The following is a 57671-nucleotide window of genomic DNA, read 5'->3' on the forward strand; positions in this document are numbered from 1 at the left end:
TCGAGAAGCTGGCCAAGGAAGGCTTCGGGATGGTCGCGGCCAATCTCGGAAACTATGAGAAACGGCAGGAGTTCTTCGCCGCACAGAGGCAGCGCAACGCGGAGGTCGTTTCGCTGGTGTACGCCGGGACAGTGCCAGAGACCGACGCCGCAGCCCAGCTCGAAAAGGTGAACCGGCGCCTCGCCGACCTGATGAAACAGGATCGCCTACGCGCCGAGGTGCATGCCGAGCTGCACGCATACCGCTTGGAACAGCGGCACTTCCAGTCGTACTTCGACGATCACGAGGTACCGGATTCCCATAGCTTGCCGCTGCTGAGCCGATACAGCGCGCGCAAGCTGCTCGACTTCATCGCCGACACCGACCCGCAATGGATCCGCGACAGCGGTGTGGGCCGGATGGTCGATGCGATGAACCGCTACTTCCGGTACCGTGCGCTGCGTCATGTCGATGCGGGCGATATCGATGTAGTGCTGCGCATTCAACGTCTGTACTACGAGAAGAAGATCGCCGAACTCGAACGACGAGTCGAGCACCTCAGCACCGCATTGGCAGGCCACAAATTCGACGAGTTGACGGCCGATCAGGCTCGTTTGTCTCGACAGCTTCTCCAAGACTCGCTGTGCGAGAGATACCGCGCCATGGGCCGAACGATCTACAGCTCACGGTATCGATACCAGTTTGCCGAGTTCACCCGCGACTACCCGCTGATGCTGAGCACCTGTCATTCGCTGCAGAAAAGTATCGGCCCCTCGGCACTGCTGGACTACCTCATTATCGACGAGGCATCACAGGTCGATCTAGTGACTGTCGGCCCCGCACTGGCCTGTGCGCGCAACGTCGTCGTTGTCGGTGATATGGCGCAACTCCCGCCGGTCACCAAGCAATCAAGTGACCTTCCGCAGGCGCCCGATCCTGTCTTCGACTACCGAAACAGCGTGCTGGCTTCGATTCTCGAACGCTACGGCGACCGGGTGCCTCGGCAATTGCTCCGCGAGCACTATCGGTGCGACCCCGACATCATCGAGTTCTGCAACCGGAAGTTCTACGACGGCAAGCTGATTCCGTATACGCGCAGCACGCCGGGGCCGAACGCGATGACATTGGTGCGCACCAGCCCGGGCAACCACATGCGCCGCATCCACGGTGACGACGATCCCGATTCCAGCTACCGCAGCAACGAGCGGGAGATCGACGTGATCCGCCACCAGGTGATCCCGTGGATGGGCAGCGATTTCGCGCCGCAGGAGATCGGGGTCACCACGCCGTACCGACGCCAGGCCGACAAGGCGGCTGACGCCCTGATCGATGCCATCGAATCCGACACAGTGCACAAGTTCCAGGGGCGCGAGAAGGATGCGATCATCATGACCACGGTGCTCGACGACACGCGAAGCGGCCGTGCCGGCTTGAAGTTCGCCGACGACCCGAACCTGATCAACGTGGCTGTGTCCCGAGCGAAGCGCCTGTTCGTCCTCGTCACGCATCCTTCCGAGCTGCCGGGAAGCAGACACCTGCGCGATCTGTTCGGCTACATCCGGTACCGGGATCGCCACCATGCGGTGGTCGACAGCGATCTGGTGTCGATATTCGATCTGCTCTACACCGAGCTCAGCGAGCGGCGGCGCGCGCATCCGATGATCGGCTGGGGCCGGACCCGGTGGCCGTCGGAGGACATCGCGCTGACGATGCTGGAGCAGACGCTCGCCGAAACCGGCCGCGACCACCTGGCGATTCACCGCCAGGTCTATCTGCAGAATGTCTTTCCTCGGGATCTGCGGCTGCTCGACGGCGAGCTCAGGGAGTTCGTCAAACGTCGTTCGTCGTTCGACTTCGTCATCTACAACCGCATCACCAATGTGAATGTGGGCGCGGTCGAGGTAGACGGCTTCAGCACGCACGAGGCCGACCCGGTGCAGCAGGCCAGGGACGTGAAAAAGAACAAGATCTGTGAACTGTACGGTTTCGAGCTGCTGCGGCTGGCGACTACCGGCAGCGGCGAGGCCGGCCGGTTCCGCTGGTTCCTGGACAGGCTGCCGGGTGCCTGAGTTGTCGTTGTTTCCGCTCCGATCTGCAACCCGTTCACCCGCAGGTGGGGTGCATGCGCCATGCTTGTGGCGTGGTTATCGCGTCTGATGTCGTTCCCGTGCGTGGCAGTGAGTACTCGGTCCTGTTGCGTCGCGTCCGGGCGGCGGACCTGCTCGACCGGCAAGTGGGGTATTACGGGTGGAAGAGCGCGCTGACCGCAGTGGCCTTCGTGGCTGGTTGGGTGGCATTTTTCGCCATCGGTGACTCGTGGTGGACGCTGGCGGTGGGGGTGTTCCTGGCCGCGGTGTTCTCGCAGATCGCGTTCCTCGGGCACGATGCCGGGCACAAGCAGATCTTCGCCGGGCGGCGGGCCAACTACCTGTACGGGCTGATCGCGGGCAACCTCGCCATCGGGCTGAGCATCGGGTGGTGGACGAGCAACCACAACCGTCATCACGCCCACCCCAATACCGAGGGCATGGACCCGGACGCGATGGGTGTGCTCGCGTTCTCCGGTGACCGTGCGCGGGCCGGAACAGGTTGGCGGCGATTCATTTTCCGCTACCAGGCGTGGCTGTTCTTCCCGCTGCTGCTTCTGGAAGGTGGCAGCCTGCACTGGAAGAGCATCGTCGCGGTGTTCCGCTGGCCGATCCCGAACCGGGTCTGGGAGGGCGCGCTGCTGGCCGCCCACTTCATCGGCTTGCTCTCGGCGGCGTTCCTGGTGTTGTCGCCGGGGAAGGCGTTGGTGTTCATCGCCGTTCAGCAGGGTCTGTTCGGTTTGTACATGGGCTCCACCTTCGCGCCCAACCACAAGGGCATGGAAGTTCTGCCGGACGGCGACAACACCGATTTCCTGCGTCGCCAGGTGCTCACCTCGCGCAATGTGCGCGGCAGCTTCCTCGTCGACACCGCGATGGGTGGGCTGAACTACCAGATCGAGCACCACCTGTTCCCGTCGATGCCGCGCGCCAACCTGCGCCATGCCCAGCCGATGGTCGCGCAGTTCTGCGCCGAGATCGGCGTTCCCTACTGCGAGACCGGCTTGTTCGAGTCGTACCGCCAGGCGATGGCCCACCTGAACGAAGTCGGCCGCCAGGCGGCTCGCTGACCCTTACTCGCCGGCCGCCGCGAGGTAGGCGGCGGTGAGTTCTGCGAGCACCCCGTCGTCGGGAAGCGGCGCGCCACGGAGATGGGTGGCGCGCAGTTCATCCATGAAGCGCTCCCACATCGGGGGTCCGCCCGCGGCGAGTAACTCCGCGCGCACCGTCAGCTCCGGCGCTGTGTGCAACCATCGCGCACCCCACGCGCCCAGTGCGGCCAGCACCGGGACGAGCTGAATCGCGGCCTCGGTGAGGTGGTATTCGACCTTCTGCCGGTGACTGGGGTCGTCGTCGCGAGTGAGCAGACCTGCGGCGACGAGTTTGGCGAGCCGTGCGGCCAGGATGTTCGAGGCGATGCCTTCGATGGAGCCGGTGAGTAGTTCCCGGAAATGCGTATGCCCGCCGAACATGATGTCGCGCAGGATGATCAGGCTCCAGCGGTCGCCGAGGAGCTCGACTGTGAGGTTGATCGGGCAGCCCGACTTGCCCGGCGGCACCGGCAACTTCTCCTGAGCAACTGGTTGCGACATAGGATCAGTCTAGGATACGTTCATCACTGCTTGCACATTGCAATCAGAAAGGGCACCCCCGATGGCTCAGATGGTCCGCGTTCAGAACTTCAGCATTTCCAGCGACGGGTACGGCGCGGGGGAGGGGCAGAGTCTGGAACACCCCTTCGGTCACGCCGAACCCTCTGACTTCATGTTTTGGGCAGGCGCCACCGCGCACTGGCCCAACCGCACCGATCCCGGTGGCACCTACGGCCTCGACGACTACATCACCCGCGACTACGCCGTGAATATCGGCGCGGAAATCATGGGCCGCAACAAGTTCGGTCCGCAGCGCGGACCGTGGGAGAACTACGACTGGCAGGGTTGGTGGGGCGACAACCCGCCGTTCCGCACTCCGGTCTTCGTCCTCACCCACCACGAGCGCCCGTCGTTCACCTTGGCCGACACCACGTTCCACTTCATCGACGCCACCCCGAAGGACGCGCTCGCCCAGGCTCTGGATGCCGCCGACGGCAAGGATGTACGCATCGGCGGCGGCGTCGCCACGGTCCGCGAATTCCTCGCCGCCGACCTCATCGACGCGATGCACATCGTCGTCGCACCGGTGGAAATCGGTGCGGGCGAACGCCTGTGGGAAAGCCCCGACGAATACGACGACCGCTTCCACCACGAGCAGGTCCCCAGCCCCAGCGGAGTCGTCCACCACTTCTTCTGGCGTCGCTGACGTATCACGTGACCTGCGCGGCAGCGATAATCGTGTGGTGCCAACAGATCCCGTCCTGCTCGACGACCTGACGCTGGAACAGTCCTCGGTAGTCGCGAACAACGCGATGAACCGCGGCCGAGGACTGTCCGGGGTGAACAGCTACGCCCGCGAACTCGGATTCGACCCCTACGAGGTACTCGCCGAGCGCTTGCGCGCCGACCCCACCGCCCGGGTCACGTGGATCGACGTCTGCTGCGGCTCCGGCCGGGCCCTGCTCGAAGCAGAGGAACGATTCGACCGCGAATTCCCGACCGCCGACGTCACCATCATCGGCCTGGACCTCGTCGACTTCTTCCTGGACAAACCCCGCACCCCGCGCCTGCGCCTGCTCACCACCTCGGCGACAACCTGGACCCCGCCTCGCGAAGCCGACCTCGTGACCTGCGTGCACGGCCTGCACTACATCGGCGACAAATTAGCTCTCGTCGAGACGATGACAAGCTGGCTCACCCCCGACGGTCTCTTCGCCGCCGACTTCGATCCAGCTGAAATCCGCCGTGCCAATGGTTCACCGATAACCGAGGCCGTCGTCGAAACCCTCAGAGCGGCGGGCCTGACATACAACCGTCGCCAGATCCACGGCCACGGTCAGCCTCGGTTCACCGCCCGCTACCTCGGCGCCGACCCGAAGGCAGGCCCCGGCTATACCGGCCAACCCTCGGTGGTCTCGTACTACGACTGGTGAATCACGGTCGAAACCCGGTGCGCTCATCTCCAGAGCTGACAGAGACGCGGTCGAGCAGATTCAGCGAAGCGCGACCTCGGCGCCACCCGAGAATGCGGAGTCGTGCAGTTCGAGCGTGGTCGGCACGGTTCCAGCGGGCACGTCGAAGACGACGACCACCTGTATCGAGTTTCCCGGGTTGATATCCGACATCATGGCGGTGCCGTCGTTGACGTTGATTCCCGCCATGGTGTCGTTCTCGAACTCTCGGCCGCGGTCATCGATCATCTTCTGATTGCTCGAGAAATACGACTGTGGCTTGTTGCCGATGTTGGTGACTGTGAGGTGAACCAGGATGTACTCGCCCTGCGCGGTCTTCTGGAGGTAGGGGTTGTCTCCGACGGTCTTGACCGGTGCGTCGACCGCATTCACGGTGAACTCGAACTTGCCGTCTCGCACCGGGGTGCCGGCGGGCGCGGGTGCGTCTTCGTTGGGCAGCGGGGCTGCCGGATGGCCGGGTGCGGTTGGTTTGCCCGCGGCAGTGGTGAACGTCGTAGTGGCCTTGGTCTTGTCGTCGCCGGCCGATAGTGCTGATACACATCCGCCGAACCCGCAGAGCGCGACGAGAACGCCCACCACCACGAGGATGATCGTGTTCGCGTTGCTCTTCTTCGGTGGCCGCGGTGGATACGGATACCCCGGTTGCCCGCCGTATGGCTGTTGGGGGTACGGCTGCTGCGGATACGGCGGGGTCGTCAAGTGGTTCCTCTCGAGGGTCTGTTCAGGCACTTCCATTCGGTACGGAGATCTCCGGTGGGCGACGAGTTGTTACGGAGATAACAAATATTGGTCGTTTGAGACGTGACCCGAGGGGTATGGGCGGCTGGGATCGTCAGTTCTGGCAGGCCGGGAAGGCGGCGGCGTGGTAGTGCTCGGCGGATTCCTGATTGCCGACGGGCACAGCGGCATCGAGATCAATGCTCGCAGAGCGAGAATTCGCGCTCGTACAGCTCGTTGTTGTGCTTGTCGACGAAGAACTTGCGCTCTCGCATCAGTTCCGTGCGGTAGGCGTCGGCTTGGGCCGCGGTCATCGTCGACGTCGGGGACCAGGGCTGTTGAGGCGGGATGTCGGAGGTCGAGAAGATGGTCACCGAGGGGTCGACGAGGAAGAAGGCCAGGATCTTGCGGTGACCGGTTCGGGTCGGGTCCTGGAGCCGGAACGGTGCGACGCGATGCTGGAGGATGTTCGGGAACGCCACGCAGCGACCGGCTGTGGCCTGGACCGATCCCAGGTCCTGGTTGAGTGCGTCCTCGTCGGCGAGACCGAAGACCTCGCGCATGCCGGTTTCGTCGTTCTGGTCGTATTCGGGGTCGTCGATCGCCGCGCGGAAACCGAGCCGGCTGTCGGTGATGTTCTCGTTGTCCCAGTAGTAGATTCCGGTGGCGACGATGCTTTCGTTGAGCATTGCTTCGACGTGCCACGAACCGCCCGGATATTCCGGCTTCTCGGGTGTGAGGTGAATATTGGCGAGTTTCACGATGACCTGCAATCTGCGCCCGGTGAGGTCGACGCGATCGCTGTCGTCAACGGGTGTGGGTAGCTGAAAAGCGGGGGCGTCCGGGATGGCCGGTCGGCGGTTTTCCCACCATTCGTCCCAGGCGGCCTCGAAGGCTTCCTGGGCTTCGTCGCTCTCATCGGTCGGCTCGGTGGGTTCGGAGTCTTCGTACCAGGCGAAGGGGTTGACGTCGATCCGCACCGGTCGTGGTCGGCGCAGGTCGGTCAGCACATCGGCCAGCAGTGGAAGCATGCGGGCGAACAGTTCCGGCAAGACGGATTCGAGTGCGTGATGGCGAGCGGGGTCGACGTTGTTGACATAGGAACGGAAGGCGACCTCGCCGGTGTCGGTGACATCGACATCGGTGGGCAGCCATTGAAACTTCTGCGAATACGCGTACCCGGCATCATTTTTCGCCGGGCCGGGCCATGGCGCGTCATCGGGCCGGCTGACGCCGCGGACCAGGCAGTACAGCGAGGGATGGACGAGATTGCGCACCTGACCGTTCGACCCGGGTTGCCAATCGTGTTCTGCCGCTGGAACATCCTCGAACACCCGGGCCGCTGCGCGCAGGCGAGCCCGTAACGTGTCGTCGATCAGGGTGTCCGATTGCCACACCCCATCGACAGCGGACATCTCGATCCCGGTCTTCTCGTCGCGTAATCCGGCGTAGTACGCGAGTTCATCGAGCACATAGCGGATTTGCGCTTCCGTCATTCCGGATTCGGCGGCTTCTCGAGTCCATCGGGCGACGATGTCGGAGTCCAGCATCTTCTGATGCCACTGTGATTTCTCCCGAACAGCGGCGCTCAATCGCATCATCTCCAGCTCGCGCACCGTCCTGACCGGCGCGACAGCCACCAGATGAGCGGCACGGAAGGGCAACGGAAACGGGTCGAGCTGAGTCAATTCTCTATTCTCTCAACAGTTCTGGCGAGTCGCGCGGTGCGAATACCGGAGACGACACTATTTGACCGCCGCAGAGCTCAGAGGCGAGGGTCGGTCGGTACGGATTCCATGGCCAGGACGGCGAAGACCAATTCATGGACGCGCCACAGTGGTTCGCCCGCGGCGACGGCGTCCAGGGCGGCCAGGCCGAGCGTGTGTTCGCGGAGGGCGAGGGTGCGTTTGCGGCTGAGGGTGCGGTCGCGCAGACGGGTGAGGTGTTCCGGGGTGGTGTAGTCGGGGCCGTAGATGATGCGGAGGTATTCGCGGCCTCGGCATTTGATGCCGGGCTGGACGAGTTTGCCTCTGCTGCGGTGGGTGAGGCCGGCGTAGGGCTTGATGACCATGCCTTCACCGCCTGCCGCGGTCATCTCGAGCCACCAGGTGGTGGCTTCGGCTTGGGCGGCAGGGTCGGACAGGTCGACGATTCGGCGGCCGGTAGGGCGGAAGGTCACAGGGTCGGCCGCGACCAAGCGGTCGCTGATGTCGAGGTGCCAGCCGTGGTCGCGGTCGGCGTAGCAGGCGCCTTCGGAGGCGAGGAGGGCGAACGGGGCGATCTGGACGCCGTCGAGTCCTGTTGTCGGCCAGCAGTATCGGCGGTAGGCGTGGGTGAAACCGGCCGCGTTCTCGGCGCGGGCGGCGGTGCGGGCACGCAGTTCGCCGAGGTCGAGTCCACGGGCCAGTCCGGCGTCGAGTGCCGCGACCGCGGCGGGCAGCGCCGACCGTGCGGCGGCGCCTGCGGCCGCGTACTGGGTGCGGATCAGCCCGGCGGCCTTGGCGGACCAGGGCAGCAGTTCGCAGTCCAGGAGCAGCCAGTCCGAGCCGAGTTCGTCGAAAAGCGGTGCGGCCGCGGCCCGGACGCGGTCGAGCAGCGTCTCGGTGAGGGCCGGATCGTTGAAGAACGACCGTCCGGTGCGGGTGTAGATCGCACCGGAGCATCCGTCGCCGACGCCGAAGCGAGCCGCCGCCTTGTCACGGCACACGAGCACCACGGCCCGCGACCCCATGTGCTTCTCCTCGCACACCACCTTGTCCACACCCGCCGCGCGATAGTCGGCGAACGCCTCGGTGGGATACTCGAGATACCCCTCGACGGTCGACGTCGACGGCGGGGACATGGTCGGCGGCAACCACAGCAACAGCCGGGGATCGATCGCGAACCGGCTCATCACCTCCAGCGCGGCCGCCGAGTTCTCGGCATCGACGATCACCGTGCCGTGCTCGGTGCGGATGTGCCTGCGCCCGGTGACATCGGCGAGGTCGAGCGTCTCGTTGTCGCGCGCGGATTCGGCATCGGCGAGCGGCCGGATCGGCTCGTAGTACATCCGCTCGGCCTGCACCGCGACGAATGTCTTCTCGGGGTAGCGCAGCGCCGTCAGCTCGCCGCCGAACACCGCACCGGTGTCGAGACAGACGGTGTTGTTGATCCACTCCACCTTCGGCGTCGGTACGTGCCCGTAGACGACCATTGCCGCACCGCGATAGTCCCGCGCCCACGGATAGCGCACCGGCAAGCCGTATTCGTCTGTCTCGCCGGTGGATTCGCCGTAGAGACAGAAGTCGCGAACGCGCCCGGACGCGCGTCCGTGGTATGCCTCTTTGAGTCCGGCGTGCGCGACCACGAGTCGCCCACCGTCCAATCGCAGGTGACTGACGAGGTCGTGGATCCACTGCGCCGCGGACTCGATGAACTCCGGTGTCTCGCTGTCCAATTGCTCGAGCGTCTCGGCGAGGCCGTGGGACACCGTGACGTTCTTGCCCCGCAACTTCTTGAGCAGCTTCTGCTCGTGATTGCCCGGCACGCACAGCGCGTTTCCGCTCGCGGTCATCCCCATCACCAACCGCAGCACCCCCGGTGAATCGGGCCCGCGGTCGACGAGGTCGCCGACGAAGACCGCCTGACGTCCCGCCGGGTGGGTGGCATCGACAGCGCGCCCGGCCTCGTCGCGAACCAGCGTCCATCCGAGTTCGCCCAGCAGCGTTTCCAATTCGGCCCGGCAGCCGTGCACATCGCCGATGATGTCGAACGGACCCGTGAGCTCACGCCGGTCGTTCCACGCCTTCTCGTAGGTGATCGTCACTTCGGCCGGATCACTGACGACGTGCACCTTGCGAAAACCCTCGCGACCGAGCTCGCGCAGGGAACGCCGCAGGTCCTGACTCTGCCGCTTCAGCACGTTGCGCCCGAAGTCGCGATCGCTGCGGCCCTGAGTACGTTCCCACGCCACAGCTTCGGGCGTATCGATGACGATCGCGACCGGCAGCACATCGAAAGACCGTGCCAGCGCGACCAATTCGGCCCGCGCGTGCTTCTGCACATTGGTGGCGTCGATGACGACGCGTCGACCGGCGCGCAGCCGGATCCCGGCGATGTGGCCGAGCGCGTCGAAGGCGTCCTTCGTCGCGGACTGATCGTTCTCGTCGTCGGCCACCATGCCGCGGAAGAAGTCCGACGACAGCACCTCGGTGGGCTTGAAGTGCTCGCGGGCGAAGGTGGATTTGCCGGAACCGGAGATGCCGACCAGGGCGATGAGCGACAGGTCGGGGAGGTCGATGTTCATTTACGCGGCCTTCCGGAACAGCGCGAGCTGGGTGGGGGAGCCGGTCTGCGGGTCGTGGTCGCCGACCGGGCGGATGTCGACGGTGTAGCCGAAGGTCTCGGCGACGCGGGCGCACCAGGCGGTGAATTCGGCACGGGTCCACTCGAATCGGTGATCGTCGTGGCGGTGACCGTCGAGGGTCTCGTAGTGCACGTTGTATTCCACGTTCGGCGTCGTCACGATCACCGCGCCGGGCGCAGCATGCCCGAAGACGGCGCGTTCGAGCGCGGGCAGCCGGGACTCGTCGACGTGTTCGATCACCTCCATGAGCACCGCCGCGTCGAAGCCGCGCAGGCGGTTGTCGTGGTAGGTCAGCGCCGACTGGATGAGCGTGATCCTGGCCCGCTGCCGGTCCGACATCCGGTCGAACTTCAAGCGCCGCTCCGCCATCGACAGCGCCGCGCTGGAGACGTCGGCGCCGACGATCTCGGTGAACCGGGCCTCGGCTTGCAGCGCGAGCAGCAGAGCGCCCGGGCCACAACCGAGATCGAGGACACGCGATGCGCCGGTCTCGGCGAGTGCCGCGAGCACCGCTTCCTTGCGCAGCTTCACCAGGGGTGTGCGGCGCTCGGCAGCTTCGACGCGTTCGATCGCGTCTCCGGGGATTTCGGCATCGTCGACCACCTCGTCCGCCGAGCGCAGCCGTTCCAACGCCGACAACATGAGTGTGCGCCGTCCGGCCAGATAGCGCCGCGCGATCAGTTCACGGTCGGGGTGGGCGCCGAGCCAGCCCTCGCCCGCGCGGAGCAGTTTGTCGACTTCGTCGGCGTCCACCCAGTAGTGCTTGGCGTCATCGAGCACCGGCAACAGCACGTAGAGGTGGTTCAGTGCCTCTGCCAGCCGCAGCGTCCCGGTCAAACGGAGGTGGGTGTAGGGCGACGGGCCCCATTCCGGGAACTCGGGATCGAGCGGCACCGAGCTGGTCGACACCGTCCAACCCAGCGGCGCGAACAGTCTCTCGACGATCTCGGTCCCACCACGGCACGGCACGGCGGGGACTTCGATCTCCAACGGAATCGCGGTCTCCGCCAGTTCTTTACGGTCGCGGCTCGTGCCGTTCAGCGCCGACCGGAACACCTTGCCCAGCGCCACCGACAGCAGGCTCGACGCCACATACGGCCGGTCGTTCACATAGCGTCCGAGCGCGGACCCGTTGTGCCCCTTGCTCGGTCGCGCCAACTCCACCGGGTCGACCTCCAGCAGCAGGGCGACGGTGCAGCGATCGACATCGGCCTGTGGATAGAAGACGTGTGCCGTGCCGCCGGTGGTCGTGAACGACTGCACGCGGTCGGGATGTTTGACCACGAGGTATCCGAGGTCGGTCGCCGGCGTGTGAGTCGTGGAGATCGTCAAGAGCACTTGATGATCCTGTCACGGACCGCCAGCGATTTTCGCCGAGTCCGGAGATCACCGGAAGTCGAACGACGGTGGGATGGCGACGATCACGGCGGCCGCCCACACGCCGTATACGGGCAGGTAGTCGGTCTGCCAGCGTTCGACAGCGGCGAAGGTCTTCCTGCCGCGCACGAAGCCGAGCCCGAGGTGGCCCGACCACACGAGGTTCACCAGCAACACCACGTTCAGTCCGAGCGCGACCACCTTGTTGGGGGTGGAGCCGAACTCGGCGATCCGGGTGAGCATGGCGGCCAGCATCGTCACGTCGACGACCAGCGCGGTGAGCACCAGCACCAGCTGCAGGCGGTCGAAGAACCCGGGTGGGGTCAGCGGATCGCGGGCGGAGATCGTATAGAGGAGCAGGCCCAGGACCAGGACGAGGATCAGGTCCATCAGGATGAGCAGATCGCGGTCGATCGCGGTCAGGCTGCGGGTGGTCGCGAGAGCGGCGAGCAGCGCGAACAGCATGACGATGGTGAGCGGGGTGAAGACCCGGGTGAGCACCGGCGCGATGTTCTCCACGACGTTCTGTTTGGCTTCGACCAGCCAGGCGGCGACGATCACCGCGCCCGCCGCCCCGAAGGGCAGCACCCAGTCCTCGATCACCGGCTCGATGTCGAAATCGAGGGTCCCGAACGCGCCCACTGTCAGTCCGATCAGCACTCCGCCGCCGAGCGCTAGCAAGGTCAGGTAGACGAACCACTCCCCGGTGAACCGGATGAAGTCCATCCGCCGCCGCCCGGAGCGCCAGTCGCCGCCCACGTACGCGAAGCCGACCACCAGCCACAGCAGGATCGGCGCGTGGATCGCGGCGATGATCTCGGTCGCCCCTTCGGGCTCGAACGGATACAGGTTCAGCACGAGTGCGGTGAGCACGACGGGCGCGAGCAGCACGGCGGCCACCCGCGCGGGAACCTGGCGCTTCCACGCGAAATATCCTGCGAGGAAGGGCAAGACGAGCAGGCTGATGTTGAGACCCAACGCAGGGCCCGCCAGCCAGGTGAAGCCCGCCTTCACCGTGAGTGCCGCCCCTATGGCGAAGGCGAGCACAACCATCAGCTCTCGATTGCCCGCACCGCCCTCGGACTCCTCCGGCACCAGAACGAGCTGCTTCCAGAGCCTTTCGGAATGCTCGAGCGCGAACTCCCGGGAGATCGCGTCCATGCTGCCCATCCGTTTCACCGCGACGAGGAATGCCTCGTCGCTCGACAGGCCCGCGGTGTGCAAGGTCGAGATCTGTTCGCGCAGATGGTCTTCCATCTCGTCGACGTCGGCGACCGAAATCGCACGATGACGCTGGACGTACCCGCGCCACTGATCGATATGGGCTTGCAACTCGGTCTCCATCACGCCCATCCCTTCTCCACCGGCCGGGTGGCGCTGCGCCAGACCTGGTCCAGGGCCTCGGCGACCACACTCCACTGGGCTTGTCGTTCGGCGAGCGCCGCCCGGCCAGACTCGGTGATCAGGTAGTGCTTGCGGCGACGTCCGCCCTCGGACACCCGCCACGTCGACGACACGTGCCCGAGCCGTTCCAGCCGGTGCAGCAGCGGGTACAGCATCCCGTCGGTCCACTGCATCCGCCCGCGGGAGAGCTGGTTGACCTGCTCGAGGATGGCGTAGCCGTACGACTCGCCCTCGGCCAGAATTCCGAGTACCAGCGGCGTCGCCGAGGCCGCCACCAGGTCTTTGTCTATCCGCATCGCACTCCTATACCTAGCAGATCTAGGTAATAACCTAGCAGATCTAGGTATATGGGTGTGGATGTCGCACCCTAGGGTGAGGATTCCGTTGAATCGCCTAACGACCGTGTCGGGGGCCCCGATGAAGTCTGCATGTACGCGCTACCGCGCGTAGGGGACACAGAATCGAGGAACCATGAAGAACGCAGTTCGAATGGGCGCGCTCATCGCCGTCGCCGCGGCACTGGTCACAGGCTGCACCGACGAGAGTGGTTCAGGGACAACAACATCGACCTCCCGCGCGACGGTGGCCCCGTCGAGCTCCCGCGCGCCCGCGCCGGGTGGCCAGACCCCGGAGTCCCCCGCGCCCGAGGAGACCGCCGCGCCCCGGCCCGGCGCCACCATCGCGCCGGAGCCCGAAACACCGCCGGTCACACAAGCTCCCACGCTGATCCCGGCTCCCGGCACCACCTCTCCCGCCCCCGCCGACGACATCAGCGGACCGGGTCGCTGCATAGACCCGGCCTCGACCGGTGTGCAGAACGCCCTCGCGAGCCTCCAGGGAAGCTGGGTCGCCGGACAGGCTTCGAGTGATCAGCCGGGTAGCTGTGGTCAGCTGTTGTATGTGCGCGCCATCGGCGGCAACTCCGCGGGTGCGCCGATCCACCTCTTGTTCTTCCGCAACGGAAAGTACTTGGGCACGGGCACTTCTGAGCCGTATGCCTTCACCACCGTTGTCGGGTCGAGCAACAACGCGGTGACCGTCGACTACCGCTGGCTCGCCGGTGACGAACCCTTTGCCGCGCCGCAGGGCGGCCCGGCGACGATTACCTATTCGTGGAACGGTTCGAAGGTGGTGATGGGCGGCACGCTGCCGACCGAAGTCACCCAGCCGCACCGCTGATCCGTTCTCGGACGCCCCTGTGCGCTGGGCGACTGGGTTCAGTTGTCCGGGTGCAGCACCAGCACCGTGATCTCGCTGGGGGCGAAAACCCGTAGCTGCGGGCCCCAGAAACCGGTGCCGCGGCTGGTATAGAGCTGGGTGTTGTTCGCGTGTCTGCTCAGGCCCGCGACGACCGGCTGGTCGAGCCGGACCAGGTAGTGGAACGGCCAGATCTGCCCGCCGTGAGTGTGACCGGAGATCTGCAGCGCGATGCCCGCCGCGGCGCTGTCGGCGATCTGTTTGGGCTGGTGGGCCAGCAGGACGACCGGCAGCGAGGGGTCGGCGCCCGCGAGTGCGGCGGGCAGATCGGGACCGTGACCGGGCAGGCCGACGCCGGTCGGGTCGTCGATGCCGGCGATGACGAGGCGGTCGCCGTCGCGGGTCAGGACGCTGTGCTGGTTGTGCAGCGGCTGCCAGCCGAGCGAGGCCATGTAGTCGATCCAGCCCTGCGCGTCGCCGAAGTACTCGTGATTGCCGGTGATGTAGAACCGGCCAAGCGGCGCCTCGACCTTGCCGAGCGGATCGACCTGCGCCTGGCGTTTCACGACCGAGCCGTCGGCGAGATCACCGGCGTGGCATGCGATATCGGGCCGCTGCGCGTTGACCACCTCCACCACGCGTTCCGACCAGCGCCGCCGATTCAGCGCGGCGTAATGGGTGTCGGTGACGACCACTACGCGCAACCCGTCCAGGCCCCGCGCCAGCCCGCGAATCGCGACGTCGACTGTGCGTACCCGCGGTATGCGACGCGCCTCGTACACGCCCCACCCGACCAGCGCCGCGGAAGTCACCAGCACCCCTGCCGCCACGATCCGGGCACCGTCGACCCCGCCGACGGCCAGCGCGCCCCGCACGAGCAGCCCGATCACCGACCAGGAGAACACCACCCACACCACCCCGAGCAGGGTGTCGCCGACGATCACCGCCGGATCGGACTGCGCGGGCCCGTGCCCGAGGAACATCGTGAGCGGCAGGCACACGAGGGCGGCCGCGGCGATCGCCGTCCCGGTCCAGAACAGCGTGCCGCTGCCACCGGTCGGCGCCGAGACCAACGTCCACCAGGGGACCCCGAACAACAGGGCGAGGACCAGCGACAACATCATCAGGCGTACGGCGAGCTTCACGGCGGTCCCGTTCTGGGCAGGGCGGCCGGGCGCGGCCACGAATCGACCTCCCAGGGTAGCGCTCCGCCGGCGCCGCCCCTCGCCGAGAATCCGCAGTTCGCAGCGGGCGCGCGAAGCAGGCTGCCCCACTGCACAATTCGATGTACCCCTGGGATCAGGTGCGCGCTATGCTGCCCGACAGGGCCCCGCGCGCAGGTGCAGTACCGCGGCGGGTCGAGTGGGGAAGCGGCGAGGCCGCACAAACGGGAAGGTCAGAACACCGATCATGCGTGGGGTAAAGAGAGTTCTTCGGCGAGTGATGGCAGGCGCCGTCGTGGTGGTGGTGCCGTTCGGCGCCTCTGTCGCGCCCGCCGCCGCCGATGCCGACCCGTCCGCGATCGACTTCCGGGTGGATACGTCGATGGGGGAGATCAACACCAGGATCATCCGCGCGGCCGACGGCAACACCGATCGGGTGGTCTACCTGCTCGACGGCGAACGCGCCGAGGACGACCTGAACGGCTGGGAGAAGCACACCACCATCCCGGCGCAGATGGCGAAGTTCAACATCAACGTCGTGATGCCGGTCGGCGGGCAGTCCAGCTTCTACGCCGACTGGGAGCAGCCGAGCAACTTCTTCGGCGTCAACCCCGACGGGTCGATGCTGCCCAGCGCCGACTCCGGTTCGGCGATCGGCGGCTGGGAGGACACCCAGGGCAAGGTCAACACCTACCAGTGGGAAACCTTCATCACCAAGACGCTGCCGGAGGCGATGAAGTCCCGGCTGGGCTTCAGCGCGACCCGCAACGGTGTGGTCGGCCTGTCCAGCGGCGGTAGCGCGGCGATGCTGATGGCGGCATACCACCCCGAGCAGTTCACCTACGCCGGGTCGCTGTCGGGCTACCTGCACATGTCGATGCCCGGCATGCGCGAGGCGCTCGGCGGGGCGATGATCGCCAGCGGTGGGTACAACATCGAGGCGATGGCGCCCGCGGGCAGTGAGAAGTGGAAGCGGATGGACCCGTACGGGTTCGTCGAGAAGCTGATCGCCAACAACACCCGCCTCTACGTCTCCGCGGGTAGCGCCAAGCCCGCCGACCAGGACCTGTCCTCGGTCGACGCGATCACCCAGGGCATGCCGCTGGAAGCGATCGCCCTGGCCAACACCCGCTCGTTCGAGAAGCGGGTGACCGCACTGGGTTACGAGAACGTCAGCTACGACTTCCCCGACATCGGCATTCACAACTGGGGCACCTGGGAACAGGTCGCCATCCGTCTGATGCCCGACATGGCGCGCAACATCGGCAAGCCGTTGCCCGCGGGCGCGACCCCGCCGGGCGGTGGCGCTCCGCCCGTCGACGGCCCGCCCGCCGGTGGCCCGCCCGCCGGTGGCGAACCGCCGAAGTAGCCTCTGCCACCACCGACACCGCCGCTACCCCTGCTCGGGGTAGCGGCGGTTCGTGTTTGCCGGGGTCAGCTGGTTTTGATCGGGGTTTCGTTCGTCAGGCCCCAGCGGATCTCGGTGCGCACGGTGATGTCGGCCGGTGGTGCGGCGACGGTGCGGGTGAGGCGTTGGAGCTCGCCCCAGTCGCGGGTCCAGTCGTCGGCCAGATAGGCGGGGACGGTGCGTGATTGCATGAGCATGCCGGTCCAGCCGAGCGGGCCGCCGCCGGTGTCGCCCTGCCAGGTCTCGGAGACCTGGGCGTTGAGCTTGTCGGGCTGGATACGCCAGATCGGCATCTCCGCGACGCCGGTGTGGTGGTCGAACGGGCGCTGGCACGGGAAAGCCAGTCCCACATGCCAATCCGTGAGGACCGGGTCGGTGCTGCCGACGACGGTGTTCAGGCTCGACAGTTTCGGCAGGCGCGGTGGGGTGATCGCGAGCCACTGCATGGGGTCGGGCTCCGCCGCGTCGGCGACGAGTCGAACGGCAGTGGTACCCACAGGAACTCGATCCAGCGCGATCGGGAGGTTCCGCCAGCCCGGAGCGCCACCAACCGTCGGCGGGATCGCCTCGCCCAGGGCGGTGGTGGTTCCGTCCTCGGCACGACGAGCGAACTCCACTCGCAAGCGTTGCCCCGGCATGCGTGAGCCATCGGGCGCCGTGGACTCGATCCGACCGGCCACCGTCAGGATCATCACCCGGTAGGCCGGATTCTGCTGTGCGGCGGCCATATCCAGCCGATACCACTGCGTCGTCAACTGCGTCCGCTGTGGTTCGCCGGTCGAGTGACTGCCGAGCACCGGCGTTCGTTCCGGGGCGAGGCCGAACGGCAATGCCACCGTGCTGCCGTTCACGCCGGCCACGGCAGGACCGGCCGCTCCGGGTGGTCCCGCGTTCGGACCGCTCGGTGGTGTCCCGGTCGTGCCGCCGGCCGGGGCTGGACCGCCGGGGCCACTTCCGCCAGGGCCTGAGCCGCCGGGGCCGCTTCCTCCGGGACCCGAACCCGAAGGCGGGGCGGAGGATTGGCCGGGACCGGGATCGGGGGCGAGACTCCCGACACCGTTCGGGGTGAAGCCGGTGTTCTCGGCGGCCAGCCCGTCGGCGACGGTGCCGCTGTACGGGGCGAGCAGTGAGTCCGCGGTATTCGTCTCGACGAGAACGTCATCGGCCATCGCGCACCGGTCACCCGTCAGCGCACGTAGATTCGACAGCCCGACCGAATAGGCCGGGTACTGCGAAACGGCCGCGGCGGCAAGCGAAGCCACTTCGAACAGCACCATGGCCGCCGCGGCAACGGTCAGCGGCGCGACAGCCGGGATCTTGCGATTCGGCCTGCGGCGACCGATACCGCCGTAGTACTGGAACAGGGCCGTGAGGAGGCTCGCGGCCGCTGCGGCGAGGAAGAGGGTCGACACCTCGATCCCGCCTAGCGTGGGAGCGCGGTCGGGCCACGGGACGCCATAGCCGGAGACGTACCACCACCCGTTGGAGCCGGTGAAGCTCATGGCGAGCAGGAACAGCACCGCGGCGGCGAACAGTGTTCGGAGATAGTTCCGGCCGACGCGGACCAGCGCCACTGCCGTGATCGCGGCGAGTGCGGCGGCCAGGCCCCCGTAGACGCCGAAGTGATGCGTCCACTTGGTGGGGGTGAACATCATCAGCAGCAGGGCCATGAAGACGACAGCGAGGATTCGGGTCACCGGGCCACGCGCGGTCGCCGGGATGCGACCGCGGCGCAGGGTCGCGGCGATGCCGACCGCGAGGCACAGGAGCATGGCGAGGACGCCGAAGCGACGGGCCAGGGAGCCGTCGGGGTTGACCGACAGCAGGGAATCCCAGCGGGTGCGTTCCTCGAACCAGGACATGTCGGGGCCGACGAGCTGGCGCACGCGGGTGGCTTCGAGGACGGTCGAGAAGGTTTGATCGGCGAAGACGACGACCAGTACGAGAGTGCCCGCGGCGACGATCGGAGCGACGAGTGCGGCGTATCGGAGGAACACGGTTCCGCGAGGGGACACGCCAGCGCCCGAATCCGGTCTGGCGCGGGCGATGATCGTGCGCAGCACCGGTCGCGAACCGGCCAACAGTGCTGCCACGCAGATCAATCCGGTGGGCCCGGCCGCCAGGGAGAACGCGGCGATCAGCACCGCGACGGCGGCGGGCAGCAGGCGGCGAGTGGCGATCGCCCGTTCCATCGAGCACCAGGTGAGAAGCGCGCCGACCGCGATGAGGGGTTCGGGTCGCAGGCCGTTGTTGTAGGGCAGCCAGATCGACAGGAACACCAGGGCAGCGGTCCAGCGCGCGACGCGGCTCGCGCGCACGCCGGAACCCAGGCGCGGCAACACTTCCCGGCTGAGCACCAGCCAGCACACGAACCCGGCGAGCAACGCGGGCAACCGCATCCACACCCCGACCTCGCTGACCCGGGTCATCTGGGCGAGCACCTCGTAGGGCCACCCGAACGGTGCCTCGGCGACCTGGAACCAGCGGTAGTAGTTGGCGGTGTAGCCCGCTTCCTTCGACGCGCGCGCCATCGTGAGGATGTAGCCGTCGTCAGAACTGTTGGCGCCGATCACATGCCAGCTGACCAACGTGCCCGCGACCACCGCGTCGAGACCGGTGAATCGCCACCACCGGGCGGGCAGAACGCGACGCGCCCGGCGGCCGTCGCGAGCGTCGCCGCGATGCAGGCAGATCAGGGCGAGCAAGGCGCTCAACACCGCCCCGACGATCGCTGCCAGCTTCCAGCCACTCGGACTCGACGAGAACCGCGCATCGATCTCGGCATGCAGTCGCGCGTCTCCCATCCGTCCGCGATCCAGCTCGGTGAAGACTCCGACCACCTGTGGGCGCACATCGGCGTCCACGGTCGTCTTCATCGGCGAGCCGTCGGCTCGGGTCATACCGGTGAGCTCGGCGGTGGTGCTCGAGCCGGTGGAAACCACGGTCAGCGCTCCGCATCGGGCGTCGCGTGCGGTCTCGGGCACAGCTGTTCCGGGCGCGCCGCGCGGACCGGCCGGTGGCTTCGTCGTCGAGGACGGCGGCCCGTTCGGCGGAACCGCGCCCGACGGGGGAGTGCTGCCAGGAGCGGGAGCGCCGCTAGGTGGAGTGGTGCCGGTGGGTGGCGCGCCGTTGGGTGGAGTGGTGCCGCCGGGTGGCGGCGCACCGTTGGGAGTGGTGCCGCCAGAGGGCGGTGCACCGTTGGGCGGGGTGCCGCTGAGGGGCGGTGCGCCGTTGGGGGGAGCGCCGCCGGCGGACGGTGTGCCGTTGGGGGCAGGTGGCCGGTTCGCGTCGGTGGGGGGCGGTTGTGTGCCATCCCGGCCGTCGGCGGCCGAGCTCTCTTGCACGGGGGCGTTCCCCGCGATATCCGCGATCGGCGCGCTCAACAGCAACTTGTCGCGCAGCACCACGGACAACGTGCGCCCGGCTCCCGGCCGGTCCTCGATACGCGCGACCAAGCCTTTCGATCCTGCTCGCGGCGCCTGGGCGGGAACCGTGGACAGCACTGTCCCGCCGGTCATGTCGCGCAACGCGGTACACGGAATGCTCACGTCGAGCGACAACGGCACGTAGTCCACGAGTGGCGCGCTGAGTTGCATCGACTGGGGCTGTGGCCACTCCAGGCTCGCGCGCTGCTGCTGAACCGGCAGCAACGGAGTCGCCACCGCCAGCACCACACCCAGCGCCCCCGCCGCGATCCCGATTTTCTGCACTCGGCCGAAGCCGGAAGAATCTCCACCCACAAACGACGATGCTAGCCATGGTCGTCAGGTAGTTGTCACCTCAGCGCGGGCGGCGTAGTTCGGTGACGGCGATCCGTGCCGCCTCGCCGATCGCGGCGTCGACCACCGGCAGCATCGGATCCGCGCGGGCGGCGCGGGTGAAGACCGCTACCGCTACCGGTGTTTCGCCGGGGAATTCGATGACGGCGACTTCGTTGCGGATCACCCCGATGGTCCCGGTCTTCCCCGCGACGAGCACTCCGCGATGCGGGAAGCCGGCGGCGATGCGGTGCGGCCAGATCTGCTTGCTCATCACCGTGCGCGCGAATGCCGTACTGGCCGTGGACAATAAGTCACCTGTCCACAGCTTCCACAGGAACCGGGTCATCTCCTCGGGCGTGGTCGCGCTGGCGTAGGAGGGGTCGTAGGCGGAGACCGTCCACGCCTCGTCGTTGTCCGCCAGGACCGCGAAAGCCTCCGCGGTGCTGTGGGTATCGGTATCGCGGACCAGGCTGCGGTGCTGGTCGGCCGTGCCGCCGACGATCCGGGTATCCGTCAGGGCGAGCTCGTGCACCAGCTCACTCACCGCGGCGAGACCGACCTCGCCGAGCAGGACATCGGCGGCGGCATTGTCGGACACGGTCATCATCGACGCCGCCAGGTCGCGACGGCTCAGCGTGACCGGATCATGCAGTGCCGCAAGGCCGGTAGGCCCCGGAGTGCAGTCGGCCGGATCGATGGTGAGCCGGCCGGTGGGGTCGATCAGGCCGTGGTCGACCTGTCGCAAGAACGCTGCCAACAGCAGCAGTTTGTAGACCGACGCGATCACCACCCGGTCGTGCCCGCCGACAGAGATCTGGCCGGCGGAGCCATCGCAGCGCCGGGCGTGCAACCAGCCGACGCAGCCCGCATCGGCGAACACGGCACGGATCCGGGCACTCGCAGATTCCGGCATGCCGGCACCGCCGTGTCCGGTGTCGGTGGTGCTCGATCCGGGCAGCGTGTCGGTCGCGCTGAGCCGGCTCGAATCGGGGCGGCGGCCGTCCGTCGCCGCGTCGAACCCGCTCATCGCAGCCGCTCCCGGTACAGCACCCGATCCAGCGCATCGGCCTGCGCTCCCGCGTCCGCTCTGCGAATGACCCTGATCCGCAGGGCAATCGACTGCGGCGCCAGCGTGAGCCATGCCACCCCCGGTGTCGGCGTCGGCGAGGTGGCGGTGACGCCGAAACTCGTGCCCGCGGCCACGGCGGCCAACACCGCCCGATCGTCGGGAGCCGCGAGTGGCGGTGCGTCCAGTCCGCGTTCCCGCAGCAGATCGATGATGCTGTCGAAGGCGGGCGGGTTCGCGGCGCGCGGCGGATGCGCGAAATACAGTCCGGCGAGCATGGGGAAGGTCGGCCGTTCGGCGGTGGTGGTGCGGTGCTCGGCCGGCACCACCAGCCAGCGCGGCAACTTCACCACCGGTCCGGCCTCCACTCCGTCGACCAGCGCCGGATGTTCGATCACCGCCACATCGCAGACGCCCGCGCGCACCTCGGCGACGAGGTCGACGGTCGTGGCCAGTGTCGTCGCCACGCTGCCACCCGCGGCGCGCAAGCCGGTGACACACGCGGTGACCAGGCGATCGGGTAGCGCGGTCGTCGCCGCGAACCGCACGGTCCCGCTGAGCTGCGCGATCCGCTGTGATTCGGCGAGCAATCGGTCGGCGTCGTCGACGAGCAGCCGGGCGCGCGGCAACAGGTGTTTGCCCGCGGTGGTGAGCAGCGCGCCCTGGCTGGTGCGGTGGATGAGTTCGACGTCGAGATGTTGTTCGAGGCGGCGCAACCCCTGCGACAGGGGCGGTTGGGTCATGTCGAGTGCCGCTGCTGCCCGCCCGAAGTGGCCCTCGTCCGCGACGGAGACGAAGAACCGGAGGTGGCGGATCAGATCCATATCGGCCATTGAACCAGCGCGCTTGCCGCGACTCGGTCGATCTGGGGTGACGAGCTGGTGGGGATCGGTCTTTCACGTCGCCTCACCGCTGTTCACCTGCGGTGATATCGGGTACGACTCGTCCAGCCCGCTGTCCGGTATTGGCTTCGAACCGGTCGGCGATGATTGCGTGCACCGGTGACTTCCTCCACACTGACGCCCCGCCTCCGCACCAGGATCGCCGCCGTCGCGCTGGCGATCTCGGCCGTGACGTTCACCGCCTGCTCGAGCAACGACGCCGAACCGGCATCGTCTACGTCGGCCACCGTGCCCGCCACAACGTCGTTCGCCGATATGGAGGCCGGATACGGTGCCCGGCTCGGTCTTTCGGTGGTCGACACCGGAAACGGAGCGACCGTCGACTACCGGGAGGATGAGCGCTTCCCGATGGCCTCGACGTTCAAGGGTCTGGCGTGTGGCGCTCTCCTGCAGGCGCATCCGCTGTCCACCGGTTATTTCGACCAGGTGATCCGCTACACCGCGGCCGACATCGTCGTGAACTCGCCGGAGTCGGAGAAACACATCGACACCGGCATGACCGTCACCGCGCTCTGCGACGCGGCGATCACCCAGTCCGACAACACCGCGGGCAACATGCTGCTCCGATTGCTCGGTGGCCCAGCGGGGTTCACCGCCTTCCTGCGTACCCTCGGCGACACCGTGTCCCGCCTCGATCGCTGGGAGCCCGAGCTCAACACCGCGATCCCCGGCGACGAGCGCGACACCACCACCGCCGCCGCCCTGGTGGCGAACTACCGTGCCCTCGTCGTCGGCACCGCTCTCCCGGAACCCGAACGCGCCCAACTCGCCACGTGGCTGAAGGCGAGCAAGACCGGCGCCAAACGCATCAAGGCAGGTCTGCCCACGGACTGGATCGTCGGCGACAAAACCGGCAGCCCCGCCTACGGCTCCGCCCTCGACGTCGCCGTCGCCTGGCCCCCCAACCGCGCGCCCCTGGTCCTCGCCGTCCTCACCACCAAGCCGGACCAGAACGCCGAACCCTCCAACGACCTCGTCGCCGATGCGACGAAAGCCGCTGTAGCCCAACTCAACTGAGGCTCCAGCCCGACGCCACCGACCGCGCGCACTGGGCCACGAACAATGCTGTGAGCAGGGGAATTCTGTGGCCCAGCGCGGCCGGTGGCAGCGGCCCGGTCGCGACCAGGCCCGCCGGCCCGTGTCCGATGGTCCAGCTCTGCGTGGCCAGATCGAGCGGATCGATATCGGCCTCGAACCGTCCGATCGACCTGGCCGAGTCGGCCGCCCGTACCAGGCGGTCGAGGGTGGCATCGGCGGCTCCGGCGTCCTCGAGCGCGAAACCCGCGCCGAACATCACCCGGTAGAGATCAGGATTGGCCATGGCGTTGGCGAGGTAGGCGCTGCCGAGCGCGGCCAGATCGTGCACCGGATCCTCGGCGACCGGCACCTGCGCCAGCCGCGCCGCCAGCTGCGCCGCCCGGTCGATCAGCATCGACCGCACCGCCGGGTTCTTCGTCCTTGGCAGCGCGGACAAGTATCCGCTGCCCGGCGATGGTGTCGCCAGGGCGGCGGCGAAGCTCGGCGTGGATCCGGTCAAGCCGATCACGTTGATCGGGGTGGCCGCGCTCGGTGAGCCGGATCTGCTCGTCGAGGTGGAGGCCACGGCTGTGCTCGACTGAGGGTTACCGCGCGCCCGCCATCAGGACCTCGGTCGGTGTCGAGCGGTATCGGCCAGGTGCCGTGCCGAATTCGCGTTTGAAGGCCTTGCTGAAGGCGTACTCGGAGCTGTATCCGGTGTGCCTCGCGACGGTCGCGAGCGGGTGGTCGGTGTCGCGGAGCAGGCGGGCGGCGGTGAGCATGCGCCAGCGGGTGAGGTAGGTCAGTGGGGGCTCGCCGACCAGCGTGGTGAAACGTTTGGCGAAGGCGGCGCGACTGAGACCTGCTCGGGCGCCGAGGGATTCGACGGTCCAGCCGCGGGCGGGGTCGTCGTGGACGGCGCGCAGGGAGCGGGAGATGTCCGGGTCGGCGACCGCGGCCGCCCAGCCGGTCGTCTGGGCGGAGTCTGCGAGCCGGGCGCGCAGGAGATAGAGGAGCAGCAGGTCCAGCAGTGGGGGTATCGCCGCGTCGGCGCCGGGGTGGGTGTGGGTGAGTTCGTCGGCCAGCAGATCGACCGCGGCGCGCAGCGACGGATGCGTGCCGAGCCGCGCCGGAATGTGTACCACCTCGGGCAGTTCCGTCAGCAGCGGATGGGTTCGGTCGGCGGCGAGCTGGTAGGAACCGCACAGCAGCGTCGCGGGAGCGCCCGGTCCCGTCACGATCCGGACATCCTCGGGGCCCGCGGTTTCGGTCACCGGGCTGTCGAGCTGGTCGAGCAGATCGTGGGCCACCCCGCGTGGCATGAAGACCGCGTCACCGGCGCCCAGTGCCAGCGGCTCCGCATCGGGTCGCGTCAGCCAGCACGAGCCCTGCAGAATCACATGGAAACCCGCGCTCTCGATGCGTGGATACGCCCGGCCCCACGGCGCGTGCCGCACGAACATGCCGGAGGCCGGGCTGCCGGTCTTCGCGGTGGCCAGGACATCGCTCAGCAGATCCATGTTCGAAACAATACGCGTGGAGACGATCGGATATTCAGACAAGATTATGGATGATTTCTTGTCTCACCAATAGTTCATACGCTGTGTTCATCAGCCCGATGAGCACAAGGAGCACGACATGAAGATCGCCGTCTACGGAGCCAGTGGCCACGTCGGAACACTCGCGGTGCGGGAACTGCGCGAGCGCGGCATCGAGACCGTGGCCGTGGGCCGCGACGCCGCGCGGCTCGCCGGTCGCGGCGCCGAGGTTCGGGTCGCCGCGGCCGACGATCACGGCGCACTCGTCGCCGCGTTCGCCGATGTCGACGCCGTGATCAGTACCCTGCCCGACTACACCGGTCGCGGCGAGGGCGTACTGCGCGCCGCCATCGCCGCCGGCGTCCACTACGTGGACGTCGCGGGCGAACAGCTCTTCGTCGAGAAGGTCTTCGCCCAATTCGGTCCGCTCGCGGCAGAGGCCGGGGTGACGCTCTCGACCGCGACCACCGAAGCGGGGATCTTCGGCGACCTGCTCGCCCACCTCGGCGCCGAGCGGCTCGGCGGCGCCGACGAGATCGTGCTGAGCCATGTCGCCACGCCCGGCGGTGAGGGCTCGCGCGGAAGTATGCGCACCGTCTTCCAGAATCTAGATGTCTTCACCAGTGGCGGCCTGTCCTGGTCCGACGGCGAATTCCGCACCGGTCCCCAGCCCCGCCGGGCCACCTTCCTACTTCCTGACGATACGGAACCCATTGCAGTGATGAAGTTTCCGCAACCCTCCGTGGTGACGATTCCACGCCACACCACGGCGCGCTCGGTGGAGGGTGTGCTCGCGACGTCGATTTTCGACATCGTCGGCACCGTCACCGAGGCCGATCTGGACGCCGCGCCCGAAACCCCGTCGGCCCCGGCCGCGTACTCGATGGTCGTCGACATCCACCGCGACGGCCGGACCCTGCGCGGGATCGGTAGCGGCCCCGACGCCTACCGCAACAGCGCCCAGCTAGCGGTGGAGGTCGCGACGCGAATTGCCGCGGGGGTGGGCAAGCCCGGCGCGCAGTCACCCGCCGAGCTGTTCGAGCCGGTCGAATTCCTCGACGCTCTCGCGCCGTTCGGCATGACATGGTCGCTGCGTTGACGGTGCGCCTACGGTGGATCGCCGCGCCCGTCGCCGCCGTGGCCGCGCTGGTCCTGGTGGCGTTCGGTGCTCGCGACACCGAAACCTCGTGGTCGAGTGCCTGGACGACCGCTGTGCAGTACCCGGTCTACCAGAACTGGTCGGCGATGGGTTTCGCCGACCAGACTGTGCGACAGGTGTTTCGCTTGTCGCAGGAGGGTCCGCAAGTCCGGATTCGGTTGTCGAACCGCTTCGGCGAGTACCCCCTGCCCGTGTCGGCGGCGACGGTGGCCGCCAGCGCGGGCGGCGCGGCGATCACCCCGGAATCGGTGCGGGGGTTGAGCGTTGGTGGGCAGTCCACCTTCGTGATCGCGCCGGGGGCCGAAGTGGTCAGCGACGCCGTGCGCACCGTGGGGGCATCGATCGCGGTCACCCTCTATTTCGACCGACCCACCGGCCCCGCGACCCAGCACGGCCAGTCGCTGGCCACCAGCTACCGAGCGCAGGGCGATCACGCCGCCGACCCGTCGGCGGCGCCGTTCGCCGACACCTCGCAGTCCTGGTATTACGTGGCGGGCATCGAGACGCTGCGGTCGAGCACCGGCGACGTCACCGTGGCCTTCGGCGATTCGATCACCGACGGCTACCGCTCCACCCTCGACGCCGACCTGCGCTACCCCGACCAACTCGCGGCGGTAGGCCACCACGGCCCGGTGGTCAATGCGGGAATCAGCGGCAACAGGCTGCTCACCGACTCGACCGTGCTCGGCGACAGCGCGCTGGCTCGGTTCCGTCGTGACGTTCTCGACCAACCGGGCGTCGGCACCGCCGTCGTCCTGATCGGGATCAACGACATCGGCCTGTCGGGCAGTGCGGGCCCGGACGGGATTGTCTTCCCGCCGGTATCGACCGACCAGCTCGTCGCCGGATATCGCGCCTTGATCGCGCAGGCGCGCGCGGCGGGCGTGCGCATCGTCGGCGCGACCATTCTGCCGTTCGCCGGTTCCGCGTACTACTCGCCGGAGAAGGAACGATTGCGGAACGAGGTGAACACTTGGATTCGGGAGTCGGGCGCCTTCGACACGGTGGTCGATCTCGAACAAGCGCTGGCCACTCCCGGTGATCGCACCCGCCTCGCCGACGCGTTCGACAGCGGTGATCACCTGCATCCCAATGATTCCGGCTACCGAGCCATGGCGACGGTCATCGCACCTGCTCTCGCGACGTGATCGCCGTCTCGCCCCACCTGTCGTGACCAGGCCCGATACTGACCCGTACCCCAACGGCCGGTGAACCCTGATCGGTCGAGTGGCAGGTCGGGCGGGGGCTCGATATGCTCGACTCCGACTTCGAAACAGGCTGCCTTGCTGCGTGTTTGATCGACCACTATGGCAGGGGGCCTGTGAGTACTGCGGAAGTACTGCCGATGGCACAGACAGTAGCTGCGCCGAAGGCGTCCGGCGACAGCGCCGGATCTGTGGTGCTCGGCGCCGGCGTGGCGGTGGTGGCGATCGCCGCGGTGACCGCGGTGTTCACGCCACCGGCCATCGGCATCCCGGTACTCGCCGCGGCGGTGGCCGCGGCACTGATCGGCTGCCCCGCGGTGTGGTTCGCTCTGCGTCAGCGCGCGCAGGCGCGTGCGAGTCTGGCCGCTGCCCAGCAGGCCGAACAGCAACTGGCCGCGACCGTGGCCGAGGCGAGCGCGCGCCTGACCCAGGCCGACGAGCACACCGCCGCGTACGCGTGGGAAGCCCAGGAGAACTCGCGCCGGGGCGCGGCGGCACTGGCGGCCTTCGCCGGTGCGGCGGGCCGCATCCAGGCGATGACCACCTCGATGCTGGCCGAACTGCGGGAGATGGAACACCGCCACGCCGATCCGCGAGTGCTCACCGACCTGCTCCACATCGACCATCGCACCGCCCAGGCGGGACGCCTGGCCGACAGCATCGCGGTCCTGTCCGGTGCGCGGACCGGGCGCCGCTGGGCGAAACCGATTGCGATGGAATCGATTCTGCGCGGCGCGATGGGCCGGGTCGCCGGGTATCAGCGCGTCCGGCTGCGGGCGATCGCCGAGGTCGGCATCGCCGGGCACGCCGCCGAAGGCGTGATGCACACACTGGCCGAACTCCTCGACAACGCCTGCAACTTCTCGCCGCCCACCACCGAGGTACACGTCTACGCCGCGGAAGTGCCCGCGGGCGTGGTGATCACGATCGAGGACAGCGGCCTGATCATGAGCGATTCCGCGCTGCGCCGCGCCGAAGCCGCCGTCACCGGGCGCGATCACAAGGGCAAGGGCGTGGATCTCGCCTCGCTGTCGGGTACCCGGCTCGGCCTCGCGGTGGTCGGGCATCTGGCGCGCAAGCACGAACTCACCGTGTCGTATCGGCCGTCGGCGATCGGCGGCACCGCGGTCGTCGTCGTCATCCCGCGCGAACTCACCGCCCGCGCCGAACGCCGCAGTCGCAATGTGGTGGCGGCGCCGCGCTTCGCCGAACCCGCCACGCTGAGCCAGTTCGACAGTCCGATCCCGCGCAGAACCGACACCGGCACCATGGATTTCAGCGAGGCCGCCGGCCAGCACGCGCGACCGGAGACCGACGGCGCGGTCCCGACCTCGCCCTCGCTGCCGAAACGCCGCCGGGGCGACACCCTGGCCCAGGTCCACCCCGAAGGTCTCACCGCCGCACCCGCCGCCAAGGCGGCCCCGGCCAAGCCCACCGCCCTCGGTGCCTTCCAGCGCTCCGCGCCGGGCCGCACCAACGCAAGCCACGAACCGGGCAGCGCCGCCGCGGCTCCCGACCCCATGGAGGACCGATGACCACCACCGCCCCCGCCCACCTCGGCTGGCTGCTCGAGAAGCTGCTCGCCCGCACCCCGCGCGCCAGGCACGCCCTGCTGCTGTCCGGCGACGGGCTCAAGATCTGCCATACGCCGGAACTCGATGTGGACCGCGCCGATCAGCTGGCCGCCATCGCCGCCGGATTCCAGAGCCTGTCGCACGGGGCTTCCGTCGAGTTCGGTGACGGGCGTGGCGGAGTTCGCCAGTCGATGACCGAGTTCTACGGCGGCATCCTGTTCGTGGTCGAGGCGGGGCGCGGCGCGCACTTGGCGGTGGTCGCCGCCGAGGACGCCGATGCCGGTCTGGTCGGCCACACGATGCACGAGCTCGTCGAACAGCTCGGCGAGCATCTGGCTGCCCAACCCAGACGCGGAGCGATCGAGTGACCAGGGCAGGTCGCGACGACGATCCCGACCGCTTCTACACGCTGACCGGCGGCCGCGCCCCCGCGACCGAGGACTTCGACCTGGTCACCCTGGTGGTCAGCGAGTCCGCGCCCACCGCGGGCATGTCCTCGGAGCAAGCCGCGATCCTCGACATGTGCCGGGCGCCGACCGCCGTGGTGGAGATCGCGGCCGAGCTGCGCCTGCCCGTCGGGGTGGCCACGGTCGTGCTGTCGGACCTGCTGGCCTCGGGCAAGATCACGGTGCGCCCACCGCTGTCGGCGGCGATGTCGCTGGACGCTTCCACCCTCGAGAAGGTGCTCGTTGGACTTCGCAAGCTCTGAGAACGTGCCCGAGCGGGCTCGAGCGCCGCTGCACAGCACGGCAATGCACGGGTTGAAGATCGTGGTGATCGGCGGATTCGGTGTCGGCAAAACGACACTGGTGCGCTCGGTGAGCGAGATCCGGCCCCTCGACACCGAAGCCACGATGACCGACGTCGGGGCAGGTGTCGACGACACCAGCGGTGTGCCCGGCAAGTCGACCACCACCGTCGCCTTCGACTTCGGCCGCATCACCCTCGACGACGAACACGTGCTGTATCTGTTCGGAGCTCCTGGGCAGCAACGGTTCTGGTTCCTGTGGGACCGGCTCTTCGCGGGTGCGCTCGGCGCGATCGTGCTGGTCGACCAGCGCCGGATCAGCGACTCCTGGTATGCGATCGACCGGCTCGAACATCAGGGCACCCCGTTCGTGGTCGCCTGCAACGACTTCGGCGATTCCCATTCGCCCGGAGCGGTGCGTGACGCGCTCGATCTCGATCCGGCGGTGCCGCTGGTGATGTGTGACGCGCGCTCGCGCGAATCGAGCAAGCAGGTGCTGATCACGTTGGTCGAGCACCTGTATTCCGCTGTCCCGCAGGGAGAAACCGTCTGATGAGCACACCGACCGGCGCCTGCCCGATCACCGGCGCGGTGCCGTTGAGCGGGCCCGAGTTCCACATCGAACCGCACGAGGTCTACCGGCGGATGCGCCGCGACCACGGCCCGGTCGTCGAGGTAGAGCTGCCGGGCGGTTTTCCGGCGTGGCTGATCATCGGCTATCGCGAACTGCACCAGGTGACCAGCGATCCACTGCTGTTCCCGCGCGATGTGTCGCTGTGGAATCAGTGGGGCCGGGTACCGGAGGACTGGCCGCTGCTGCCGATGATCGGGCACCCGATGCCCTCGATCTACTTCACCGCGGGCGCCGAACACCGCAGGCACCTGGCGATGGTGGAACCGGCACTGGACGCGGTGGATCACTTCGAATTGCGCAGAGCCTGTGAGGAACTGGCCGACCGCCTCGTCGACGGGTTCTGTGGTCGCGGCAGCGCCGACCTGATCGCCGAGTTCGCGGTGCCGCTGCCCGCTCTCGCTCTGGCGCGCATCCTCGGTCTGCCCGACATCGATGCGGCAGACCTCGCCCTGGCGATGAAACAGCTCGCCGACGGTGGCGCCGACGCCCAGTCCGGCCATGCCCGCTTCGCCGAGCACATGGCCCGCCTGGTCGCGGCGAAAAGGGCACGTCCCGCTGGGGATCTGGCCTCGATGATGCTGGCCGACCCCGAGCCGTTCACCGACGAGGAATACATGAACGACCTGATGGCGATCGCCGCCGCGGGTCACCTCACCACCGCGGACTGGCTCGGCAGCTCCATGCGGTTGATGCTCACCGACGACCGATTCGCGAACGCGCTCGGCGGTGGCAGGCGCAGTGTCGGTGAGGCCATGAACGAGGTGCTCTGGGAAGAGGGGCCCACCTCGATTCTGGCGGGGCGCTGGGCCGCGCGCGACACCCGTCTCGCCGACAAGACGATTCGGGCGGGCGACCTCCTGCTGCTCGGTCTCGCGGCGGCCAATCTCGATCCGCATGTGCGCCAATCGTTTACCGAGGGCGGCTCGGTGCCCACCGGCAACAACGCCCACTTCGCGTTCAGCTATGGCGAGTATCGCTGTCCTTTCCCGGCGCAGCAGATCGCGGAGATCATCGCGAGGACCGGGATCGAGGTGCTGCTCGACCGGCTGCCCGATGTCGACCTCGGGGTGCCCGCCGACCAGCTCACCCGGCGACCTTCGGCTTTCCTTCGGGGCATGACCGCACTGCCCGTTCGTTTCACACCAGTTCGACCCGTCGGAGGTTTTTCGTGAGCTCGCCATGCCCTTTCGCCATCGACCCCATGGTCGGTGACCTCAACGGGGAAACCGCCCGACTTCGTGCACTCGGTCCGATCACCCGGATCGACCTGCTCGGTGTGCCCGCCTGGACGGTCACCGATCACGCCGTCGCGCGTCAGCTGACCACCGACACCCGGCTGGTCAAGGACATCAACGCGTGGTCGCTGTACGCCGACTGCGTGGTGACCAACCAGTGGCCGCTGATCGGGATGGTCCTCGTCGACCGGTCGATGTTCAGCGTCGACGGTGCCGAGCACCGCCGGTTGCGGCTCAAGACAGCCCAGGCGCTGGCCCCGCGGCGGCTGGAAGAGCTCCGTCCGGTGATCGAACAGCTCACCGCCGACCTGCTCGATGACCTCGAAGCCGCCGGTGCCGACGGCGCGCCGGTGGACCTCAAGGAGGTCTTCGCCTACCCGCTGCCGATGCGCGTGGTCGGCGACCTGATGGGCGTCGCGCGCGAAGACCACGCGCAGCTGCTCGAGTGGTACAAGAAGTTCTTCTCGGTGATGACCCCGCAGGACGAGCGCCTCGAGGTGATCGGCGGCCTCGATGTGTACTTCACCGACCTGGTCCGGCAGAAGATCGCCGACCCGGCCGATGACCTGACCTCGGCGTTCGTCACCGCCGACGAGGGCGGCGAGCCGCTCACCGAGGAAGAGGCGATCGGCAACATCAAGGCCCTCGTCGCCGCCGGCCACGAGACCACCGTCAGCCTGATCATCAATACCGTGCGCGCGCTGCTCGCCGAACCCGAGCAGCTGGCGAAAGTCCTTGCCGGGGACGTGGAGTGGAAGCAGGTCATCGAGGAATCGCTGCGCTGGGACGGCCCGGTCTCGCACCTGCTGATGCGTTTCGCCACCGAGGACATCGTTGTCGGCGACACCGTGATCGCCAAGGGCGAGGGCGTGGTGATGTCCTACCGTGCCGTCGGCCGCGACACCGCGGTGCACGGCGAGACCGCCGACGAGTTCGATGTGACGCGCCCGACCGCCAACCGCCACTTGGCCTTCGGCTACGGCCCGCACATCTGCCCCGGCGCCGCCCTGTCGCGGCTGGAAGCCGCGATCGCGCTGCCCGCGCTGTTCGCCCGCTTCCCGAAGCTGCGACTTGCCGTGCCCGACAGTGAGATCGGCAACCTGCCGGTGCTCACGCAGAACGATCTGGCCGCGCTGCCGATCATCCTGAGCTGACCGGCGACGCGTCGCGCCCGGTGGCTCCTACGCCGGGCGCGACGCTATCCGTGCGCTACAGACCCAGATCGCGGCCGATCAGTTCCTTCATGATCTCGTTGGAACCCGCCCAGATCTTGGTGACCCTGGCGTCCATCCACGCCCGCGCGACCCGGTATTCACGCATGTAGCCGTAGCCGCCGTGCAGCTGCACACACGCGTCGAGCACGTCGTTCTGCACCTGCGCCGACCACCACTTGGCCTTCGCCGCGTCGACCGCGGACAGCTCACCGGCAGCGTGGGCGACGATGCCCTGATCGACGAACGCCTGTGTCACTTCGATTTTGGTGACCAGCTCGGCGAACAGGAACTTGTTGTACTGGAAGCTGCCGATCTGCTGCCCGAATGCCTTGCGCTCCTTGGCATACTGCAGCGTCTCGTCCAGGATCGCGGAGGCGTGCGCGAGGTTGGAGATCGCCGCGCCGATGCGTTCCTGCGGCAGCCGCTCCATCATGGCGATGAAGCCACGGTCGACCTCACCGAGCCGGTTGGCGTCGGGGACACGCACATTGTCGAAGAACAGTTCGGCGGTATCGGATTCGGGCTGACCGACCTTGTCGAGCTTGCGCCCGCGAGTGAAGCCGTCCATCCCGGTCTCGATGACGAACAGGGTGATGCCCTTGGCCTTCTTCTCCGGGCTGGTGCGGGCGGCGACGATCACCAGATCGGCGTTGAAACCGTTGGTGATGAACGTCTTCGAGCCGTTGACGATCCAGTCGTCGCCGTCGCGCACGGCGGTGGTCTTCAGCGCGGCCAGGTCGGAACCGCCCGACGGCTCGGTCATGCCGATGGCCGTGATGATCTCGCCGGTGCAGAACTTCGGGAGCCAGCGCTGCTTCTGTTCATCGTTGGTGAGCTCGACCATGTAGGGCGCGCACACGTCGTAGTGGATGCCGAACGAGGACGCGATCGCGGCGCTCGCCTTCGACAGCTCCTCACCGAACACCGCGTTGAACCGGTAGTCGCCGGCGTCGCTGCCACCGAACTCCTCGGGCACGCCGAGGCCGAGGTAGCCCAGTTCGCCTGCCGCGAGCCAGGTTTCGCGGTCGATCGCCCGCTCTTCGACGAAGCGTTCGGCATTCGGCGCGATCGAGCGCTTGACGAACTCGGCGACCGACGCGCGGAAGGCGTCGTGGTCCTCGGTAAAGATGGAGCGCTTCATGGTGTCCTTTCGCTGACTTACTGTTCGGGCCGTTCGCCCAGCAGAACCAATGACGCCCGGACAACTCTGGCCGCGTCGGGTTCCTCACCGCTGATCACATCGGTGTAGATGAAGGTCTCGGTGATCCGCACCAGCAGCAGCGCCAACTCCGGCACCGGCAGCAGCGGATCGAGATTCCCGGCCGAAATCTCCTCGGCGAGTAGCTCTTCCACGATCGCGACGACGCGGTGCTGCACCGATCCCGCGCGTGTGGTGAGCAGTCGCAGCGACCGCTCGGGTTCGCGCAGCAGGAACTGGCGGAAGGCGTAGGAGGTGTTGGTGGCCTGCGCGAAATCACCGAGGATCGTCGCGATGCGGTACGCGCCGTGACCGGGCGCCGCGGCGGCCGCGCGCCGCAAGGTCGGCTCGGCGACCGACCAGATCACCTCGGCGAGTAGTTCGTCGCGCCCACCGACCCACCGGAACAGCGTCGCCCGGTTCACCCCGAGCGCGACGGCGAGTTCCTTCATCTCGAGTCGGTGCCCGGCCAGGAATACGGCCCTGGCGGCGCGGAACGCGCTCACGGCATCGGGACGCGCCGCGGCGTCCTGGAGCCGCTTCTCCAACGCCGTCTGCTCGATCACGTCACCTCCATGCACCGTTTCCTACAGTGTATGAACTGTGCAACGTCTGTCAATATGTTGCACTCGGGGCACAAGACACGGGCACAAAAAAACTCCCCGGTCACCATGACCGAGGAGTTCTCTCTGTAGCCCCGACGGGATTCGAACCCGCGCTACCGCCTTGAGAGGGCGGCGTCCTAGGCCGCTAGACGACGGGGCCAGAACTACAGCTCACCGGGGTGAGCCGCGCGGAACATACGATAGCCGACGACCTGGTGATCGACCAAAACGGGTGATGATCGCTGCTCGATGTGCCTGATGCGCTCTGCTGATACGCCGCCGCCCGAGACGAGCTCGGGCGGCGGTTCTGTGCGCACGACCGGTTGACCGCCCTCTGGCAGCGGGGCAAGGTGGGGCCATGACCAGCAAAGAGCTGCGCGGTGGGGTGGAGATGAGCAATCTCGATCAGCCGTTGTTCGACGGGGCCGAGGCGACCAAGCGGGATCTGGTCGACTATCTCGAGTTCGTGGGGGAGCGGCTCGTTCGGGTGTTGCGGGGGCGGGCCCTGTCGGTGGTGCGGGTGCGGCCGGGGCAGGAGCCGTTCATGCAGAAGAACCTGCCGAAATACACCCCGGATTGGGTTCCGCGCGCGACGGTGTGGGCCGAGAGCTCGCATCGCGAGGTCACCTACGCGCTCGGCGACGACGTGCGCACGCTGCTGTGGTTCGGAAACCAGCGCGCGGTGGAATACCACCCGCTGTTGCTGCCGGTCGACCACAGCGCGGGACCGACGCACCTGGTGCTGGATCTTGATCCCTCACCGGGGCAGACGTTTCACGACGCGGCCGCGGGTGCGCATCTGATCCGGGCCGCGCTGGCGGCCGACGGGCTCGCCGGTGCGGTGAAGACCAGCGGCGCCAAGGGATTACACGTCTACGTGCCGATCGAGCCCGGCGTCGCGATCGAGGACGCCGCGGCGGCGACACGGGCCGTCGCGGCCAGGGCCGAGCGCATCGACCCCACCGTCGGAACCACCGCGTTCATCCGCGAGGACCGTGCGGGCAAGGTCTTTCTCGACTCCACGCGAGCCGGTGGCGCAACGGTGATCGCGGCATACAGCCCGCGTATCCGCCCGGGTGTACCGGTGTCTTTTCCCCTGCGCTGGAACGACATCGACTCGGTGACCCCCGCCGACTTCACCCTGCGCACAGCGCCGAACCTGCTCGGCGATTCCGACCCGTGGACCACGGAAATGCCCGCACCGCAAGCACTTCCGGCCGACTTGATCGCCGAGGGCCACACCATTCCGATCGCCCGGGTCCAGGCGATGCACGAGGGCAAACGCCGGGCCCGCGCCCGCCGCACCGAATGAACACTGTCCCCCTGCCGAATTCGGCAGGGGGACAGTGCTTCAGATGCTGATCAGCTCCCGAGCGAGGCGACGCCCGCCTGGGCGAACTTCTCGTCGAGGTCACCGCTCGGGGCGCCTGCCACGCCGATGCCCGCGATCGGGGCATTGTTCGACTTCACCGGGGCGCCGCCACCGAGGAAGAGGGTGCCGTCGATGTCGGCCAGATGCGGAGCCGACTCGAGACGCTTGGCCAGCTCGGTGGTGGGGGCGTTCCAGGAGACCGCGGTGAAGGCCTTCTGCTGGGCGGCGTCGTAGGACTGCGGGCCCGCGCCGTCGCCGCGCAGGGTGACGATGACATTGCCGTTGCGGTCGACAACCGCGACGCTCACCCGCTGGTTCTCCTTGGCGGCGGCGTCGAGGGCGGTCTGCGCGGCCTTGGTGGCGGCGGCGATCGACAGGTGAGTCGACTGGGCCAGGTTGGCGTCGGCGGCGTTGACGACGACGGGGGTGCGGGTGGCCGGGTCCTGATCCTGCGCCTGGACCGTCACGACGCCGACCACACCGGCGGCGACGACACCGACGGTGGCGCCGGCGATGATGAGACGGTTGCGGGTGGTGGACTTGGCGGTCATGACTGCTCCTGTGCGGATCTCGGCCGGCCGGCGGTCTGCCGTGGCCTGTTGATATCCATCCTGTTCGCTCGCGGGCCCGCGCGGATCGGCGTACCGGCTGCACTCCGGGGCCGGATCGGTCGACACCCGGGTCAACCGATCGGATGACCCACCGCGGGCGATCGCCGGGGGAGAATCGGAGTTTGCCCAGGCCCCGTACCCGTTCGTGGGCGAGAACCCGCGGCCGCGGCCGCCCGAGAGACGCAGGTGGACGACATGGCTCAGTTGCTCGGCGCCCAGCGGGACGACACGCGACTGCTTGCCGTCATCGTGCACAGTGCCTTCTATGTCCTGCTGGCCGCTTCCCTGATGCGATGGTTGATCCGGCACAGCGAGACCCGGTCGACGCCGTTGATCGTCGTCCTCTCCGTGGTGATCGCGGTGCTCTACGCGCTGAGCGAGCTGCGGCAATCGGGGCGGCTGGTGTGGTTCGCGCTGTTGGTGCTCACCTGGTCGGTGCTGGTGGTGCTCGCGCCGAGTTTCGCCTGGTGCGCGGTGCCGCTGGTGTACACGGGGTTGCGGATTCTGTCGGAGCGGGTCGCGGTGATCCTGGTCGTCGCGCTCACGGCGCTGGTGGTGGTGAGCCAGGTGCGCATCGCCGGGTGGCTCGATCCGAATCTGGTGCTCGCCCCACCCGCGGTGGCGGCGGTGACCACGGCGCTGTTCGTCGGAATGCGCCGTCAGGCCGAACGGCAGGCCGCGCTGATCGACGACCTGGTGCGGACCAGGCGGGAACTGGCAGCCACCGAACGCAGGGAAGGCACCCTGGCTGAGCGGCAACGGCTGGCCATGGAGATCCACGACACCCTCGCACAGGGCCTGTCGAGTCAGCGCATGCTGCTCCAAGCGGCCGACCTGGTGTGGGACAGCGATCCGCAGCTCGCGCACACCCATCTGCGCTCGGCCGCCGCCATCGCCGAACGTGACCTGACCGAGGCCCGCCGGTTCGTCCACGACCTGGCACCGGCCGACCTGGCCGCGGGCGGATCGCTGCCCGCCGCGCTGGCCGCGCTGGCCGAGCGGGAGACCACCGACACCCTGAGCGTGCGCTGCCATATAGAAGGAACGCCGGGACCGCTGCCCCAGCGGGTCGAGGCCACCCTGCTGCGCATCGCCCAGGGCGCGCTGGCCAATGTGCGCGAACACGCGGCGGCCACCACCGCCACCATCACCCTGACCAGTCTCGACGACCAGATCGTGCTCGACGTCGCCGACGACGGACGCGGCTTCGACCCCGACGCGCAGACCGACCCGGCACAACATCGCGGCCACGGGTTGCCCGCTGTTCGGGCTCGGGTCCGCCAACTCGGCGGCACCTGCACCGTCGAGTCCGCGCCGGGCGACGGCACCGTGCTCTCGGCCGCCATTCCGCTCGGCACCGTCGCCGGCGCGACCGCGGTCGACCGGTCGGCGGATTAACATCGGCACCTGTGAACCCCACCGTGCGCCTGTTGATCTGTGACGATCACGCTGTCGTCCGCGCCGGACTGCACGCGCTGCTGTCGAGCGCGCCGGATATCGAGGTCATCGGGGAGGCCGCCGACGGGCCGACCGCGGTCACGCAGGCCGCGAACCTGAACCCGGACGTGGTGTTGATGGACCTCCAGCTCGGCAGCGACATGGACGGCGTCGAAGCGACCCGCCGGATCACCGCCCAGCCCGCGCCGACCCCGCACGTCCTGGTACTCACCACCTACGACACCGACGCCGACATCACCCGCGCGATCGAGGCGGGCGCCACCGGATACCTGCTCAAGGCCGAGCGGCCGGAGGAACTGTTCGCCGCCATCCACGCCGCGGCGAGCGGGCAGACCGCCTTGTCCGCGCCGGTCGCCGCCAAGGTGATGGCCAAGATGCGCAATCCAGGACCCACGCTCACCGCGCGTGAGCGCGACATCCTCGGTCAACTCGCTCACGGCCTCGGCAACCGCGAGATCGCGCGCGCCCTCCACATCAGTGAGGCCACGGTGAAGACGCATCTGGGCCGCATCTACGACAAACTCGGCGTCGACACCCGCGCGGCGGCGGTCGCTGTCGCCACCGAGCGCCGCTTGCTCGCCTGACCGGTCGTTATCCCGCTGATCTGCGGGTTTACGCCGGAACGAGGGTGGCGGCGCCGAAGGACACGTGGAAGCGCTCGCACCAGATGCTGACCGACTTCACCGTGGACAGATCGGTACCGGCGGGCAGCTCGTAGTTCTGGTTGCCCTCGTTTCCCTTCAGGGAGCCGAGGTCGATGTGGTTGCCGTCGTCGAAGTTGTGCCAGTCGTCGACGATCACCGGCTGATCGGAGAGCCAGACGTGCAGGGCAGGCCCGTCGGAGGTGTTCAGGTCGACGATCCGGAGCACGATGGTGCCCTCCGACGTGCGCTGGAGCTGGGCGGTGCCGGAGGTGTCGTGCTCATGGGAGACGAAGGTGCCCTCCGCGATGACCGGCGGTGGCGCGCCGTCCACTGCGACGATCGGTGCCTCGTCGACGGTGACCGTGGTGAACAGTCGCCAGGGCTGGAACAGGTAGAGACCTACGCTCACGGCCGCGACCACGCCGAGCGCGATGACGGTGAACAGGGTCCGGCGAGTGCTCATGTGCGCCTCCTTTTCACCCATCATCCCCCGGCCCGACGTGGGCCGCTTGCCCGAATTGCCGGGAAAGAAACGTGACTGGGGTCTCTTGTTCCGCATGAGCCCCGTCACATTACGGCGCTATAACGACAGTGGTGTGATTACGGATTTATTACGGTCGACCAGGGGTGAACAGTGTTCGTTTGGACAATGCTCGCTACAAATGGCGTCGTGATCGGTACGTGATCTCAGGTCGCAAACCAGCTACATTCGATCACGGCTTGAACAACAACCCGAGCCGAATCGAATCGCAGAACGCCAGAAAGCCTGCCCCGTGATTCGAGGATCCCCGACATGACTGAGGGGCAGGGACGCGGTAGTTTCCATCACCGAGTCGGTGGGCGCAGGCAGGAAATACTTTATGTCTTTGAATCGCAAGTTCACCACCCGTGCCCTTGGTCTTGCCGCTGTTGCCGGCGCGATGATCGCCGTTCCGGCCGGTCTGACCACCGCAACCGCCTCGGCGAACAACTGGGACGCCGTGGCGCAGTGCGAGAGCACAGGCAACTGGAACATCAACACCGGTAACGGCTACTACGGCGGCCTGCAGTTCTCGCAGAGCACCTGGGAAGCCTACGGTGGCGCGGGCACCGCCGACAACGCCAGCCGTGAAGAGCAGATCCGCGTGGCCGAGAACGTGCTGGCCGCGCAGGGTCCCGGCGCCTGGCCCGTGTGCAGCGCCTACCTGTAAAGAGCGCTGACAAGTAAGACTTTCCTTGTCGGGAAACGAATTACCCGCTATTCGATGCACACGTCGAATAGCGGGTTTTTTCGTTCTCGAGGGAATCGAGTCGATACACCGTGAGTGACGCGGCGAGCATACGCGAATCTTTCGGATCGGCCGGGTCGAGACCGGTGAGTTCGGCGATCCTGCGCAGGCGATAGGTAAATGTATTCGGGTGCACGTGAATAAGTCGTGACGCAGTTTTGCGGTCGGCGCCGTGCACGAGATGCGCTTCCAGCGCGTCGATCAGGTGCGGGCTGCTCAGGAGCGGAATCACCCGCTGCGCCAGGCGTTCTCGGGCCGGGCCGGGCCGGGTGAGCTGATATTCGAGCAGCAGATCGTCGAGCCGATAGCAGCCGCCGGGCTTGCCGCGTAGTCGCGCCAGTTCGGTCAGTTCGGTCGCGTCCTTCGCCGCGGCCGGAATGGCGTCACGACTGACGCCGGAGAATTCGGCCAGATACACCGGTACCCCGAACTGGGCCCGCAGTCGGTCGGCGAGTTCGTCGAACTTCGCCGTGTCGAGGATGTCGGTTTCGGAACTGTGACTCAGCAACGCGATGCCGTGAGCGCCGTCGAAGGTGGCCGGGGTGGTGGTGCCGGTGAGTTCGTCCAAAGCGCGCTGCAACACGCGGATCCGTCGCCTGGTCACCAGGTTGGCCGCGGTGCCCACGCGCGGCGGCTCGCTCAGATGGACCGCCAGCACCGTGTACTGGTCGGCGAGGATCGTGTCGGCGCGGGCCGCGAGCTCCTCGGCGGGCAGGCCGCGCACCAGTGCCGAACACAGCTCCCGGCGCGCCTCGCGTTCGGCGTGATAGATCGACTGCTCGACCTCGGTGTAGGTCTCCACGACCGTCATGTTGATATGGCGCAGCAGATCGAGCAGGCGGTTGCCCACCCGCGCCATCTCCGCGGTCTCGGTGGGCAGAGCCAGCGACAACGCCTCCGCGAACACCGACTGCGCCGAGCCGTGGATCGCGCCGATCAGCATCGGCAACGGCAGCCGGTCCTCGGCGTGACGCTCGGCGACCGGGGCGACGAAGGCCGCGACCTCGGCGTAGGTGAACTCGCGGTCGGCGCCGATCGCCTCGAGCACGGCCCGCCCGCACGCGTAGATGGTCGGTAGCACTTCCGCGGTGAAGTGTCCGTCGGGCAGTTCGGCGGGCGCGTTGGCGCCGAGACCAGCGGCGAGCATGCGTTCGGAGATCTGTGGCCACCGCGTCAGCAGGCGGGCGGTCAGCGCGGGCAGAGCGGGGAGTTCGGAAACGGGGTGTTCGGCGAGCATGACTCGATTGTGTCCGACGACAGCCCGGTAGTGGACCATCCGATCGAAAACGTACAGAACTTGGTTCCCGCGCCAATCCGGTCCAGAGTTTCTCGTTGCCCGGTGCAGTGACATCACTGTGTCCTGGGTCATAGATTCGCAGAGCGCGTCCGAGCTACCTGTTCGTCGACGCGGATCTACGGAAGTGAAACCATGATTGCAACGACGCATTCCCTTCGCCGCGCACTGTGCGGAATCGGCATCGCCGCGGCGCTGACCGTGGCCGCAGGCCCGGCCGGCGCGGCTCCCACGCTGGAACCGACGATCGCCTCGCTGGCCGAATACATGAACGCGGGCACGGTGGCCGCCGCTGACGGCCGCACCCCCACCGCCATCGCCGACACCGGCAGCGCCTCGGGCAGCAGCTCGGGTTCGTCGGGCAGCCGCGCCTCCGACGCCGTCGGTGAGGGCCCCGAGATGTCGGCCTACCTGCCCGCCTTCGCCTACGGCCTGCTCCACCCCGACGCCGCGCCGCCCGGCGCCAACCGCTGGGACTGCAAGCCCTCGGCGCAGCACCCCCGCCCGGTGGTGCTGCTGCACGGCACCTGGCTCAACGCCTACGACACCTTCTCCTATCTCTCGCCCCGCCTCGCCGAGGCCGGGTACTGCGTGTTCGCCTTGAACTTCGGCAAATCCGGGCTGCTGGAGGCCGGTGGACTCGGAGCCGTGCTGCCGGGGCGCTACGGGGTCGGCCCGATGGCCGATTCTTCCCGTCAGGTCGCCGCCTTCATCGAACGAGTACGCGCGGCGACCGGGTCGGACCAGGTCGACATCGTCGGCCATTCCCAGGGCGGCACCATCGCGAATCACTACCTGAAGTTCGAGGGCGGCCAGGGCAAGGTCGGCAAGCTCGTCAGTTTCGGCGCCACCCACCACGGCACCTCGCTGCTCGGGATCGCCACCCTCGGCCGCATGATCAACAACGCCGGCATCGACATCCTGGGCTTCTACCGGCCGATCATCGGCGCTGCCAATGTCGAACAGGCCATCGGCTCGTCGTTCTACACCACCCTCAACGCCACCGGCGACACCGTGCCCGGCGTCGCCTACACCGTGGTCGGTTCCCGCTACGACGAGGTGATGAATCCCCTCGACCTCACCTTCCTGCGGGCCGGACCGGACGCGACCGTCGACAACATCGCCCTGCAGAACGGCTGTGAGCAGGACGTCTCCGACCACCTGACCATGATGTATTCCCCGCGCGCCGCCTCGATCGCGCTGCGTGCCCTCGACCCGGAAGGCAGTCCCACCTTGACCTGCACGTTCAACCCCTGGTTCTTCGGTGGCGGCGGCAGCCTATGACCGTCGACGCCCCGGCGCCGACCCGGCAGGCCGCGCCGCTGCTCCCGCCCGATGACCCGTTCTACGACGCGCCATCCGGTTTCGACGTGCTCGCGCCGGGGACGGTGGTGCGGTCGCGGCCGGTGGATGTCGCGTTGTTCGGGGTGATCCGGCAGCGGATCACGGCCTGGCAATTGCTGTACCGCACCTGTGATCTCGACGGTGCGCCGGAAGTGTCGGTGACGACGGTGCTGCTGCCGTGGGGCGCCGCCGCGCGTCCCCGGCCGCTGGTGTCGTTCCAGTGCGCGATCGATGCGGTTGCCCCGCAGTGCTTTCCGTCGTACGCGTTGCGGAGCGGGGCGTGGACGATCGGTTCGATCGCGCCGCTCGAGCTGCCGATCATCGCGATGGCCCTGGAGCAGGGCTGGGCGGTATCGGTACCCGATCACGAAGGGGCGGGTGGCCGGTTCGGAGCGGCACGTGAACCCGGATACCGTGCGCTGGACGGGATTCGGGCCGCGCTCGACTTCGCCCCGATGGCGCTGACGCCCACCACGGCGGTTGCCCTGTGGGGCTATTCGGGTGGTGGGTTGGCGACGGCGTGGGCCGCCGAACTGGCCGCCGAGTACGCGCCGGAGCTGAACATCGTCGGCGCGGCGGCGGGATCACCGGTGGGTGACCCGGCCGCCGCGTTCGTTCGTCTCAACGGCGGATGGTTCGCCGGGTTCCCGGCGGCGTTCGTCGCGGGATTGCGGCAGGCCTATCCCGAGCTCGATCCGGTGCTGAGCGATCACTTCGACGCGCGATATCGCGGTCTGCTCGGTGAGGCCGAGGAGCGCAGCACCTTCGCGCTGCTGCTGCGGTTCGCCCGTCGCGATGTGACCCGGCATCTGCGCGGCGGCATGGGGGAGCTGCTCGCCGAGCCCGTCCTGCGCCGCATTCTCGCCGACATCGAACCCGGCACTCGCGCGCCCGCCGCACCGCTGCTCATCGTCCAGGGGGTGAACGACGAGGTGATCGCCGTCGCCGATATCGACGCCCACGTGCGCCGGTACGAGCAGGCCGGGGCGACGGTGCGCTACCTGCGCGTGCGCCGCGGTTCGCACCTGCCACTCGAATTCCTCATCGTCCCGGCGATTCTCGATTGGCTCACCGACAGATTCGCTGGAATTCCCGCACCGACCGGCACGTGCACTGTTGCCTCCGTCGCCCGCTCACCGCGGGCACTGCGTACGCACTTCGCGTTCGTGCGGCTGGCACTGCGCATGCTGGCAGGTATGCCGATCGGTGGGGTGTCACCGGAACGAACCAGCCTGCGTGACAGCGATACCGAACATCCGCACGTGGTCGGTGATGCCTCGATCGCGGTCGAATGCTGAGTCGGTGTACTCCGTGAGACGCGTGCTCGATTGTGGTGGCGTGTCAGGAGCGGCCGCCGTGAGCTGAGCGTCGCCACGCAGCGGCCAGAGCGCGACGAACTCCGCGGTGTCGCGCCGTGTTCGGCTGTCGCTGTCTCGTTGTCGCCGCGCCGCCTCGAGATCGGCCGACGCGGCGTGCTGCCGCGCCGTGTCGTTCCTCGAAGGTGTCATTCCGTGTTCCTCACTACCGGCACCGGCACCGGCACCGGCCGTCGGAACATAGATGCGCCATGCCCCGGCGGCGGTTCGCCGCGAACCGTTTGCCCCTCGCACGGCATCAGTGTCGGTGAGGGGTTTCACCGACGTTGTCGCCACCACTGCGCCGACGTCGGTGAAGTACTACTGCCCTGGGAGTGACGGCCGCGCCGCCGCTCGCCGAGTGGAGCCGCAGGGGGGTTCCACCCGGTCCGTCGGCGCGCCCTCCCGGGGCGTATCCGAACCCGGTTGCCGGACGAACATCTCCGGCAGCCGGGTTCCGTGCCTTGCACCACAACCCGCGACGATCAGCTCAAACCGGCGACGATCGCCGCCCGTACCGGATCACCGGCAGGTAGGCCCTTGGCCACCCGCCGCCAGGCGTTGCGCCCGGCCGTCAGCGAGCAGCGCACCGCATCGGTCACCGCCGAGACGTGCGTGCTGTCGAGTGCCGCACCCGGCAACAGCGAGATCTCGAGATCCTCGGACATGGTGAGCGCCCTGGTGACGGCCTGCCCGGTGAGCGTGCCGTCGTCACCGGCGTAGAGGACGACGAGCAGTTCGGCGCGCTCGGCACCGAGACGCACCGAGACCCGCACGATGTCGCCCACCGCGGCCCGAGCGCCGAACGAGTGCACCGAGATTCGCGTCTGCTCCGCGCCCGCGGGCGAACGTGTGAATTCGATCCCCAACTCCCGGTCGCGCTGCTTCTGCACCGTGCGAGTCGCTGTCTGCTCGCTGTCCGACGACGCGGCGAGCGGCTGCACGGACCAGCCGGGCACCGTCATCACAGCCCGGCGCGCACCGAGGTCGCCGAGCGCGGCTGAGCCGCCCGACACCGCGCCCGCGCGTAACAGTCGCTCGGCGATTCGCGCCCCCGCGGCGGCGGATTCCGCGTCGGCGTCCGGACTGTCGGCCGCGGCGAAGGCGATCAGCACGTCGAGGTCGACAGGCAGACTCAACCGGTCCGCGTCATGATCCGGCGCCATCACGCTGTCTCCTCGTTGTCCCGGTCGTCGAGCTGCGCGCGCACGGCCTCGCGCAGCAATTTGGCGCCTGCCGCGCGTAATCGCTTGACCTTCTCCTGGCTGAACCGCAGGTCGCCGGCCACCTCGCCGGTGGTCTGCACATCGGTATAGCTGCCGTCCGTGGCGATCAGGAAGGTCGCGCGGAGCACGGCCGCGGTCTCCGCGTGCGTGATCGAGGCCAGTGCGTCCCGCAGGACTGCGCGGTCGGCGAGCCGGTTCTCGGCGTCGCCGCACCGGTGATCCTCGAGTACCAGGACCGCCGACTCGTAGTCGACCCGCTGGCCGGGGTGGCGTTTCTCGGCGGTGCGACTGCGGCGGTCCTGGAGAACCTGCCACTGGAGTTTCTTGAGCACCAACGCTTTCCAGTGCCGGATCCGCTCGGTGGGCAGCGTCGCGGTGAGTTCGACCATGGTGTCCTGGGCGACGTCTTCGAAGTCGCTGCGCATGTCCGGGTCGAGCCGATCCAGGACGTAGCGCGCTTTGGTCGCCGCATAGGTCGACATGGTGACCAGATCGGCGCCGAAGATGTGATCGACCACCGCCGGGCGCAGGCGTTCGGGGACCTCGCTCCAGCAGGCGCCGAGCCATTCGTCCAAGGGTTCAGTGCTCACCCGGCACCCCCACGCGGCCGACGGTGCGCCCACCACGGCTCGGTTTCTCGACGTTCCCCATGCCGCAGGCCGGGCCGAGGACAGACAGTGGCGCGCGGTACGGGGTCGAGCATGTCGCATCGCGGAGCCTCCTGTCGGGTCGATCGGCTCCTACACAGATGCGGTTGCGGCCCGCGGCGGTTCGCTCAGTCGGCATCGACGGTGTCCACGGATCAGGTCGGGCACGCCGGGGAGGCGACCATGAACGAGAACGCGATCTGGCAGTACCAGGCCTTTTCGACCTTCCACTTCCCGTCCTCGACGACGAAGTTCACGATGAGCGGCTGCGGCGGGCTGTTGTTGATGGAAGCGGTGCCGTCGGCGATCATGCCGGGGGGTGCGGCGCGGGTACCCGTGATGGTGAGCGCGATGGTGGCGCCGCCCTGGCGGGGCGCGTCGGCCACCCGGTTCGGCAGCTCGGGGTCGCTCCCGATGCCCTGGATCAGCTCGAGCTTCTCGGCGTTGGACACGGTGGTGTCGAGCAGCCGTCGCATCAGTTGCCCGACCTCGTCGGCGCCGGGCAGCGGCGGCGGTGCGGAAATCTCTTGCGCGACCACGGCTGTCGGCTTCGCGCCGGTGTCCGTGTCGTCGGCACAGCTCGCCGATACCGGGATCGTGACGAGCAGGGCCGCGGCGGTCAGGGTGCGTCCGGCGATGTGTCGTCTCGACAACGTGGTCCCCTGGGTCGATCGGTGGTGTGCTGGAATTCCATCGTATCGGGGCATTCCCGGCAGGGTCGCCGGTGCTGCCCGGAGGGAGATGGGGGAGACATGGCAGGCGAATCGACCGATCAGCCGACGGATGCGCTGTTGTCCGATGACGCGGTGCTGATCGAGCTGACCGGCGCGTCGCAACGCTGGCTTGCGCTGTGCCGTGCTGCCGTTGCGGCCGGGCCGGATGCCGCGCGCCGATTGCTGGAACACCGGCGGGAGACGGGCGTGCTGGCGAGGCAGTCGCTGGCTCGCTGGAAGGATCTCGCCGCGGACGATCTGCTCGAGGAAGAAGCCGAAGATCCCGACGCGCAGGACCGTCGGATCACCGCGGATCTGTCCGCCGCACGCGCGATGGCGGTGCTGGCGCAGGCATTGACCGGTTCGATCGACACCGACGACGCGTGTGCGGCCTTTCTCGATCACGCCGAACGCGCCGGTCTGACCTCGGTGGGTACCCAATTGCTGCCCGCGGGCATTCCGATCACCAGCGCGAACGCTCCGCTCGGCGAGATCGTGCGCCATCTCCTCGGACAGGGCGCTCGCGCGGCGCGCGGCTACGCCATCATGGCCGCGCTGGAGTTGTCCGGGCATACCCTCCCGGTCGTGCGCAGCAGCCGGATCAGCGTGCTGTTCGCCAGCTTCGGCGGTGGTGGCGAGGTGGGCGTGCTGCGCCTCGACCAGGTCCGGGGCGGGCCGAGCGGCCTGCACCCCGACCCGGCGCGGATGGGTTTCCTGCAGGCCGATCGTGCCTTCACCGACAGCCTCGAAAAAGCATGGCGCATCAGCAGATTGGCCGGCACCGACGCGTGCGTGCGATGGTCGGTCTCGACGCACGGCAGCGCCCCGGCCAACGACATCAACGGCGCGTCGATGGGCGCGGCGTTCGCGGTCGCCCTGGACGATCTCGCACCGCGGCACGCCCTGCTGCGAAAGCTGCGGCCCCGTCGACTCGACCCCGAGTGCGCGGTCACCGCGGGCCTGTCCGGGTCGAATCTGACGGCGGTCGGTGGCTATGCGGGCAAACTGACTGCCGCGCAACGCTCGTCGCTGCGCGTGGTGGTCGCGTCGGAGGCATTGCGGGAAGCCGCCGACGAGGCGCCACAGAATTACGCCGACCGGATCTCGGCCGCCCGCACGGTGACCGAAGCGATCGCCCGGACCCGCACACGGGCCAACCTCGCGCTGTGGATCGTTTCTGTCGCGGCTGGGCTGGCCGTGTTGCTGGCGGTGGTGTCGGTGACCAGTGTGGTCCAGCTGCGCATCGGGAACGCGGCCGCTCGCGCGGAATCGAATTCGCGCCTGTTCGCCGGTGTCGCCCGAGGGGGCGGCAATCTCAATCCCGCGCTGTCCCAGCAGATCGCCCTCGCCGCCTATCGCACCGCTCCGACCGAGGAGGCGAGGTCCGCGCTGCTGGAGAACACCGCCACGAATGCGCCGATCCGGATCAGTCCCGGCGTCGTGCTCGGTCGCGGCGTGGTCTTCGATCCCGACGCACCACGCATCGCGACCACCGCGCAGGGCGACGTGATCGCGATCGGCGAAGGTGACGGCTCTGTGGAATTGGTGCGGGTGAGCGAGTCCGGCATCGATCGGTGGCCACGGTTCGCCACCGGGAGCGGGCACATCCGCGGTCTCGCGATGAGCGCCGGTCACGAGTGGTTGGTGGTCGCGGGCGATCTGCGGTCGGCGTTGTGGAACATCGCCGATCCCGGTGCACCGCGCCTGGTGACCGAGCTGCCGCTCGGTGGCCGGTTGCCTTCGTCGGCAGCGCTCAGTCCCGACCTCGGGTTCGTCGCCATCGGCACCCACAGCGCGACTGTTGTGAGCTGGCGCCTCGGCGACGATCCGGCGCACCCAGTCGCGCTGCCGACGATGTCCGGTTCGGGGCAGCGTGCGGAGGTCGCCCTGAGCGATCGCACGCTCGTCGCGGCGGTGCCGTCGTTGTTCGGCGGAATCTGGACCACCACGGTGCGCGCCTGGAACATCGAGACCCTCGACCGCGAGCAGACACCGGTGTTCGACCGCCGCCTCGAACGGCCCGGCGGCGCGGAGGCGAGGTCGGTCGAGTTCAACGGCGACGGCACCGTGCTGGCCGTCGGCCTCAATCCGGGCGAGGTCGCGCGCTGGCGAGTAGGCGCGGACGGCTTCGACCCGATGCCTGCCGTGCCGCGGGGCGCCAACGAATACCTCGACGTATCACCGACCGGGGACGGTCGATCCGCCGTGATCGTCGGCGGCGACACCCGGGCGCGCATTCGCGATCTGGACACCGGCGAGGAGCTGGTCACGCTCCCGATCGACATGGTCGCGCGGGCGCGCTTCCTGCGCGGTGGAAGGTCGCTGGTGACAACGAGTTTCGACCATGCCGTGCATGTGTTCGAACTGCCGGGCCCGGTCGTGTCGACCAGCTCGCTGACGCTGTTCCGGTTTCCGCTCGACCAGCCTGCCCTCCCGCAGGACCTGTTCCCCCACCTGCGAAGTCTGGCCAGAACTCCCTACGCCACCGATCGAGCGCTGCTCGACGGCGACCCCGCCGGCCTGATCGACGTCGTCGCGATCGCCCCGAACGCGGCCAGGGCGGTCACCAGAACCGAATCCACGATCCAGGTATGGGACATCACCGACCCGGTGACTCCGCGTCGTGTCGGCGCGCCGCTCAGCGCGGCAGGCGTCGACATCCGCGCCATCACGTTCAGCCCCGACGGTTCCTTGGCCATCGGCCGCAGCATGACCCAGACCGTCGATCTCTTCGATGTCGCCGGCGAGCCCCGGCTGCGGTCGAGTATCCGATTCGGCCGCGGCTACCCGACCTCCCTCGCGTTCAGCCCGGACGGCGGCCTGCTCGCCGTGGGCAGCCACCGCACCGGCAATGTCAGCGTCTTCTCGACCACCTCCACCGCGCAGCCGATCGCCGAACTGTCCGATCTGCGAACCCCGGGACAGACCATCGCGCTGGCCCTGAGTTCGCGCGACACACTCGCGGTAGGCACTCTCACCGGCGCCTTCGTCTACCAGCTCGGCACGCCGGGTACCCCGCCGCGTGCCCTTGCAGCCCCCGTGGGCGCCAACGGCTCGGCGGGTTCGGTGGCGTTCGATCCGGACGGAACCCTGCTCGCCATCGACGACATCGTCAGCGGCACCATCCTGCTCTGGGACTACTCCGACCCAGCGCACCCCACCGCCTACGCCACCATCGCCCGGGGGCTGCGCCACCGGCAACCCACCATGCTGGCCTTCGCCGCGGACGGCGCTGTCCTCACCGAGTCCGCGGTCGACGGCACCCTGCGTCAATGGCGCACCGACGCCGCCGCAGAAGCCGATCGGATCTGCGCCAGCGGCACCACCCCGATCACCCGCGAGGAATGGGCGGGCGCCCTCCCCGGCCACGCCTATGTGAACACCTGCCCGGCACGCTGACCGATACCCCCTGGCCGGAGTATTCGCATTTGTGTGTGACGCTGTGTAGCGGTGCCCCTATTTCTTGGGGCAATGGAAATGCGGCCTTATCGGATGTCGCAATACGAATCTCATAGAGTTCTCAGAATTAATTAAGGAACAGTGGGTATCGCGCGAAAATGCCAGGTGGGGGTGGTGTTGTGGCCGTACTGTTACCAGTGTCACTAAATCGGAAAATCCGTAACCCGTCGCGTTTTAGTGTCGATATGCCATTCGTAAGCCAGCTCCGGCTGGGCCTATGCGAGAAACAGAGGAATTACTATGATCCCCGTTATCATCGACACCGGTAGCGCTGCCCTGGGCGGCCTCTTCGACACCCTCGGCGCCGCACTGCACGGGCTGGTCGACACCCTGTGGACCGGTTCCTTCGGCGGCTGAATCAGCCCCATAGGTCGATGAAACGACCTGGTCCTCGCTAGCGCGTGACCGACGAGAAGGCCTCGCACCCGATGGGTGTGGGGCCTTCCCTCGTCAGTGGGTGTGGGGCGCCTGTTGGGACACGTGCTTGGGACCGTGCGAGTCGGCGCACGGGTGGGAGTCACGGTTGCCGATGTCGAGCAGTTTCGGGCTGGCGTGGTCGACCTGCAGGGTGACGTGCTCGATGTGGTGGTCGTGGTCGAGCATGTGCGCGATGTCCTCGCGGACCGCATGGCAATCGTGGCCGGGCTGGACGAGAACGTGGGCCGACAGCGCGGGGGAGCCGGAGGTGATTTCCCAGATGTGCAGGTCGTGGACTTCGGTGACGCCGTCGCGCGCGGCCATGTCGCGACCGATCTGCGCCGGGTCGAGATGTTCGGGCGCGGCCTCGAGGAAGATCCGGCTCGACGCCTTGATCAGCCCGATGCCGGCCTTGATCATCAGCGCCACCACGATCAGCGTCGCGACGACGTCGGCCTGGACCCAGCCGGTGAGGATGATGATCAGGCCGGCGACGGCGGTGGCGATGAACGCGAACAGGTCGTTGAGGATGTGCTGGTAGGCGCCCTCGACATTGAGACTGGTGCGATCGGCGCGGCTGATCATCCAGGTCGCGAGCACGTTCACGGCGACGCCGACCAGCGCGGTGATCAGCACCAGCCAGCCGTGTACCTCCGGCGGCTCGAACAGCCGGCGAATCGCCTCGTAGCCGAGCCACAGTGCCAGCAGTAGCAGCGTCAGCCCGTTGGCCTGGGCCGACAGGATCTCGGCCCGCTTCCAGCCGAATGTCATCCGCCCGGTCGCCGGTCGCGCCGCGAGCCGGATCGCCCACAGCGCCAGCGCGATCGAGGCGGCGTCGGTGGTCATGTGTGCCGCGTCGGAGAGCAGCGCCAGCGAATCGGCGATGATGCCGACGATCACTTCGCCGATCAGGAAGGTGACGATCACCGCCAGCGCGCCGGCCAGCCAGCGTCGATCGCTGTCGGCCGATACCCCGTGGTCGTGCCCGTGCCCTGCGCCCATCGCGTTCCCCTTCTCCTGCGGTCCGATCGGTCGCAATCATATGCACACATCGCTATGTATGCAATTCGTTCTTGGTCGAGCGTGATCGTCGCTGGTCATCGGATGTTGCCGCGTCGAATTCCACCCTATGCCTGAGCGTACGGTCGCGGTGCTGCCCATCGAATCACTCTCGAGAGTGAGGTGCGGTGGACTGTTTGCGGACAGACTGGGACGTCGTGGGAGTACCTCGGGAACATCCGTCGCGGCTGGACGCACTGATCGCCGCCGTCGTAACGGTCGCGAGCGTCGTGCCCGCGCTTGTCGTCGGTGCGTCGTGGTGGGTTGTCGGGCTGTCGGTCCTCGCATCGGCGCCGGTGCTGTGGCGGCGTCGGGCGCCGGTGGGTGTGCTGTGCGTGGTCGGCCCGGCGATCACGGCGCTCGGCTGTGTGCACGCGTTGCCGGTGCTGCCGTTCGGCACGGTCGTCTGTGTGTACACGATCGCGGCGTACTGTTCCGCGCGGCAGCGTCGGCTGACCTTCGTACTGGTCGCGGTGGGAATTCTGGTGTCGCTGCTGGTGCCACGAGAGCCCGCTGATTCGTACGCCTATGCCGCGATGTCGTTCATGACGGCGTGGGCGCTCGGGTCGGGCGTGCGTGCGAAGCAGGCACAGATCGACGCGCTCGCCGAACGGACACGACGTCTCGACGACGAACGCGAGGCCGCGGTGGTCCGCGAGCGGTTGCGGATCGCCCGGGACATGCACGACGGGCTGGCCCACACCGTCGGCGCGATGATTGTGCGCGCCGAAACCGGTCCGCTGCTGGATCGGGCGGATGCCGACGCGGCCTTCGCGGCGATCGCCGACGGTGGACGTGATGCCCTGCGGGAACTACGCCACAGCATCGGTGTGCTCCGCGAGGACGATCCGCCGCATCAACCGGGGGTGGCGGCTATCGCCGATCTCGTCGCCCTCGCCGAACACGGGGGTCTGACCGCGCGTTTCACCGAGCACGGAACCCGCCTGCCGATCTCACCGCAAGCCGATGCCGCCGCGTACCGGATCGTGCAGGAGGCGCTGACCAATACGGGCAAGCACGCGAAGGCGACGCGGGTCGAGGTGGTGCTGAGCTGGTCATCGGGTCGGCTCGGGGTGCGGATCGCCGACGACGGCACCGCCGTGGAACATGCGCGGGCGGACGCAGGCCCGACGGGCTTCGGTTTGGTCGGGATGGCCGAACGGGTACAGGCGTGCGGCGGCTTGCTGCGGGCGGAGCCGACGCGTGCCGGGTTCGTGGTGTCGGCCGATCTGCCACTGGCACAGAGGAGTTGACGGTGCGGGTGCTCGTTGTCGACGACCAGGAATTGTTCCGTGCCGGGTTCCGCCTCATCCTGGAATCCGAACCCGACATCGAGGTGGTGGGGGAGGCCTCCGACGGTGTGGAGGCGGTGACGGCGGCCCGGCGGCTCGTCCCCGACGTGGTGGTGATGGACGTGCGGATGCCCCGGCTGGACGGGGTGGCGGCCACTGCGCGGATCTGCGCGGAAACCGCGGCAAAAGTACTGGTGCTCACCATGTTCGATGTCGACGAGTACGTCTATGCCGCCTTGCGGGCGGGTGCGAGCGGGTTCCTGCTCAAAGACGCACGCAGGGCCGAATTGATCGGTGGCGTCAGGGTTGTCGCCGCCGGCGACGCACTGCTGGCTCCCTCGGTGACGCGGCGGCTGATCGCCGAGGTCGCCGGACGCGCGCGTGCCCACCCGGAAGCGTCCGCGCAGCTGGCCGTGCTGACCCCGCGGGAACGCGACATCCTGCGTGAACTCGCCGCCGGCCGATCGAACACGGAACTCGCGACGCGGCTGGTTGTCACCGAACACACCGTGAAAACTCATGTCAGCTCCGTTCTTTCGAAGCTGGGGCTGCGCGATCGGGCGCAGGCGGTGGTCTTCGCCTACGAATCCGGAATGGTGGCGCCGGGGGACAATCAATTGCCGGGTGGTGTGCGATGAGCTCACTCGCGAGAGGGAGACGAGTCCGCTCGCACGGGCGATGTGCGGGGACCCGCTCCACCGTGACGATTGTCGCGTGACATCTACTGAAGAGGCTGTGCGCGAAGAGTTCTCCGGGCGAACCGGCCGACGAATGCCCGGTCGGGAGCTGACGGCTTGGTCGGCCGCCACGGTGAGCTCGGCGGTGTTGTGGAGTATCGGCACCGGTTTGCAGCCGGTCCCCGGAGTTGCCCTCCTCGCCCCACTCCCGGTGCTGTGGCTGGCCCCACGGCGCTCAGCTCGAGCGGTGTACGCGGCGGCGGTGCTGTCCTGGCTCGGCGGCAACGCCGAATACTGGTCCTATTTCACCGACACCCTGGAGCAACCCGAGGCGACCGCCGTCGCCCTCTTGGTCGGCAGCGCACTCACCTTCGGGGCCTGTGTGGCGCTCTTCCGAAATCTGTTGACGCAGAACAGGTTCGGGTTGGCTGTGCTCGCGCTACCCGCCGCATGGACCGCCGCCGAGTTCCTGTTCGGTCTGGTCGGCGGGATCGGCGCGTGGTGGAGCATCGGCTACTCCCAGGCCGGGGTCGACCCGATCGTGCGTGTCGCTTCGCTGACAGGGGTGTGGGGGATCAGCTTCCTCGTGCTCGCGGTGCCCAGTGCCGTTGGCACGATGACGGCACCCGGCATCCGAGCGCCACGCCTGCTGAGGACAGCGGGCGTGACGGCCGCAGTCGTAACCTTCGCCATCGGCACAGGTCTGTGGTGTTCCGCGGCGGCGAGCGGCGGTCCGGTGACACGGGTGGGGCTGGTGGCTCTCGCACAGCCGCCGATGTATGTTCCTGTCGCGTCGCCCGACGGTGCGCGGATGATCGCCGAGGCGGTCACCGCCGTCGACGAACTCGCCGATCAGGGCGCCGAGGTCATCGTGTTCTCCGAGAAGGCATGGCATGCACGACGATCCGAACTCTTCCTGTTGCGCGACCCGCTCACCGCCGTAGCCGCTCGCCGTGGCATCCACGTGGTTGTCGGCCTGGAACTCGAGCAACCGGGCGGCACCGTCAACGCCGCCATCGCCTATCCGGGCGAAACCATTTACGCCAAGCGCTATCTCGTCCCCGGGCTCGAGTCCGGCCTACAACGCGGTGCGACCCCGGTCCAGATCCCCGGCCGCTCGTGGGCGCTCGCGATCTGCGCCGACCTCGACCACCCGGCCCTCGTTCGCCAGAACCGCGCCGACGGCGCGACGCTTCTGCTCGCGCCTGCGCTGGATTTCAGCGTCGATCACTGGTTACACAGCCGGATGGCGGCGGTACGGGCCGTCGAATCGGGCATCGCCGTCGCCCGTCCCGCCCAGCTCGGCGAGCTGACCGCCACCGACGCACAGGGCGCCGTTCGAGCCTCCGTCCGCACCGGCATCACCGAAACCCACACGATGCTGGCCGACATCCGCACCGCCGGCGATCGCACTCCCTACGTCCGCTGGGGCGACTGGTTCGGCGCACTCGCGATCGCGCTGGCTGTGGCTTGCGGACTCGCCGCCCTGCGTCGCCGTAGCCACTCGACCGAGGAGACGTCGTGAATTACTCGATCAGTCCTGATCGGGCCAGGAATCGGCGACGACCAACTGTCCCGCCGCCAGGAGCAGCGCGTAGTGCGCGGCGATCACGCCGGGCGGATAGGTCGGCCAGAACGACACCGCCCCGGTCACCTTGTCGATCACGTAGACCGAGCCGCCGATCGGGATCGGCCGATCCGGTGGCGCGTGCAACGGCTCAACCGCGAAAACCGCGAAGCCGTCCGCGAATTCGACGATCTGCCGATCGTGACCCGGCAGGTCGACTGGTAGGTGTTCGGCCGCCACGCGGGTGGCCTCGGCCCGGTCGACCGGCGTCTGCGCGTCGGTCGGATATGCATGGATGTCCACTTGTTCGCTCCTCGCGGGCGATTGTCGTCGCCCCGGTCCGATCGTGCTGGACTTCGCTCGAATGCGCGAACCCGCGATGATCGGGTCCGGAAACGAACGAGCCCGGCGTCCCTGCTCCCCCCTCCTGGAGCAGGCCCGGCCGGGCTCGCAAGAACTACCTTCCGGCACGGCCCCAGCAGGATCCTGAAGAGCCGCTTAACGCGCGGCGTTGTCATCGGCGCGGTCCACCGCGATAACCCCATATGACGGACAACACCTGCGGTGCGCACTGCGCGCGCCTGTGTACCAGGGACGGGCTGGCCGAGGTGCTGGCCACCGATCGCGGTCTGCTGCACTGGCGGGCCATGCGCAGCCTCGGCGACGCCGGCCTGGCCGAGCACGCGGTGCAGGAGACCTTGCTGCGCGGCTGGCGTTCGTGTCACGACTTCGACGGTCGCAAGGGCAGCGTGCGGACCTGGCTGCTGGCGATCGAACACAACGTCATCATCGACATCGTGCGGGCCAGAGCCGTCCGCCCCGGTGATGTGGGCTGGGACGACATCACCGAGGTGTCGGTCTGCGGCAAACCGGACTTCGCCGACGGTCTGGTCGACGGGTTACTGGTCGATCAACTCCTCGCTCGGCTCCCGGAACCGCAGCGGGCAGCCGTGACCGAGGTGATCTTGCACGACCGCGGCTACCGGGAAGTCGCCGCCGATTTCGGTGTTCCGATCGGGACAGTGAAGACCCGGGTTCACTACGCGCTGCGATCGCTGCGCCAATTGCCAGAAGTTGCCTGAACTAGCCCGCTGACGGCTCAGCTGGGCATCCGACCAGCGTCTTTTGATACTCCTATCCAGTTACATTTCGGTAACTGTGCTTGCCCTGTGGTTGTCAACGTTGCAAGAGTGAACCACTGGGTTTGGTGTTACCAGGTGTTACCAATGGGAAGGGAGGGGTGCTCCGGTCCCGGAGCACCGACCGAACATGCAACCAAACATCATCAAGGCCGGAATCTGCTCTACCGTCTCCGCCGCGGTGGTGGTGTCGCTGTCGGGATTGGTCCCCGTGACCGCCCACGCCGCCCCTGAACCAGCGACCAGCGAGCAGCTCGCCGGTAAGACGATCTTCCTCGACCCCGGTCACCAGGGGACGGCGCATTCCGAGGACCTGAGCCGCCAGGTCGACAACGGTCGCGGCGGTACCAAGGACTGCCAGACCACCGGCATGACCTCGCTCAACGGCATCCCCGAGCACACCATCAACTGGGATGTCGCCCAGCTCGTGCGCGCATCTCTGGAGGCACTGGGTGCCGATGTGGTGCTGAGCCGCGCCGACGACACCGGGTGGGGCGGCTGCGTCGACGATCGCGCGCGCGCCGCCAACCAGTCCGGCGCCGACGTGGCGGTGAGTATTCACGCCGACAGCGCGGGCCCCGACCAGCACGGCTTCCACATGATCGTGCCCCAGCTGCCCATTCCCGACTCGATCGCCGACAAGGCGCAATCCGGTGGTGGGCGACTCGTGTCGAGCGCGGTCCGCGACGCCTACCTGGCGGCCGGCTTCTCACCCGCGAACTACGCGGGCGTCAAGGCGGGCCTGCAGACCCGCGAGGATGTGGCGGGCCCGGCGCTGACGCAGGTGCCGCTGGTGTTCGTCGAGATGGGCAACGGCGCCAATGTCGACGACGCCGCCCGCCTGGAATCGCGCGAAGGCCAGCTCGAGCACGCCGTCGCCATCGCGACCGGCGTCGTCGGGTTCCTGCTGAACAAGCCGATTCCCGCCTACGCCGCCGCGCCGGGTCGGATACCGGTCGCGACGACCGCTCAGGAACCCGAGCGCGCACCCGCCGCCGACCCGACCGAGGCCCCCTCGCCCAGCACCGACGCCCCCGCGCCCGGACCGGAGGGGAGCCAGAACGGAGCTTCCGCCCCGGCCGAGGATCCCAACGGCGCCGGAACTCCCGCCGAGGGTACGAACGGCGCGCCGGCGCCCACCACCGATCCGGCCGAACCCGCACAGCCGTCGACGAAGCCCAGCGGGACCACCGCGTCGGCGCCGGAGTCCGGCACGACGGCACCCGCACCGGCCCAGTCGCCCGCTTCGACGACTGCGACGCCGGGAGCGAAAGCGCCCGCCCACGCTCCCGCGCCGGCACCCGCACCCGCCCAGGCTCCCGCGCCCGACCGGGCACCGACCGATTCGTCCGCGCCTCCCAATGGCTCGGGCGATCGGACGGCGCCGTCGGAGGACCAGGCTCCCGCCGACGCCAACGCGCCTGCCACTGCCGCTCCGATCCCCGAGCGGGTCCCGATCGCGAATCCGGTTCCGGTAGCCCCCGTCCGCACCGCGTCTCCCGGCGCCCCGGCCCGCACCGCGTCACCCGAGG

49 protein-coding genes, 1 tRNA gene and 1 pseudogene (2 of these 51 running past the window's edge) are annotated in these 57671 nt (G+C 68.2%); 27 read left to right on the plus strand and 24 right to left on the minus strand.

Going from position 1 to position 57671, the window contains the following annotated elements; all coding sequences use genetic code 11:
- Nucleotides 1-2048, plus strand: partial view of an AAA domain-containing protein gene (locus ACFTS5_RS20190; protein ID WP_378633027.1) — the 3' portion only. It extends 742 nt beyond the left edge of the window; the window shows 2048 of its 2790 coding nt (coding positions 743-2790); its start codon lies off the left edge, out of view; the stop codon is at nt 2046-2048.
- Between the two features lie 71 nt (nt 2049-2119).
- Nucleotides 2120-3136, plus strand: coding sequence for a fatty acid desaturase family protein (locus ACFTS5_RS20195; RefSeq protein ID WP_378633030.1), 1017 nt, complete (start codon nt 2120-2122; stop codon nt 3134-3136).
- A gap of 3 nt (nt 3137-3139) precedes the next feature.
- Here the strand turns inward: ACFTS5_RS20195 and ACFTS5_RS20200 are convergent, their stop codons facing one another.
- Nucleotides 3140-3658: a winged helix-turn-helix transcriptional regulator gene (locus ACFTS5_RS20200; RefSeq protein WP_378633032.1), complete on the minus strand. Its 519-nt coding sequence runs from the start codon at nt 3656-3658 to the stop codon at nt 3140-3142.
- A 61-nt stretch (nt 3659-3719) separates the two neighbouring features.
- Here ACFTS5_RS20200 and ACFTS5_RS20205 point away from each other — a divergent pair, with 61 nt between their 5' ends.
- Nucleotides 3720-4364 carry a dihydrofolate reductase family protein gene (locus ACFTS5_RS20205; RefSeq protein ID WP_378633035.1) on the plus strand — a complete coding sequence of 215 codons (645 nt, stop codon included), beginning with the start codon at nt 3720-3722 and terminating at the stop codon, nt 4362-4364.
- Between the two features lie 37 nt (nt 4365-4401).
- Nucleotides 4402-5091: a class I SAM-dependent methyltransferase gene (locus ACFTS5_RS20210; RefSeq protein ID WP_378633037.1), complete on the plus strand. Its 690-nt coding sequence runs from the start codon at nt 4402-4404 to the stop codon at nt 5089-5091.
- Nucleotides 5092-5151: 60 nt separating this feature from the next.
- On the opposite strand, the gene ACFTS5_RS20215 is transcribed toward ACFTS5_RS20210, so the two are convergent.
- From ACFTS5_RS20215 to ACFTS5_RS20240, 6 genes are all read right to left on the minus strand, one after another.
- Nucleotides 5152-5829, minus strand: coding sequence for a DUF4352 domain-containing protein (locus ACFTS5_RS20215; protein ID WP_378633040.1), 678 nt, complete (start codon nt 5827-5829; stop codon nt 5152-5154).
- Nucleotides 5830-6044: 215 nt separating this feature from the next.
- On the minus strand, nt 6045-7535 hold the full coding sequence (locus tag ACFTS5_RS20220; protein WP_378633042.1) for a DUF4246 domain-containing protein: 1491 nt from the start codon (nt 7533-7535) through the stop codon (nt 6045-6047).
- A 77-nt stretch (nt 7536-7612) separates the two neighbouring features.
- Nucleotides 7613-10132, minus strand: coding sequence for a polynucleotide kinase-phosphatase (locus ACFTS5_RS20225; RefSeq protein WP_378633045.1), 2520 nt, complete (start codon nt 10130-10132; stop codon nt 7613-7615).
- Nucleotides 10133-11530 (minus strand): 3' terminal RNA ribose 2'-O-methyltransferase Hen1, encoded by a 1398-nt coding sequence (locus tag ACFTS5_RS20230; protein WP_378633047.1) that lies wholly within the window; start codon nt 11528-11530, stop codon nt 10133-10135.
- A gap of 48 nt (nt 11531-11578) precedes the next feature.
- A complete protein-coding gene (locus ACFTS5_RS20235; protein ID WP_378633049.1) occupies nt 11579-12922 on the minus strand; it encodes a permease prefix domain 1-containing protein in 1344 nt (447 codons plus the stop codon).
- A complete protein-coding gene (locus ACFTS5_RS20240) occupies nt 12913-13269 on the minus strand; it encodes a PadR family transcriptional regulator (RefSeq protein ID WP_378633051.1) in 357 nt (118 codons plus the stop codon). The genes ACFTS5_RS20235 and ACFTS5_RS20240 overlap by 10 nt, the downstream gene beginning before the upstream one ends.
- A 175-nt stretch (nt 13270-13444) precedes the next feature.
- Here ACFTS5_RS20240 and ACFTS5_RS20245 point away from each other — a divergent pair, with 175 nt between their 5' ends.
- Nucleotides 13445-14152: an LppP/LprE family lipoprotein gene (locus ACFTS5_RS20245; RefSeq protein ID WP_378633054.1), complete on the plus strand. Its 708-nt coding sequence runs from the start codon at nt 13445-13447 to the stop codon at nt 14150-14152.
- A 38-nt stretch (nt 14153-14190) separates the two neighbouring features.
- Here ACFTS5_RS20245 and ACFTS5_RS20250 read toward each other — a convergent pair whose 3' ends face one another.
- Complete coding sequence (locus tag ACFTS5_RS20250; RefSeq protein WP_378633056.1) at nt 14191-15354, minus strand: metallophosphoesterase; 1164 nt, start codon at nt 15352-15354, stop codon at nt 14191-14193.
- Between the two features lie 259 nt (nt 15355-15613).
- On the opposite strand from ACFTS5_RS20250, the gene ACFTS5_RS20255 reads away from it, so the two are divergent.
- Nucleotides 15614-16702, plus strand: a complete 1089-nt coding sequence (locus ACFTS5_RS20255) for an alpha/beta hydrolase (protein WP_378633059.1) — start codon at nt 15614-15616, stop codon at nt 16700-16702.
- 65 nt (nt 16703-16767) lie between these two features.
- Here ACFTS5_RS20255 and ACFTS5_RS20260 read toward each other — a convergent pair whose 3' ends face one another.
- The 3 genes from ACFTS5_RS20260 to ACFTS5_RS20270 form a co-directional block, all read right to left on the minus strand.
- Complete coding sequence (locus ACFTS5_RS20260; RefSeq protein WP_378633061.1) at nt 16768-20481, minus strand: arabinosyltransferase domain-containing protein; 3714 nt, start codon at nt 20479-20481, stop codon at nt 16768-16770.
- A gap of 40 nt (nt 20482-20521) precedes the next feature.
- On the minus strand, nt 20522-21415 hold the full coding sequence (locus ACFTS5_RS20265; RefSeq protein WP_378633463.1) for a serine hydrolase: 894 nt from the start codon (nt 21413-21415) through the stop codon (nt 20522-20524).
- A 110-nt stretch (nt 21416-21525) separates the two neighbouring features.
- Nucleotides 21526-22401, minus strand: a complete 876-nt coding sequence (locus tag ACFTS5_RS20270; protein ID WP_378633064.1) for a LysR family transcriptional regulator — start codon at nt 22399-22401, stop codon at nt 21526-21528.
- Between the two features lie 168 nt (nt 22402-22569).
- On the opposite strand from ACFTS5_RS20270, the gene bla reads away from it, so the two are divergent.
- On the plus strand, nt 22570-23487 hold the full coding sequence (gene bla / locus ACFTS5_RS20275) for a class A beta-lactamase (RefSeq protein ID WP_378633066.1): 918 nt from the start codon (nt 22570-22572) through the stop codon (nt 23485-23487).
- On the opposite strand, the gene ACFTS5_RS20280 is transcribed toward bla, so the two are convergent.
- The gene (locus ACFTS5_RS20280; protein ID WP_378633069.1) at nt 23480-24007 is read right to left on the minus strand and encodes a TetR-like C-terminal domain-containing protein; all 528 of its coding nucleotides are present in this window, start codon (nt 24005-24007) and stop codon (nt 23480-23482) included. The two genes, bla and ACFTS5_RS20280, sit on opposite strands and share 8 nt — an antisense overlap.
- Nucleotides 24008-24092: 85 nt before the next feature.
- Entirely contained in the window at nt 24093-25007 is a 915-nt protein-coding gene (locus ACFTS5_RS20285) for an AraC family transcriptional regulator (protein WP_378633071.1), read from the minus strand.
- Between the two features lie 118 nt (nt 25008-25125).
- On the opposite strand from ACFTS5_RS20285, the gene ACFTS5_RS20290 reads away from it, so the two are divergent.
- The 8 genes from ACFTS5_RS20290 to ACFTS5_RS20325 all read left to right on the plus strand — a co-directional run bounded on the left by ACFTS5_RS20290 (nt 25126) and on the right by ACFTS5_RS20325 (nt 32734).
- Nucleotides 25126-26124, plus strand: coding sequence for a saccharopine dehydrogenase NADP-binding domain-containing protein (locus ACFTS5_RS20290; protein WP_378633073.1), 999 nt, complete (start codon nt 25126-25128; stop codon nt 26122-26124).
- A 2-nt stretch (nt 26125-26126) separates the two neighbouring features.
- Nucleotides 26127-27332, plus strand: coding sequence for an SGNH/GDSL hydrolase family protein (locus ACFTS5_RS20295; protein WP_378633466.1), 1206 nt, complete (start codon nt 26127-26129; stop codon nt 27330-27332).
- Between the two features lie 197 nt (nt 27333-27529).
- A complete protein-coding gene (locus ACFTS5_RS20300) occupies nt 27530-28924 on the plus strand; it encodes a sensor histidine kinase (RefSeq protein ID WP_378633075.1) in 1395 nt (464 codons plus the stop codon).
- Complete coding sequence (locus ACFTS5_RS20305) at nt 28921-29331, plus strand: roadblock/LC7 domain-containing protein (protein WP_378633077.1); 411 nt, start codon at nt 28921-28923, stop codon at nt 29329-29331. The genes ACFTS5_RS20300 and ACFTS5_RS20305 overlap by 4 nt, the downstream gene beginning before the upstream one ends.
- Nucleotides 29328-29672: a DUF742 domain-containing protein gene (locus tag ACFTS5_RS20310; RefSeq protein WP_378633080.1), complete on the plus strand. Its 345-nt coding sequence runs from the start codon at nt 29328-29330 to the stop codon at nt 29670-29672. The genes ACFTS5_RS20305 and ACFTS5_RS20310 overlap by 4 nt, the downstream gene beginning before the upstream one ends.
- A 43-nt stretch (nt 29673-29715) precedes the next feature.
- The gene (locus ACFTS5_RS20315; protein ID WP_378633469.1) at nt 29716-30264 is read left to right on the plus strand and encodes an ATP/GTP-binding protein; all 549 of its coding nucleotides are present in this window, start codon (nt 29716-29718) and stop codon (nt 30262-30264) included.
- A complete protein-coding gene (locus ACFTS5_RS20320) occupies nt 30264-31517 on the plus strand; it encodes a cytochrome P450 (protein ID WP_378633083.1) in 1254 nt (417 codons plus the stop codon). The genes ACFTS5_RS20315 and ACFTS5_RS20320 overlap by 1 nt, the downstream gene beginning before the upstream one ends.
- Nucleotides 31514-32734 (plus strand): cytochrome P450, encoded by a 1221-nt coding sequence (locus ACFTS5_RS20325; protein WP_378633085.1) that lies wholly within the window; start codon nt 31514-31516, stop codon nt 32732-32734. The genes ACFTS5_RS20320 and ACFTS5_RS20325 overlap by 4 nt, the downstream gene beginning before the upstream one ends.
- Before the next feature lie 55 nt (nt 32735-32789).
- Here ACFTS5_RS20325 and ACFTS5_RS20330 read toward each other — a convergent pair whose 3' ends face one another.
- The 3 genes from ACFTS5_RS20330 to ACFTS5_RS20340 form a co-directional block, all read right to left on the minus strand.
- Entirely contained in the window at nt 32790-33935 is a 1146-nt protein-coding gene (locus ACFTS5_RS20330) for an acyl-CoA dehydrogenase family protein (protein ID WP_378633088.1), read from the minus strand.
- 17 nt (nt 33936-33952) lie between these two features.
- Entirely contained in the window at nt 33953-34558 is a 606-nt protein-coding gene (locus ACFTS5_RS20335; RefSeq protein WP_378633091.1) for a QsdR family transcriptional regulator, read from the minus strand.
- Nucleotides 34559-34684: 126 nt separating this feature from the next.
- A tRNA-Glu gene (locus ACFTS5_RS20340) sits at nt 34685-34757 on the minus strand.
- Between the two features lie 198 nt (nt 34758-34955).
- On the opposite strand from ACFTS5_RS20340, the gene ACFTS5_RS20345 reads away from it, so the two are divergent.
- Nucleotides 34956-35909, plus strand: coding sequence for a DNA polymerase domain-containing protein (locus ACFTS5_RS20345; RefSeq protein WP_378633093.1), 954 nt, complete (start codon nt 34956-34958; stop codon nt 35907-35909).
- Between the two features lie 50 nt (nt 35910-35959).
- On the opposite strand, the gene ACFTS5_RS20350 is transcribed toward ACFTS5_RS20345, so the two are convergent.
- Nucleotides 35960-36520, minus strand: coding sequence for a heme-binding protein (locus ACFTS5_RS20350; protein WP_378633096.1), 561 nt, complete (start codon nt 36518-36520; stop codon nt 35960-35962).
- Between the two features lie 255 nt (nt 36521-36775).
- On the opposite strand from ACFTS5_RS20350, the gene ACFTS5_RS20355 reads away from it, so the two are divergent.
- Together ACFTS5_RS20355 and ACFTS5_RS20360 are read left to right on the plus strand one after the other, a co-directional pair.
- A complete protein-coding gene (locus tag ACFTS5_RS20355; protein ID WP_378633099.1) occupies nt 36776-37978 on the plus strand; it encodes a sensor histidine kinase in 1203 nt (400 codons plus the stop codon).
- An 11-nt stretch (nt 37979-37989) separates the two neighbouring features.
- A complete protein-coding gene (locus tag ACFTS5_RS20360; protein ID WP_378633101.1) occupies nt 37990-38622 on the plus strand; it encodes a response regulator in 633 nt (210 codons plus the stop codon).
- A gap of 28 nt (nt 38623-38650) precedes the next feature.
- Here the strand turns inward: ACFTS5_RS20360 and ACFTS5_RS20365 are convergent, their stop codons facing one another.
- The gene (locus ACFTS5_RS20365; RefSeq protein WP_378633103.1) at nt 38651-39145 is read right to left on the minus strand and encodes a DM13 domain-containing protein; all 495 of its coding nucleotides are present in this window, start codon (nt 39143-39145) and stop codon (nt 38651-38653) included.
- A gap of 397 nt (nt 39146-39542) precedes the next feature.
- On the opposite strand from ACFTS5_RS20365, the pseudogene ACFTS5_RS20370 reads away from it, so the two are divergent.
- Nucleotides 39543-39869 (plus strand): annotated as a pseudogene (locus tag ACFTS5_RS20370) (transglycosylase family protein); the annotation flags it as partial.
- Between the two features lie 43 nt (nt 39870-39912).
- Here the strand turns inward: ACFTS5_RS20370 and ACFTS5_RS20375 are convergent.
- The gene (locus tag ACFTS5_RS20375; RefSeq protein WP_378633106.1) at nt 39913-41187 is read right to left on the minus strand and encodes a PucR family transcriptional regulator; all 1275 of its coding nucleotides are present in this window, start codon (nt 41185-41187) and stop codon (nt 39913-39915) included.
- Between the two features lie 192 nt (nt 41188-41379).
- Here ACFTS5_RS20375 and ACFTS5_RS20380 point away from each other — a divergent pair, with 192 nt between their 5' ends.
- Both ACFTS5_RS20380 and ACFTS5_RS20385 read left to right on the plus strand, forming a co-directional pair.
- Nucleotides 41380-42528: an esterase/lipase family protein gene (locus tag ACFTS5_RS20380; protein ID WP_378633107.1), complete on the plus strand. Its 1149-nt coding sequence runs from the start codon at nt 41380-41382 to the stop codon at nt 42526-42528.
- Nucleotides 42525-43886 (plus strand): lipase family protein, encoded by a 1362-nt coding sequence (locus ACFTS5_RS20385; protein ID WP_378633110.1) that lies wholly within the window; start codon nt 42525-42527, stop codon nt 43884-43886. Before ACFTS5_RS20380 ends, ACFTS5_RS20385 begins: the two co-directional genes overlap by 4 nt.
- 542 nt (nt 43887-44428) lie before the next feature.
- Here ACFTS5_RS20385 and ACFTS5_RS20390 read toward each other — a convergent pair.
- From ACFTS5_RS20390 to ACFTS5_RS20400, 3 genes are all read right to left on the minus strand, one after another.
- A complete protein-coding gene (locus ACFTS5_RS20390; protein WP_378633113.1) occupies nt 44429-45109 on the minus strand; it encodes a hypothetical protein in 681 nt (226 codons plus the stop codon).
- Nucleotides 45109-45759, minus strand: a complete 651-nt coding sequence (locus ACFTS5_RS20395; RefSeq protein WP_378633115.1) for a hypothetical protein — start codon at nt 45757-45759, stop codon at nt 45109-45111. The genes ACFTS5_RS20390 and ACFTS5_RS20395 overlap by 1 nt, the downstream gene beginning before the upstream one ends.
- A gap of 212 nt (nt 45760-45971) precedes the next feature.
- Nucleotides 45972-46469 carry a hypothetical protein gene (locus tag ACFTS5_RS20400; protein ID WP_378633118.1) on the minus strand — a complete coding sequence of 166 codons (498 nt, stop codon included), beginning with the start codon at nt 46467-46469 and terminating at the stop codon, nt 45972-45974.
- A 99-nt stretch (nt 46470-46568) separates the two neighbouring features.
- Here ACFTS5_RS20400 and ACFTS5_RS20405 point away from each other — a divergent pair, with 99 nt between their 5' ends.
- A complete protein-coding gene (locus ACFTS5_RS20405; RefSeq protein WP_378633119.1) occupies nt 46569-49928 on the plus strand; it encodes a WD40 repeat domain-containing protein in 3360 nt (1119 codons plus the stop codon).
- A 510-nt stretch (nt 49929-50438) separates the two neighbouring features.
- Here ACFTS5_RS20405 and ACFTS5_RS20410 read toward each other — a convergent pair.
- Nucleotides 50439-51407, minus strand: a complete 969-nt coding sequence (locus tag ACFTS5_RS20410) for a cation diffusion facilitator family transporter (protein ID WP_378633122.1) — start codon at nt 51405-51407, stop codon at nt 50439-50441.
- Between the two features lie 215 nt (nt 51408-51622).
- On the opposite strand from ACFTS5_RS20410, the gene ACFTS5_RS20415 reads away from it, so the two are divergent.
- From ACFTS5_RS20415 to ACFTS5_RS20425, 3 genes are all read left to right on the plus strand, one after another.
- Nucleotides 51623-52717, plus strand: a complete 1095-nt coding sequence (locus ACFTS5_RS20415; protein WP_378633124.1) for a sensor histidine kinase — start codon at nt 51623-51625, stop codon at nt 52715-52717.
- A complete protein-coding gene (locus ACFTS5_RS20420; protein ID WP_378633127.1) occupies nt 52714-53394 on the plus strand; it encodes a response regulator in 681 nt (226 codons plus the stop codon). Before ACFTS5_RS20415 ends, ACFTS5_RS20420 begins: the two co-directional genes overlap by 4 nt.
- A gap of 76 nt (nt 53395-53470) precedes the next feature.
- Nucleotides 53471-54958 carry a nitrilase-related carbon-nitrogen hydrolase gene (locus ACFTS5_RS20425; protein ID WP_378633129.1) on the plus strand — a complete coding sequence of 496 codons (1488 nt, stop codon included), beginning with the start codon at nt 53471-53473 and terminating at the stop codon, nt 54956-54958.
- Between the two features lie 9 nt (nt 54959-54967).
- Here the strand turns inward: ACFTS5_RS20425 and ACFTS5_RS20430 are convergent, their stop codons facing one another.
- On the minus strand, nt 54968-55303 hold the full coding sequence (locus ACFTS5_RS20430) for a hypothetical protein (RefSeq protein WP_378633132.1): 336 nt from the start codon (nt 55301-55303) through the stop codon (nt 54968-54970).
- Between the two features lie 242 nt (nt 55304-55545).
- On the opposite strand from ACFTS5_RS20430, the gene ACFTS5_RS20435 reads away from it, so the two are divergent.
- Nucleotides 55546-56082 (plus strand): RNA polymerase sigma factor, encoded by a 537-nt coding sequence (locus ACFTS5_RS20435; RefSeq protein ID WP_378633135.1) that lies wholly within the window; start codon nt 55546-55548, stop codon nt 56080-56082.
- A 187-nt stretch (nt 56083-56269) separates the two neighbouring features.
- On the plus strand, nt 56270-57671 hold the 5' portion of the coding sequence (locus ACFTS5_RS20440; RefSeq protein WP_378633137.1) for an N-acetylmuramoyl-L-alanine amidase. The gene runs 233 nt beyond the window's last position; the window shows 1402 of its 1635 coding nt (coding positions 1-1402); its start codon is at nt 56270-56272; its stop codon lies beyond the right edge, outside the window.

The sequence above is a fragment of the Nocardia sp. NPDC056952 genome (genome assembly GCF_042674185.1).
Classification (GTDB): Bacteria; Actinomycetota; Actinomycetes; order Mycobacteriales; family Mycobacteriaceae; genus Nocardia.

What these genes read in the sequence shown, in the direction of transcription:
- ACFTS5_RS20200 (WP_378633032.1), bottom strand. Translation starts at nt 3,658, where the DNA reads ATGTCGCAACCAGTTGCTCAGGAGAAGTTGCCGGTGCCGCCGGGCAAG.
- ACFTS5_RS20355 (WP_378633099.1), top strand. Translation starts at nt 36,776, where the DNA reads ATGGCTCAGTTGCTCGGCGCCCAGCGGGACGACACGCGACTGCTTGCC.
- ACFTS5_RS20405 (WP_378633119.1), top strand. Translation starts at nt 46,569, where the DNA reads ATGGCAGGCGAATCGACCGATCAGCCGACGGATGCGCTGTTGTCCGAT.
- ACFTS5_RS20320 (WP_378633083.1), top strand. Translation starts at nt 30,264, where the DNA reads ATGAGCACACCGACCGGCGCCTGCCCGATCACCGGCGCGGTGCCGTTG.
- ACFTS5_RS20235 (WP_378633049.1), bottom strand. Translation starts at nt 12,922, where the DNA reads ATGGGCGTGATGGAGACCGAGTTGCAAGCCCATATCGATCAGTGGCGC.
- ACFTS5_RS20375 (WP_378633106.1), bottom strand. Translation starts at nt 41,187, where the DNA reads ATGCTCGCCGAACACCCCGTTTCCGAACTCCCCGCTCTGCCCGCGCTG.
- ACFTS5_RS20240 (WP_378633051.1), bottom strand. Translation starts at nt 13,269, where the DNA reads ATGCGGATAGACAAAGACCTGGTGGCGGCCTCGGCGACGCCGCTGGTA.
- ACFTS5_RS20410 (WP_378633122.1), bottom strand. Translation starts at nt 51,407, where the DNA reads ATGGGCGCAGGGCACGGGCACGACCACGGGGTATCGGCCGACAGCGAT.
- ACFTS5_RS20290 (WP_378633073.1), top strand. Translation starts at nt 25,126, where the DNA reads ATGAAGATCGCCGTCTACGGAGCCAGTGGCCACGTCGGAACACTCGCG.
- ACFTS5_RS20350 (WP_378633096.1), bottom strand. Translation starts at nt 36,520, where the DNA reads ATGACCGCCAAGTCCACCACCCGCAACCGTCTCATCATCGCCGGCGCC.
- ACFTS5_RS20270 (WP_378633064.1), bottom strand. Translation starts at nt 22,401, where the DNA reads ATGGCCGATATGGATCTGATCCGCCACCTCCGGTTCTTCGTCTCCGTC.
- ACFTS5_RS20390 (WP_378633113.1), bottom strand. Translation starts at nt 45,109, where the DNA reads ATGGCGCCGGATCATGACGCGGACCGGTTGAGTCTGCCTGTCGACCTC.
- ACFTS5_RS20435 (WP_378633135.1), top strand. Translation starts at nt 55,546, where the DNA reads ATGACGGACAACACCTGCGGTGCGCACTGCGCGCGCCTGTGTACCAGG.
- ACFTS5_RS20330 (WP_378633088.1), bottom strand. Translation starts at nt 33,935, where the DNA reads ATGAAGCGCTCCATCTTTACCGAGGACCACGACGCCTTCCGCGCGTCG.
- ACFTS5_RS20345 (WP_378633093.1), top strand. Translation starts at nt 34,956, where the DNA reads ATGACCAGCAAAGAGCTGCGCGGTGGGGTGGAGATGAGCAATCTCGAT.
- ACFTS5_RS20265 (WP_378633463.1), bottom strand. Translation starts at nt 21,415, where the DNA reads ATGCCGGAATCTGCGAGTGCCCGGATCCGTGCCGTGTTCGCCGATGCG.
- ACFTS5_RS20300 (WP_378633075.1), top strand. Translation starts at nt 27,530, where the DNA reads ATGGCACAGACAGTAGCTGCGCCGAAGGCGTCCGGCGACAGCGCCGGA.
- ACFTS5_RS20365 (WP_378633103.1), bottom strand. Translation starts at nt 39,145, where the DNA reads ATGAGCACTCGCCGGACCCTGTTCACCGTCATCGCGCTCGGCGTGGTC.
- ACFTS5_RS20315 (WP_378633469.1), top strand. Translation starts at nt 29,716, where the DNA reads ATGCACGGGTTGAAGATCGTGGTGATCGGCGGATTCGGTGTCGGCAAA.
- ACFTS5_RS20380 (WP_378633107.1), top strand. Translation starts at nt 41,380, where the DNA reads ATGATTGCAACGACGCATTCCCTTCGCCGCGCACTGTGCGGAATCGGC.
- ACFTS5_RS20385 (WP_378633110.1), top strand. Translation starts at nt 42,525, where the DNA reads ATGACCGTCGACGCCCCGGCGCCGACCCGGCAGGCCGCGCCGCTGCTC.
- ACFTS5_RS20255 (WP_378633059.1), top strand. Translation starts at nt 15,614, where the DNA reads ATGGCAGGCGCCGTCGTGGTGGTGGTGCCGTTCGGCGCCTCTGTCGCG.
- ACFTS5_RS20285 (WP_378633071.1), bottom strand. Translation starts at nt 25,007, where the DNA reads ATGGATCTGCTGAGCGATGTCCTGGCCACCGCGAAGACCGGCAGCCCG.
- ACFTS5_RS20225 (WP_378633045.1), bottom strand. Translation starts at nt 10,132, where the DNA reads ATGAACATCGACCTCCCCGACCTGTCGCTCATCGCCCTGGTCGGCATC.
- ACFTS5_RS20305 (WP_378633077.1), top strand. Translation starts at nt 28,921, where the DNA reads ATGACCACCACCGCCCCCGCCCACCTCGGCTGGCTGCTCGAGAAGCTG.
- ACFTS5_RS20205 (WP_378633035.1), top strand. Translation starts at nt 3,720, where the DNA reads ATGGCTCAGATGGTCCGCGTTCAGAACTTCAGCATTTCCAGCGACGGG.
- ACFTS5_RS20245 (WP_378633054.1), top strand. Translation starts at nt 13,445, where the DNA reads ATGAAGAACGCAGTTCGAATGGGCGCGCTCATCGCCGTCGCCGCGGCA.